General features: G+C 70.6%; 45 protein-coding genes and 1 pseudogene (2 of these 46 only partly in view). 15 read left to right on the top strand and 31 right to left on the bottom strand.

What is annotated here, in order from left to right:
- The 3 genes from C6376_RS29180 to C6376_RS29170 all read right to left on the bottom strand — a co-directional run.
- Nucleotides 1-945: the 5' portion of a carboxylesterase/lipase family protein gene (locus C6376_RS29180; protein ID WP_240553805.1), read on the bottom strand. Its footprint begins 627 nt before the window's first position; only the first 945 of its 1,572 coding nucleotides appear in the window; its start codon is at nt 943-945; the stop codon falls past the left edge of the window.
- Between the two features lie 3 nt (nt 946-948).
- A complete protein-coding gene (locus C6376_RS29175; protein WP_107446139.1) occupies nt 949-1,926 on the bottom strand; it encodes an alpha/beta hydrolase in 978 nt (325 codons plus the stop codon).
- An 82-nt stretch (nt 1,927-2,008) separates the two neighbouring features.
- A complete protein-coding gene (locus C6376_RS29170; protein ID WP_107446138.1) occupies nt 2,009-4,840 on the bottom strand; it encodes an alpha-L-rhamnosidase in 2,832 nt (943 codons plus the stop codon).
- A gap of 341 nt (nt 4,841-5,181) precedes the next feature.
- Here C6376_RS29170 and C6376_RS29165 point away from each other — a divergent pair, with 341 nt between their 5' ends.
- Nucleotides 5,182-6,636, top strand: coding sequence for an MFS transporter (locus C6376_RS29165; protein WP_107446137.1), 1,455 nt, complete (start codon nt 5,182-5,184; stop codon nt 6,634-6,636).
- 34 nt (nt 6,637-6,670) lie between these two features.
- On the opposite strand, the gene C6376_RS29160 is transcribed toward C6376_RS29165, so the two are convergent.
- From C6376_RS29160 to C6376_RS29145, 3 genes and pseudogenes are all read right to left on the bottom strand, one after another.
- A complete protein-coding gene (locus tag C6376_RS29160) occupies nt 6,671-7,264 on the bottom strand; it encodes a TetR/AcrR family transcriptional regulator (RefSeq protein ID WP_107446136.1) in 594 nt (197 codons plus the stop codon).
- A 581-nt stretch (nt 7,265-7,845) separates the two neighbouring features.
- Nucleotides 7,846-10,359: pseudogene (locus C6376_RS29150) on the bottom strand (ABC transporter permease).
- A gap of 114 nt (nt 10,360-10,473) precedes the next feature.
- Nucleotides 10,474-11,244: an ABC transporter ATP-binding protein gene (locus C6376_RS29145; protein WP_107446135.1), complete on the bottom strand. Its 771-nt coding sequence runs from the start codon at nt 11,242-11,244 to the stop codon at nt 10,474-10,476.
- Between the two features lie 562 nt (nt 11,245-11,806).
- Between C6376_RS29145 and C6376_RS29140 the strand changes: the two genes are divergently transcribed.
- Nucleotides 11,807-13,330 (top strand): alpha/beta hydrolase, encoded by a 1,524-nt coding sequence (locus C6376_RS29140; RefSeq protein ID WP_107449262.1) that lies wholly within the window; start codon nt 11,807-11,809, stop codon nt 13,328-13,330.
- Between the two features lie 333 nt (nt 13,331-13,663).
- On the opposite strand, the gene C6376_RS29135 is transcribed toward C6376_RS29140, so the two are convergent.
- From C6376_RS29135 to C6376_RS29105, 7 genes are all read right to left on the bottom strand, one after another.
- Nucleotides 13,664-14,968, bottom strand: a complete 1,305-nt coding sequence (locus tag C6376_RS29135) for an alpha/beta hydrolase (RefSeq protein WP_107446134.1) — start codon at nt 14,966-14,968, stop codon at nt 13,664-13,666.
- 147 nt (nt 14,969-15,115) lie between these two features.
- Entirely contained in the window at nt 15,116-15,997 is an 882-nt protein-coding gene (locus C6376_RS29130; RefSeq protein ID WP_107446133.1) for a LuxR C-terminal-related transcriptional regulator, read from the bottom strand.
- Nucleotides 15,998-16,250: 253 nt separating this feature from the next.
- On the bottom strand, nt 16,251-17,975 hold the full coding sequence (locus C6376_RS29125) for a CocE/NonD family hydrolase (RefSeq protein ID WP_107446132.1): 1,725 nt from the start codon (nt 17,973-17,975) through the stop codon (nt 16,251-16,253).
- Nucleotides 17,976-18,032: 57 nt separating this feature from the next.
- Nucleotides 18,033-19,178, bottom strand: coding sequence for a serine hydrolase (locus C6376_RS29120; RefSeq protein ID WP_107446131.1), 1,146 nt, complete (start codon nt 19,176-19,178; stop codon nt 18,033-18,035).
- 120 nt (nt 19,179-19,298) lie between these two features.
- Nucleotides 19,299-20,372 (bottom strand): alpha/beta hydrolase family protein, encoded by a 1,074-nt coding sequence (locus C6376_RS29115; protein ID WP_254076111.1) that lies wholly within the window; start codon nt 20,370-20,372, stop codon nt 19,299-19,301.
- A gap of 1 nt (nt 20,373) precedes the next feature.
- Nucleotides 20,374-21,228, bottom strand: a complete 855-nt coding sequence (locus tag C6376_RS29110; protein WP_107446130.1) for an alpha/beta fold hydrolase — start codon at nt 21,226-21,228, stop codon at nt 20,374-20,376.
- Nucleotides 21,229-21,243: 15 nt separating this feature from the next.
- Nucleotides 21,244-22,530: an MFS transporter gene (locus tag C6376_RS29105; protein WP_107446129.1), complete on the bottom strand. Its 1,287-nt coding sequence runs from the start codon at nt 22,528-22,530 to the stop codon at nt 21,244-21,246.
- A 215-nt stretch (nt 22,531-22,745) separates the two neighbouring features.
- Here C6376_RS29105 and C6376_RS29100 point away from each other — a divergent pair, with 215 nt between their 5' ends.
- Together C6376_RS29100 and C6376_RS29095 are read left to right on the top strand one after the other, a co-directional pair.
- Complete coding sequence (locus tag C6376_RS29100; RefSeq protein ID WP_107446128.1) at nt 22,746-23,741, top strand: LacI family DNA-binding transcriptional regulator; 996 nt, start codon at nt 22,746-22,748, stop codon at nt 23,739-23,741.
- Between the two features lie 789 nt (nt 23,742-24,530).
- The gene (locus C6376_RS29095) at nt 24,531-24,824 is read left to right on the top strand and encodes a CPCC family cysteine-rich protein (protein ID WP_107446127.1); all 294 of its coding nucleotides are present in this window, start codon (nt 24,531-24,533) and stop codon (nt 24,822-24,824) included.
- 118 nt (nt 24,825-24,942) lie between these two features.
- Here the strand turns inward: C6376_RS29095 and C6376_RS29090 are convergent, their stop codons facing one another.
- From C6376_RS29090 to C6376_RS29080, 3 genes are all read right to left on the bottom strand, one after another.
- Nucleotides 24,943-25,473, bottom strand: a complete 531-nt coding sequence (locus tag C6376_RS29090; protein ID WP_107446126.1) for a cupin domain-containing protein — start codon at nt 25,471-25,473, stop codon at nt 24,943-24,945.
- A 146-nt stretch (nt 25,474-25,619) separates the two neighbouring features.
- Nucleotides 25,620-26,645 carry a phosphotransferase family protein gene (locus tag C6376_RS29085; protein WP_107446125.1) on the bottom strand — a complete coding sequence of 342 codons (1,026 nt, stop codon included), beginning with the start codon at nt 26,643-26,645 and terminating at the stop codon, nt 25,620-25,622.
- On the bottom strand, nt 26,642-27,646 hold the full coding sequence (locus C6376_RS29080) for a C-terminal binding protein (protein WP_107446124.1): 1,005 nt from the start codon (nt 27,644-27,646) through the stop codon (nt 26,642-26,644). Before C6376_RS29080 ends, C6376_RS29085 begins: the two co-directional genes overlap by 4 nt.
- 858 nt (nt 27,647-28,504) lie before the next feature.
- On the opposite strand from C6376_RS29080, the gene C6376_RS29075 reads away from it, so the two are divergent.
- Nucleotides 28,505-29,773 carry an MFS transporter gene (locus C6376_RS29075; protein WP_107446123.1) on the top strand — a complete coding sequence of 423 codons (1,269 nt, stop codon included), beginning with the start codon at nt 28,505-28,507 and terminating at the stop codon, nt 29,771-29,773.
- 94 nt (nt 29,774-29,867) lie between these two features.
- Here the strand turns inward: C6376_RS29075 and C6376_RS29070 are convergent, their stop codons facing one another.
- On the bottom strand, nt 29,868-30,647 hold the full coding sequence (locus tag C6376_RS29070) for a fumarylacetoacetate hydrolase family protein (RefSeq protein WP_107449260.1): 780 nt from the start codon (nt 30,645-30,647) through the stop codon (nt 29,868-29,870).
- A gap of 186 nt (nt 30,648-30,833) precedes the next feature.
- On the opposite strand from C6376_RS29070, the gene C6376_RS29065 reads away from it, so the two are divergent.
- Nucleotides 30,834-31,883, top strand: a complete 1,050-nt coding sequence (locus tag C6376_RS29065; RefSeq protein WP_107446122.1) for a LacI family DNA-binding transcriptional regulator — start codon at nt 30,834-30,836, stop codon at nt 31,881-31,883.
- 161 nt (nt 31,884-32,044) lie between these two features.
- Here C6376_RS29065 and C6376_RS29060 read toward each other — a convergent pair whose 3' ends face one another.
- A complete protein-coding gene (locus tag C6376_RS29060) occupies nt 32,045-32,638 on the bottom strand; it encodes an NADPH-dependent FMN reductase (RefSeq protein WP_107446121.1) in 594 nt (197 codons plus the stop codon).
- Between the two features lie 409 nt (nt 32,639-33,047).
- On the opposite strand from C6376_RS29060, the gene eno reads away from it, so the two are divergent.
- The 6 genes from eno (at nt 33,048) to C6376_RS29030 (ending at nt 39,393) form a co-directional block, all read left to right on the top strand.
- On the top strand, nt 33,048-34,358 hold the full coding sequence (gene eno / locus C6376_RS29055) for a phosphopyruvate hydratase (RefSeq protein ID WP_107446120.1): 1,311 nt from the start codon (nt 33,048-33,050) through the stop codon (nt 34,356-34,358).
- Nucleotides 34,359-34,424: 66 nt separating this feature from the next.
- Nucleotides 34,425-35,429: a VOC family protein gene (locus tag C6376_RS29050; protein WP_107446119.1), complete on the top strand. Its 1,005-nt coding sequence runs from the start codon at nt 34,425-34,427 to the stop codon at nt 35,427-35,429.
- Nucleotides 35,430-35,463: 34 nt separating this feature from the next.
- Nucleotides 35,464-36,015, top strand: a complete 552-nt coding sequence (locus C6376_RS29045; protein ID WP_107446118.1) for a carboxymuconolactone decarboxylase family protein — start codon at nt 35,464-35,466, stop codon at nt 36,013-36,015.
- Nucleotides 36,016-36,144: 129 nt separating this feature from the next.
- Nucleotides 36,145-37,254, top strand: coding sequence for an alcohol dehydrogenase catalytic domain-containing protein (locus C6376_RS29040; RefSeq protein ID WP_173985754.1), 1,110 nt, complete (start codon nt 36,145-36,147; stop codon nt 37,252-37,254).
- A 95-nt stretch (nt 37,255-37,349) separates the two neighbouring features.
- On the top strand, nt 37,350-38,270 hold the full coding sequence (locus tag C6376_RS29035; protein WP_107446117.1) for a LysR substrate-binding domain-containing protein: 921 nt from the start codon (nt 37,350-37,352) through the stop codon (nt 38,268-38,270).
- Nucleotides 38,271-38,526: 256 nt separating this feature from the next.
- A complete protein-coding gene (locus C6376_RS29030) occupies nt 38,527-39,393 on the top strand; it encodes a 3-hydroxybutyryl-CoA dehydrogenase (protein ID WP_107446116.1) in 867 nt (288 codons plus the stop codon).
- 393 nt (nt 39,394-39,786) lie between these two features.
- Here C6376_RS29030 and lspA read toward each other — a convergent pair whose 3' ends face one another.
- The 11 genes from lspA to C6376_RS28970 form a co-directional block, all read right to left on the bottom strand.
- Nucleotides 39,787-40,458, bottom strand: a complete 672-nt coding sequence (gene lspA / locus C6376_RS29025; RefSeq protein ID WP_254076110.1) for a signal peptidase II — start codon at nt 40,456-40,458, stop codon at nt 39,787-39,789.
- Nucleotides 40,459-40,559: 101 nt separating this feature from the next.
- Nucleotides 40,560-41,180 (bottom strand): hypothetical protein, encoded by a 621-nt coding sequence (locus tag C6376_RS29020; RefSeq protein ID WP_107446115.1) that lies wholly within the window; start codon nt 41,178-41,180, stop codon nt 40,560-40,562.
- 461 nt (nt 41,181-41,641) lie between these two features.
- Nucleotides 41,642-42,607: an electron transfer flavoprotein subunit alpha/FixB family protein gene (locus C6376_RS29015; RefSeq protein ID WP_107446114.1), complete on the bottom strand. Its 966-nt coding sequence runs from the start codon at nt 42,605-42,607 to the stop codon at nt 41,642-41,644.
- Nucleotides 42,608-42,634: 27 nt separating this feature from the next.
- Entirely contained in the window at nt 42,635-43,417 is a 783-nt protein-coding gene (locus tag C6376_RS29010; RefSeq protein ID WP_107446113.1) for an electron transfer flavoprotein subunit beta/FixA family protein, read from the bottom strand.
- A gap of 26 nt (nt 43,418-43,443) precedes the next feature.
- Nucleotides 43,444-44,619, bottom strand: coding sequence for an acyl-CoA dehydrogenase family protein (locus C6376_RS29005; RefSeq protein WP_107446112.1), 1,176 nt, complete (start codon nt 44,617-44,619; stop codon nt 43,444-43,446).
- Between the two features lie 87 nt (nt 44,620-44,706).
- Nucleotides 44,707-45,876, bottom strand: coding sequence for a CaiB/BaiF CoA-transferase family protein (locus C6376_RS29000; protein WP_254076414.1), 1,170 nt, complete (start codon nt 45,874-45,876; stop codon nt 44,707-44,709).
- Between the two features lie 148 nt (nt 45,877-46,024).
- Nucleotides 46,025-46,489, bottom strand: coding sequence for a Zn-ribbon domain-containing OB-fold protein (locus C6376_RS28995; protein WP_107446111.1), 465 nt, complete (start codon nt 46,487-46,489; stop codon nt 46,025-46,027).
- Between the two features lie 641 nt (nt 46,490-47,130).
- On the bottom strand, nt 47,131-47,556 hold the full coding sequence (locus C6376_RS28990; RefSeq protein ID WP_107446110.1) for a DUF6299 family protein: 426 nt from the start codon (nt 47,554-47,556) through the stop codon (nt 47,131-47,133).
- 283 nt (nt 47,557-47,839) lie between these two features.
- Complete coding sequence (locus tag C6376_RS28980; RefSeq protein WP_216825616.1) at nt 47,840-48,655, bottom strand: nucleotidyltransferase domain-containing protein; 816 nt, start codon at nt 48,653-48,655, stop codon at nt 47,840-47,842.
- 76 nt (nt 48,656-48,731) lie between these two features.
- Nucleotides 48,732-49,133: a RidA family protein gene (locus C6376_RS28975; protein ID WP_107446108.1), complete on the bottom strand. Its 402-nt coding sequence runs from the start codon at nt 49,131-49,133 to the stop codon at nt 48,732-48,734.
- Nucleotides 49,130-50,509 (bottom strand): acyl-CoA dehydrogenase family protein, encoded by a 1,380-nt coding sequence (locus tag C6376_RS28970; protein ID WP_367881089.1) that lies wholly within the window; start codon nt 50,507-50,509, stop codon nt 49,130-49,132. The genes C6376_RS28975 and C6376_RS28970 overlap by 4 nt, the downstream gene beginning before the upstream one ends.
- 426 nt (nt 50,510-50,935) lie before the next feature.
- Between C6376_RS28970 and C6376_RS28965 the strand changes: the two genes are divergently transcribed.
- Nucleotides 50,936-52,540, top strand: a complete 1,605-nt coding sequence (locus C6376_RS28965; RefSeq protein WP_107446107.1) for an AMP-binding protein — start codon at nt 50,936-50,938, stop codon at nt 52,538-52,540.
- A 15-nt stretch (nt 52,541-52,555) separates the two neighbouring features.
- Nucleotides 52,556-53,368, top strand: a complete 813-nt coding sequence (locus C6376_RS28960) for a PaaX family transcriptional regulator C-terminal domain-containing protein (protein WP_107446106.1) — start codon at nt 52,556-52,558, stop codon at nt 53,366-53,368.
- Between the two features lie 118 nt (nt 53,369-53,486).
- Here C6376_RS28960 and C6376_RS28955 read toward each other — a convergent pair whose 3' ends face one another.
- Both C6376_RS28955 and C6376_RS28950 read right to left on the bottom strand, forming a co-directional pair.
- Nucleotides 53,487-55,799: a bifunctional salicylyl-CoA 5-hydroxylase/oxidoreductase gene (locus C6376_RS28955; RefSeq protein WP_254076109.1), complete on the bottom strand. Its 2,313-nt coding sequence runs from the start codon at nt 55,797-55,799 to the stop codon at nt 53,487-53,489.
- Between the two features lie 404 nt (nt 55,800-56,203).
- Complete coding sequence (locus tag C6376_RS28950; RefSeq protein WP_107446105.1) at nt 56,204-57,031, bottom strand: enoyl-CoA hydratase family protein; 828 nt, start codon at nt 57,029-57,031, stop codon at nt 56,204-56,206.
- Between the two features lie 302 nt (nt 57,032-57,333).
- Between C6376_RS28950 and C6376_RS28945 the strand changes: the two genes are divergently transcribed.
- Nucleotides 57,334-57,671, top strand: partial view of an ATP-binding protein gene (locus C6376_RS28945; RefSeq protein ID WP_254076108.1) — the 5' portion only. 148 nt of this gene lie beyond the right edge of the window; only the first 338 of its 486 coding nucleotides appear in the window; it begins with the start codon at nt 57,334-57,336; its stop codon lies beyond the right edge, outside the window.

Genomic DNA, 57,671 nt, shown 5'->3' with positions numbered 1-57,671 from the left:
GTGGTGGGGAAGTACCTGGCCGTCGTGGACGATGCCCCAGCCGTGTCCGTCGGGGAGGTGGCGCAGGCCGATGTCCGAGGGGATGACAGCGCTCTGCGCGTCGAGGATCCGATGGAGTGGGACGTCGGTCAGACTTTCGAAGTTCCTGACGCCGACGGCGGAAAGTAGATCCTGGGTCACCGCGGATGCGGCCTCGCGGCGGTAGACGCGACCGGTGCTGCCACTGTGCAGGATCGCCTTGTGGAAGGTGCCTGCGGCGGCGGGAAGGCTGAGCAGGGCGCCGATGCTGAAGGCCCCGGCCGAGTTCCCGGCGACCGTGACGTTGTCGGGATCACCGCCGAAGGCGGCGACATTGTCCCGGACCCAGCGGAGTCCGGCCGCCTGGTCCTGGAGTCCGAGGTTGGCGCTGTCGGCGAACCGCTCGCTGCCCGGCCCTGTGGGAAGCAGCCATCCCAGCGCCCCTACGCGGTAGTTGACGGCTACGACCACGGCGCCGGTCAGCCGGGACAGGGCAGCGCCGTCGAAGGCCGGGGGTGACGCGGAGCCGGTCTCGAAGCCGCCGCCGTAGATCCAGACGAGTACGGGGCGTCGGCTGGTCAGCTCGGGGGTCCACAGGTTCAGGTAGAGGCAGTCCTCGGCTGATGGGCCGGTTTGCGCACCGAGCGCCGTAGCGATGGCTCGTGCACGCGGATCGAGCGCGGCGAGGCTTCCTTGAGTGGAGGGGTCCATCAGGGGATATCGCTGTGCCGGGGCTGCGGGGAAGGCGACACTGTCGCGGACACCGGTCCAGGCGGCGACGGGCGCGGGCGGACGCAGTCGCAGGGGGCCGATGGGCGGAGCGGCGAAGGGGATGCCGGCGAAGATTCCGCCTGTATCGCCCCAGCGGGTTCCTCGCACTGACCCGTGGCTCGTGCGGACCATCGGGAACTGAGCGGATTCACTCATGTGTCACACCTCCGCCTGTTCCTGGGAGGTCTCCATCAGGGCGAGGATCGCCGGGTCGTCCGTCAGGGCTGAACCGTCCACGCAGCGGCCCGCGTCCACGCGGCGGATGAACTCAGCGGTGCGGTCGAGGGCTTCGAGCGCTTCGGGCAGCAGGGAGCCGAAGACGGGCCAGGCGTGGTGCATGTGCGGCCAGAGTTCCAGCACTGTCTCCACGCCGCAGCCGGCGGCACGTGTGGCCAAGGCGACCGAGTCGTCACGCAGCAACTCGGACCCTGAGGCCAGGATCATCAGCGGGGGCAGACCGGTGAGGTCCGCGAGTGCCGGGCAGGCTTGCGGATCCTCGGGGCTGTGTCCGGCGAGGTAGTCGGCGGCCATCTGCGGGCCGAGCCAGGGGGTGATCATGGCGTCGGTGGCGGCGTTCGCGGCCCAACTCCCTGATGTCAGGTTTTCCGCGCGCAGGTCGAACACGCCGGACCAGAGCACTCCGGCCACGGGTGCACCGTCGCCTGCGTCGCGGCGGCGCAGCAGGAGCGAGGCGGCAAGACCAGCTCCCGCCGACTCGCCGACCACGACGATCCGGGCCGCCGGATAGGTGGCCCGGACGGCTTCGTAGGCGTGTTCGCAGTCGTCGAGCCCGGCTGGGAACGGGTGTTCAGGTGCGAGCCGGTACTCGGGCGCCACGGTTCGGGTGTTCAGACGCAACGCCAGGAGGCCGGCCGCGGCCCGCGCCCCCGCAGCGGTGCCCGTGCGGAAGCCGCCGCCGTGGAGGTGGAGGATGACCAGGTCCTCGCGCGGCTCCGGCGGGCTGAAAAGCAGCGCGCCCGTCAGGCTGGGGAACGCGTCCTCGACCACGCCGTCCGGTACCGGGATCGTCGCCGCACAGCGGACGGCGTTCTTGCGCTCCTGGGCGAGCGTGGGTTGTGTGGCGGCCCGACCGGCTGTGACCAGTCCGGAAAGCCACTCGTGGGTCATGCTGGGCATGGGTCCCCCAAGTCAGCGGAGAGAGGGGAGTGCAGGGGGCGGAAAACGATCCCTGCCTGCAAGCGATCTGCCTGCTGGTACGTCAGTTTTTGCTCGGGCCAGCGGCGTTGAAGGCGGCGTACTGCTCCTCAAGATCGAGGAGGAACTCGGGGCCGCCGGGCACCATGGCGGCCGCGTCGCGGATCGTCGTCTCGCCGGACTCGGTGTCGGACTGGTCGATGTATGCCGCGGCCTCGGGGAAGTAGCGGATCAGAGTGTCCGTGAAGATTTCCATGGCCCCCGGACGGTCCATCAGCTCGCCCAGCGTGGTGTCCAGAGTGATGGGACCGCTGGGCTGCGCCGGCGTCGGCAGGTGAACGGTCCAGGTGTGATGACCTGCGGTGACGTCGAACGGCGAGCCTGCCGGGCCCGGCAGGTCCACCACGGCGGTGGCGTTGGGCGGGACGAGCGCGGTGATGTGGAGCTCCTCGCCGTCCAGACGCCAGGCGATCTCCGCGCGGCCGTAGGGGGTGAGCAGCGCCGCCTGCGCTCGGGTCAGCCCGCCGCCGGGGCGCGGTGCCAGGCGCAGTTTCCGGTAGCCGGGCTCGGCGGGGGCCAGGCCGGCGACGGTGCGGTGCAGCCAGTCGGCGACGGCGCCGAGCGCGTAGTGGTTGAACGAGGTCATGCCGCTGGGGTTGACCTTGCCGTCGGGCAGCAGGCTGTCCCACCGCTCCCAGATGGTGGTCGCGCCCTGGGTGACGGGGTGGAGCCAGGACGGCTGCTCGGTCTGCAGCAGCAGTCGGTAGGCCGCGTCCAGGTGACCGGTCTCGGCGAGGGCGTCGCAGATCAGGGGCGTGCCGACGAAGCCGGTGCTGATCTTGTAGCCGCCGGCGCGGACCAGGCCGGCCAGCCGCTTGCCGGCGTGCGCGCGCTGCGTCTGGTCGGGCAGCAGCGCGAACTGGAGCGCCAGCGCGTAGGCGGTCGGGGCGTCCGCCATCATCCGGCCCGCGCCGGTGACGTACTCGGAGGCGAACGCCTGGCGGACCTCGGCGGCGAGCGCGCCGTAGCGGACGGCGTCCGCCTCGCGGCCGAGCAACCGCGCCGACTGGGAAACAATCTCGGCGGAGCGGGCGAAGTAGGCGGTGGCGACGATCTCGCCGGGTGTACGCGCCTGATCCGGGCGTCCTGGCGGGGCGTTCGGGTCCAGCCAGTCGCCGAACTGGAAGCCGCTGTCCCACAGGCGTGACTCCCCGGCCAGCGAGGCGACGTGGTCGACCCAGCCGCGCATGCTCTCGAACTGGGCCGCGATTACGCCGAGGTCGCCGTAGGCGCGGTGGAGCACCCAGGGCACGACCGTGGCGGCGTCGCCCCACGCGGCGGTCGGGGTGTCGGCGCCGTCGACGCACTTGGGCACCACGAACGGGACCCCGCCGGTCTCACCCTGGTCGGCGGCGAGGTCGGCGAGCCACGAGGTGAGGAAGCCGGCACTGTCGTACAGGTAGGCGGCGGTGGGGGCGAAGACCTGGATGTCGCCGGTCCAGCCCAGGCGCTCGTCGCGTTGCGGGCAGTCGGTCGGGACGTCGAGGAAGTTGCCGCGCATGCCCCAGACGACGTTCTGGTGCAGGCGGTCGAGCAGCTCGTCGGAGCTTTCGAAGGTGCCGGTGCGCTCCAGATCGGAGTGGATCACCACGGCACGCAGGTCGTCGGGGTTCAGTTCGCCCGGCCAGCCGGTGATCTCGGCGTAGCGGAAGCCGTGGAAGGTGAACCGCGGCTCGAAGGTCTCCGCAGCGCCGCCGCGCAGGATGTAGCGGTCGGTGGCCTGCGCGCTGCGCAGCGGTGCGCAGGCCAGCTCGCCGTCCTCCAGCACCTCGGCATGGCGCAGCACGACCTCCTGCCCGGCCTCACCGGTCACCGTCAGACGCAGACGGCCGACCAGGTTCTGGCCGAAGTCGACGATCGTCCTGCCCGAGGGCGAGGTGGTGACGGCCATCGGTGCCAGCTCCTCGATCCGGCGGACGGGCGGGCCGACGGGGGCGACGAGCGTTGCCGGGTCACGCTCCTCGACGCGCACGCCCCGCCAGTCGGTGGGCTCGACGCGGGCGTCGTGGGTCTCGCCGTCGTAGAGGCTGCTGCGGCGGATCGGGCCCTGGGCGGCCTGCCAGCGGCCGTCCGCGTCGGTGGTCACGGTGTCGGTGGTGCCGTCGGTGTAGCGGATCTCCAGCTGGGCCAGCCAGGCCAGCCGGTCGCCGTAGACGGCGCGCTTGTCGCCGGTGAAGCCGAGGCGGCCGCGGTACCAGCCGTCCGCGAGAAGAGCGGTCAGATTGTTCCCGCCGACCCGCAGGAGATCGGTCACGTCGTAGGTCTGGTAGCGCAGGCGCTTGCCGTACGTGGTCCAGCCGGGGGCGAGGACGTGGTCGCCGACCGGGGAGCCGTTGAGCTCCGCCTCGTAGACGCCGTGCGCGGTCGCATAGAGACGGGCGGCTGCGACGCCGGGGCGGATCGTGAAGCGGCGGCGCAGGTGGGTGGCCGGCTGGTCCTGCTGCGCGTCCTCGTCCCAGTCGGCACTCACGAAGCGGGCCTGCCAGTCGTCGGGGTGCAGCAGCCCGGTCTCGGCGAAGGCCGGTTCGCTCCAGCGCGACCAGGTTCCGTCCGTGCCCCGGACACGCACCCGCACGCCTACGCGCTCTCGCGATCCGAGGGCGTCGAAAGGCCAGGCGACCAGGACCGACTCGTCGCTTTCGGCCTCGGCCGTGGCGACCACGTCGCCCTGTGCGGCCAGTCGCTGGATCTCATAGGCCGCCTGCCGCCATCCGGGCAGCTCGGTCCGGGTGGTCCACGACAGGCGGGGGCGGGATTCGCCGATGCCGAGCGGCTCGCGGTGGTGCTCGAACCGCAGGCGCGCGACCGCAGGGGCGGGGAGAGGGGCTTCAGGCACGGCGTCTGTTCCTTGCTGTCGGGGCTGTGCGCGGGCGTCGTACGCCTGTTGCGGGCGATCACGATGGCGACTGATGGCGACTAATGACGACCGAGGAATGGAACGATTCAATTCCCGGTGGTGGCTCTCGGCACACCGGTGAGATTCCTTGGCGGCAACCCTAGCGCCGAATCCCAAACAGAGCTAGGTTTCTGCTCCGTTAACCCAGTGCAACGCGCCATGACCGCCCCCGATCCCGCCCCCTCCGGGATTCCGGGGTGGGGCGTCGGCCGACTGAATGGGTTCAACGCCCTACTGTTGCTCCGTCGACCGGAGCCCATCCATCGAGAGGGCACACCGCCGTGACATCCTCACTCGCCCCCGCCGCGCCTGCGGCCGAAGCCACCGACCCGGTCCGCGGCGCGCGCTTCGCGCTCATCGCGCTCGCACTGCTGTGGCCCACCCAGCTGCTCTCCCTCGTCGGCATGCTGACGGGCAACGCGCAGGCGTCCGTGGCCATCCACTTCCAGACCACCCACATCGCCTGGTTCATCCTGTCCACGGCGCTGGTCTCCACCCTGCTGACGCCGTTCGTGATCAAGGCCGCCGACCTGTACGGCAAGCGCCAGGTGATGATCGCCATCACCCTGCTCGGCCTGGTCGGCGACATCATCGCCGCCTCCGCGGGCAACTACGCCATGATGCTGATCGGCCGCAGCATCGCCGGCTTCTACGGGCCGATCGGCGCCCTCACCTACGCCACCATCCGCGAGGTCCTCCCTCCGAAGCAGGCCGGCACGGCCAGCAGCATTGTCGGCAGCGGCGTCGCCTTCGTCGCGATCGGCGGCCCGTTCCTGACCGGCTGGGTCCTGGACGACTACGGTTTCCGCGGGGTGCTGTGGTCCATCGTCGCGGCCACCGCCATCGGCCTGCTGCTGATCCTGTTCGCCGTGCCGAAGACCCACTACCGCGACCCCTCCGCCCGGATGGACTGGATCGGCGGCCTGCTGCTCGGCGGTGGACTGACCGCGCTCACCTACGGCATCGGCCAGGGGACGGAGTGGGGCTGGACCTCCGCCGGCACGCTCGGCTGCGTCATCGGCGGCCTCGCCGCCATCGCCCTGTTCGTGGTCTCCCAGAAGCGCATCGCCCAGCCACTCGTCCACCTGGACATGCTGGGCCGTCGCAAGGTGTGGACTGTCATACTGGCCACCGCTCTCATCGGCGGCGCACTGTTCGGCACCGGCATCATCGCCTCGCTGCTGGTGCTCTACCCAGCGATCCCGACCATCTCGGACGGCCTGGGCATGACCGCCACTCACGCGGCGGTGATCGGCCTGCCGGCGAGCGTCCTGATCCTCGCGGTCGGCTTCGGCACAGGGGTGCTGCTGCGGAAGGTCGACGCGCGCCTCCCGCTGATCCTCGGCGGCCTGATCTCCACCGTCGGCTACCTGGCGCAGGCGGCCTACCACTACACCAACGCCGAGCTCATCTGGTGGGGCAACCTCTTCGCGATCGGCTTCGGCATGATCGTCGCGGTGATCCCGATCCTGATCATGCGGGCGGTCTCAGCGGAGGAGCAGGCCATCGCCAGCGGCATTCAGTGGATGTCGATCGGAGTCGTCACCACGCTGGTCACCACGCTCACGTACGTGATCCTGGCCCAGGATGGCAAGGTGCTCGAGGGCACCCAGTTCTACCTGGACCAGGGCTACAAGAACGCCTTCTACTTCGCCGCGGGCACGGTGTTCCTCGGCACGCTTGCGGGCCTGCTGATCCCGCGCCTCAAGCCCGACGCGGACGTGGAGGCTGCCTGAGCGCGAACGGGTGCGTGATGTCCGGCGCCGGACATCACGCACCCGGCGGCCGGCACAGGCGGTTGAAGGCGTCGATCGCGGCCACCATGTCGACGCCCTGTTCCAGCAGCCACTGCTGCTGCAGGCCGTCGGAGACGGAGATAAGAAGCTGCGCCAGCTGCTCTGCCGGGATGTCGGTGCGTACGCTCCCGTCGGCCTGGCCCTGGCGCAGCCCGTCCTCGACGGTCTCGCGCAGGCGGGCGTAACGCTCGGCGAAGAAGCCGTGCGCAGGATGCTCCGGATCGGTCGCATCGGCCGACAGGTTCACGAACAGGCTGACCAGGCCCGGCGAACGGGTGTTGTGCTCCGCAGTTCGGGCCATCGCTTCACCCGGGCTGATCTCCGGGCTCGCGTGCTCCGCCGCGTCCGCGGTGTCGCGCTCGGCGAGGACCGCTGTCAGCAACTCCTCGCGGGAGTCGAAGTAGTGCAGCACCCCGGCCTGCGACATGCCGACCCGGTCGGCGATCTCCCGCAGCGACGACCCCCGGTCCCCATGCTCGGCGAACACCTCCAGTGCGGCGCGCATGATCTGCGCCCGGCGCTCAAGTCCCTTGCGGTACGGCCCTCTCGGCCTGCGTGCGGTGGTCACGGTCGGACCGTACCGCGTCTGGGGCTCTCCGTGAAAACCGAATGACGTTAGCCGTTTACTGTCCGCCCTCGCCTCCGAGAGCTCGCACCTGTCACGTTCCCCGTCGCCACCGGTGGAAGTGTTCTCACAGTCGGCAAGCGTCGTCGCCGACGGCGAGGAATCTGGTGCGGGGGGTTCTGGCCCAGACGGACCGGACGGCCGTAGTGGCGCCCCCGGTCTTCAGGTACAGGTCCGTCCTCGTCTTCTCGCCGTCGAGCGTGGCGTAGGTGACCGTCTTGTCGGGGCCCCGTGAGCTCGGCGGTGACAGTGGTCGGCGCGAGGGGGAACCACGTGCCGGTGGCTCCGTGCGCAGAAAGGACCTGGACCGTGGTGGTAAGCAGGGCCAGCACCAAGTCCACGCCGCCCAGGAACCACAGTTCCCTTTCACCTGGATCTTTCGGACTCGCTCCGGTGCGGTTCGTGCAGTCCAGGCCGGGCTGGACTCGACCGCCATGTGTGCCGGCCGCTGAGTGCCTGTTCGCTCCACGGCCGTGGGGCCGCAGGCACGGTGTGCCTGATCGCCTCACAGCACCCTGCTCCGGCTACTCGGTCTTGATGGCGGTGAGCGGGTTCAGCCGGGCCGCGCTGCGGGCGGGCCACAGGGCGGCCAGTAGACCGACCAGCGCCGCCAGCAGCAGGAACAGGGCGAACCGGCCCCATGGCAGCACCAGCGCGTAGCCGGGGATGTCCGCCTTCGTGATCTCGCAGACGGCCCAGCCCAGGAAGGAACCGAGGCCGACCCCGATCACGGCGCCGAAGAGGGAGATGACCACGGCCTCCAGCTGGATCATCCGGGTCACGCCCTGCCGGTCGAGCCCGACGGCTCGCAGCATGCCAACCTCCCGCTGCCGTTCGAAGACCGACATCGCGAGGGTGTTCACCACTCCCAGGATCGCGATGACCAGGGAGATAGCGAGCAGTGCGTACAGGACGTTCAGCACGGTGGCGAAGGCTCCGCCGAGCTCGGTGCGGATGGCCTGCCGGTCGTCGATCTTGGTCCCCGGGCGCCCGGGGAGGGCGTCGGCGAGTGCCTTCTCGTTCGTGGTGCCGTCCGTGGTGACGTAGATCTTCGAGAAGGACGCCGCGGTGGCGTTCGCTTCGATCACGTCTGCGGAGACGACGACCGGCATGACGACCTCGTTGTACGCGAAGACGGCCCCGACGGTCAGCCTGCGGCTCTTGCCGGAGTCCCCGTGCTCCGCCGGCAGGCTGTCCCCGACCTTCCAGCCGTGCGACCGCGCGAGGTTCTCCTCGACGGCGACCTGCCCCTTCGCGAGCGTGTCCTGCGAGCCGGAGACCACCGGGAGGTGAAGGGCCTTGTCGAAGTCCGCCGGGATGACGGCGGTGACGTCCTGCTGGCTGCCGTCGAGTCGCATCCACCCTTGCTGCTCCTGTGACACCGCCCTCACACCGGGGACCTTGCGCAGGGCGGCGACCGCCGAGGCGTCCAGGCGCACGCCGCCTGCCGTGACCAGGTAGTCGGCCTTGACGATGTCCGTGGTCATCTTGTCCATGGACTCACCGAGGGTGACGCCGAGCACGGTCAGGGCGCTGACCAGGGTGAGTCCGATGGCCAGCGCGGAGGCGGTGGCGCCGGTACGGCGCGGGCTGCGTACCGCGTTCCGGCCCGCGAGCGTGCCGGAGACGCCGAAGCCGCGCCGCAGCAGCGGCTGTACGACCGCGATCACCGGCCGGGACAGCAGGGGGATCAGCACGAGCAGACCCGTCACCGCGAGGAAGGCCCCGAACCCGACGATCCCCCCACCACTGGAGCTGCCGGCCCCTGTACCCGCGACGACGGCCGCCGCGCCGAGCAGCGTGAGGATGCCGCCGAGCACGTTCCGCAGGACCAGGGATTTCGTGGTGGCGGGCAGGTGTGCGCTGCCGATGGCCGCGACGGGCGGGATCTTCGCGGCACGCCTGGCGGGCAGCCAGGCGGCCACCATGGTGACCAGGACCCCGACGACGGCCGCGACCAGGACGGTCGTCGACGTGACGATCAACGGGCCGTCCGGGGTACCGCCGTCGAACTCGACCGTGGCACTCGCTACGGCGGCCAGAACGGCGCCCAGACCGAGCCCGGCGGCCGCGCCGACGGTGCCGACCGTCATCGCCTCGATCAGCACGGACCGGGTGACCTGCCCGCGGGAGGCGCCGACCGCGCGTAGCAGAGCGAGTTCCCTGGTGCGCTGGGCGGCCAGCATGGTGAAGGTGTTGCCGATCAGGAAGACACTGACGAAGAGCGCGACGCCGACGAAGGGGAACAGGATCCCGTTGAGAGTCATCGCGTCTCCCGCCACCAACTGGGCATCTGTTGCGGCGAGTTGCCGACCGGTCTTGGCCTTCGCGGAGTGAGGGAGCACCTTGCTGACGGCGGCGACGAGTTCGGTGTTCGAGACGCCGGGGGCAGCGGTGACGGTGACCTTCTCGAAGAAGCCCGGCTGGAGGAGGAGCCGCTGCGCGGACGGCGTGTCGAACAGCACCAGGCTGCCGCCTGCGGCCACGTCCTCGTTCTCGGTCGTGAAGATGCCGGACAGTTGGTACGCCTTCGCCGGACCCGTGAGAGCGACGGGCACGGTGTCGCCGACGTGGTAGCCCCCCTTGTCGGCGGTGTCCTTGTCGAGCGCGATCCGCCCGGGCCCGGTGGGCCCGCTGCCGTCGGTGAACACGTAGAGCGGGTCCTTGCCGTCCTTGCCCGGCGCGAAGTTGGCGGACGAGTTGAACAGGCCGTTGGCGATGAGCCCGCCGTCCCTGTCGGCGACGTAGGCGCTCCCGTCGACGCGTCCGGCGGCGTCGGCGACGCTGTCGAGTCGGGCGACCGCGTCGAGCGTCTTCCGGCTGATGCCGGGAGAATCGCCGGAGTATTCGGTGTTCTCGTCGACCTAGGCGTCCACGTGGGCGTAGCTCTTGGCCGTCTGGCTGTCGGAGGCGTTCTTGTAGGTGTCCGTGAAGATCAGGGTGCCGGAGACGAACGCGACGCCGAGCATGACGGCGAGCACGGTCATCAGCAGTCTGGCCTTGTGCGCGAGGACGTTGCGCAGGGCTGTGCGGAACATGACGGTGTGGTCCTGGTGGGTGAGGGCGGCAGCAGGGTGGGCCGGCCGGCGTCGGTCCGCGACAGCGACGGTCGCGGGGCGGTGGCGACTTGGGGGTGTGTCGGCTGGTTTCGCTCAGCTCGTACGGAACCTGGTGTCGAAGGTCTTCATGAGGTCGAGGACCCCGTCCGCGGTGGGGTCGTACATCTCGTCGACGATCTGTCCGTCGGCGAGGAAGACGACCCGGTCCGCGTAGGAGGCGGCGACCGGATCATGGGTGACCATGACGACGGTCTGGCCCAACTCCCGTACTGAGTCACGCAGGAACGCGAGAACCTCGGCACCCGCACGCGAGTCCAGGTTCCCGGTCGGCTCGTCGCCGAAGACGATCTCGGGCTTGGAGGCGAGGGCCCGGGCGACGGCGACCCGCTGCTGCTGACCGCCGGAGAGCTGGGCGGGGCGGTGGCTGAGCCTGCCTGACAGACCGACCAACTGGATGACGGTGTCCAGCCACTCCTGGTCCGGCGTCCGGCCCGCGATGTCGATGGGCAGCGTGATGTTCTCCAGCGCGGTGAGGGTCGGCAGCAGGTTGAACGCCTGGAAGATGAAGCCGATCCTGTCCCTGCGGAGCTTGGTGAGCTGCCTGTCCGTCAGGGACCCCAACTCGATGTCACCGACGCGGACCGAGCCGGAGGAGAAGGAGTCCAGCCCGGCCACGCAGTGCATCAGCGTGGACTTGCCCGAGCCGGAGGGCCCCATGATCGCGGTGAACTGGGACTGTCCGAAGCCGACACTGACCTGGTCGAGCGCCACCACCTTGGTGTCACCCTCTCCGTAGACCTTGGAGAGCTTGGTGGCGCGGGCGGCCACGGCGGGAGTGCGGGAGACGGACGGCAGGATGGTCACGAGGTCTTGCTCCGATCGAAGGCACGGACAGCGCCGGGCGCAGGTCCAGATCCGTGCCCGGCCGGCAACTCCTTCATCGTCGGATTCGCAGCGGCCCCTGCGGATCAGCCGAATGACCGACTCCCTGGGGCTGATGCCCGAGCCCGGCCTTGTCAGCCTGAGGTATGGCGTCGCGTCCACTTTGAGGCTGACGGCCTGGAGAAAGCGCCTGGGAGACGAGGCTGCCGTGGACTCTGCCCCCTCATGACAGCGCACCGCATCTCATACCGACAAGGCCCGCTCCATCGCCGTCTCGGCAGGTGCACGACCCAGACAGGACGAGGTCCAGTCCCGCATGATCAGCACCATCACCGCACACAGGTGAGACGTGCTGTGGTCGCGGGAGCGGCCGACTCGTCGTGGACCCGAGCGGTCGAGGACAAGACCCCATGGCCGACAACCGGCGATGACGGCCCGTATGTGCTCCAGCTGTCATTCGGCCGAGGGCCCGCCGGCGATCGCCTTCGTCTTCTGGCCGTTCGGCCGAGGCGGGCCGGTCGGCTGGGCCAGCAGAGTCCTTGTCATGCCTACCGCACGCATGGCCGCCCTCGTCGCGGCCGGACTGACCGTCAGCCTGTGCATTCCCACCGCCCGGGCGACAGCCGCCGGAGCCGACCGCTCCCCCGCCCCCGCCCTCGACCGTTACTACGACCAGCGCCCCGCCTGGCACCGCTGCGGCACCAAGGGCGAGTACCCCGCCGACCTACGGTGCGCAACCCTCAAAGTACCTCTCGACTACACACGGCCCGCCGGACCCACACTGCGCATGGAGATCTCCCGGCTCCGCACGAGCGTGCCCGGCAAGCGGCGCGGTGTGCTGCTGTCCAACCCGGGAGGGCCGGGGGCCGGAGGGCTGGGGAATCCCTCGGCGTACAAGGAGGTCATGCCCAAGAGCGTCCTGGACCGGTACGACCTCATCGGCTTCGATCCGCGAGGTACGGGTGCCAGCAGCCCCCTGAACTGCGGCCTCACCACGAACGAGATGGACTGGCCGCGCGTGTACCGGCCGGCGTCCTTCCGCCAAACCACCGATTTCGCCCGCGGCTTCGCCGCGAAGTGCGTCGCCCGGGACCGCACCCGGCTGCCGCATCTCACCACCCGTAACACCGCACGGGACATGGACGTCATCCGCGCCGTCCTGGGCGAGAAGCGGATCTCGTACATGGGCGTGTCCTACGGCACCTACCTCGGCGCCGTCTTCACCCAGATGTTCCCGGCCCGCAGCGACCGCGTCGTCCTCGACAGTTCGGTGGACCCGAACCGCTTCGGCCGGGGCGTGTACCAGGCCATGGCCGAGGGCGTCGAGCCCGCGTTCCGGGACTGGACCCGTCTGGTCGCCCGCCGGGACAGCACCTACCACCTCGGTGGCACTCCCGCGAAGGTTCGCGCCGCGTTCTTCCGGCTGCTCGCCCGCGCCGACCGCACGCCACTCAAGTACAACGGCAGCGACCCCGACTTCGAGGACCGCGCCGTCACCGGTGCCGACATCCGCGAGTCGCTGCGGCCGATGTTCTTCTACGACCCCTACCAGGCCGCGCGCGATGTCGTCGGCCTCCGCAAGGCGCCGGCCACCCGCCCGGATCCGCGGCCCTCCGACGAACCCGCGGACCCCTTCGACGCCAACTTCCAGGCACTCCACTGGGCGGTCGTCTGCGCCGACAACTCCGCCTCATGGCCGAGCGACCCGTCGCGCTACCGGCACGACGCCCTCCGCGACGGCGCTCGCCTCCCCCTCTACGGGGACTTCACCTCCAACATCACACCCTGCGCCTTCTGGCCGCGCGGCGCCGAACCGGCCACCCGGGTCAACAACACGGTGGGCTCGCTCATCCTGCAGAACCAGTGGGACTCCCAGACACCCGCGGCGAGCGGGCGGGCCATGCACCGCGCCCTGCGCGGCTCGCGCCTCGTCCAGGTCCAGGGCGGACGGGATCACGGCGTGTACGGCATCCCCAGCACTCCCGCCTGCGCCACCAACACGGTCAACACCTACCTGGTCACAGGCCGCCTGCCCAGCGGCGACATCACCTGCCATGCCCAGCCGTGAAGAACATGCACGGGGCCCACGCCAGTTGGAGGCAGGGGCCGGCACACTGCGCATCGCCCCGAACGACGCTCTGAGCCCGGCCGTACGCGCGACCGGCCACCAGCACCAGGCCGTGGACGGGCACCGATCGCCGGGGGACACCGGGGCCTGTCCCCGGGTAGCGGTCCACGACAAGGTGCACCTTGCGGTCGAAGTGGTGACGAGTCGGTCCAGGAAGCGGCCCATCACGTCGACGAGGGGCACTCCCCTCGACTGCTCGACGACTTGACGTACGGCGCCGGCTGCGGACCAGGTGGGGTGTCGGGCCGTCGGCCATCCCACCTCCCGCCGCAGTCAGCCGCGGAGGTGGTCCCGCAGCCAGGGCAGAGCCAGGGCACGGGTGGTCTGCATGCCTATGGTGGCGACGGAGCCGCCGTAGCCGTGTTCCATGAAGGGCAACTGGACGTACCGGTGGGTGATGCCCGCAGCGGTGAGCTTGTCCGCGAACGCTTTCGAGTGCCCTGCGAAGACGAGGTGGTCGGCGCCACCGTGGAGGATCAGCGTGGGCGGGGCGCTCCCGGTGATGTGGGTCGCGGAGTCAGTGGCGCGGTAGCGGTCTGGATGCTGGGCGGGGGTACCGCCTATGTGCCACTGGCCGACCTGGTGCCCCAGCGCACTGTCGGACTCACCGGCCGTGACGTCGACAGCGGGAAACGAGGCGATGACGGCTTTCACGCGGGGCAGTTCGGCGGCGGTGCCGCACGAGGGCTTCATGGTGCCCGCATCGATCTTGTAGGCGACGTTGATGGCCAGGTTGCCGCCGGCCGAGCCGCCGAAGGTGGCGACCCGGTCCAGGTCCCAGTGGTATTCGTCGGCGTGAGCGGTGGCCCAGGTCATGGCGCAGGCGACGTCGGCGTCCTGGGTGTTCCAGCGGTGTTCGGTCGCGGTGGACAGGCGGTAGTCGACGTCCAGTACCACGTACCCGCGGTCGGCCAGCCAGCTCGTGTAGGGGGTGCGGCCTCGGCTGCCCTGTACGAAGCCGCCGCCGTGGATGCTGACGACCAGAGGGGCGGCCGAAGCGGCGGAAGCGTGGTCGGGCAGGTACAGGTCCGCCTTCATCTTCTCGCCGTCGAGCGTGGCGTAGGTGACGGTCTTGTCGGGGCCCCGCCCGAGCTCAGCGGTGAGAGTGGTCGGCGCGAAGGGGAACCACCTGCCGGTGGCTCCGTGTACGGCAAGGATCTGGACCGTGGTGGTGAGGAGGGCCAGCGCCAAGCCCACGCCGCCCACAACCACGAAGGTGCGGGCCGTACGCCTGCGTGCGCCACTTCTGCGCAGGGCGTACACGGCTGTGGTCAGGGCGAGGGCCGCGAGGACGATGTTCCAGACGCCGACCGTGTCGCGCACGCCGCCTATGACAAGCACAACCGCCTGCAGCCACGTGACATGCAGCACCGGGGAGACCCAACCAACGGGCATCACAGCCAGCAGCTGGTTCACAAGGACCAACAGGCCGAGGAGAACGGTCACCGCCAGCAGGACGATGCGCACGAGGCGTGGGCCAGTGCCCGCGCCACCGTCCGACGGGTCGGGCGCCGGGGCGGATACGTCGGGGGACGCGGCGGGCATGTCGGGGCCTGGTTCTTCGAGGTCGTTGCGCATGGCCGGCGGGTCCCGTCAGACGTGGGGAAAGGGGGAAATGGCGCGCACCATCGGATTGTCAGTATGGATGGGTCGTGACGAGACCTCGTCTCGGCGAGGCGTAAGCCCCCCGTTCGGGGGGTGCGGACGCCCTGTGCTGCCATGTCCTCAACGCAGACAACCCTGCGCACGTGCCGCGGCCACGAGAGCGACACGGTTGCGCGCGCCGAGCTTGCGCATACTGGAAGTGAGACTCGACTTCACGGTCTCGGCGCTGATACCCAACGCGGCAGCGACCTCCCGGTTCGTCGCACCCGTGGCGACCTTGGCCAGGATCTCCCGTTCGCGCTCCGTGAGGGCTCCTCGGGTCACCTCTGCCGCCCCGGGGAGTTCTGCCGTCCGACCGGCCAGACGGCGCACGAGAGCCTCGATCTGCCGGCGCTGAGAGCCGTCGGCCATCTCTGCCGCAATGTGCACGAGTTCGGAGCAGACGTCGACGAGCATCCGGCGCTCGGCCGCGCTCATCCCCGTGCTCGCGACAGAGGTGCTGCCCCCGGCCGCCACCCGCAGGTGTTCCCATCGGCGATCCAATTCCAGATCCTCGGCGAGCTCCCGTTCCAGGGCGCGCACCAGGACCGTGACGTCGCCGAAGACACGGTCGCCGAAGACGTACTCGTGGCGCCTTGCTCCGTAGACCACGCCACGGAGACCGCCGGGGACCGGAACCCGGATCGGGACGGCGAACGCGGCACGGATCTGCTCTCGGCGCACGACCGGGTCGTACTCGTGGCTGATGCCGCCCGCCCGGCAGTAGTCCGGCACCTGCATCGGCCTCTTCAGGGCCATCGCCTTGCCGCCCAGTCCCGTACCGATGGCGACGCGGAGGTTGCGCAAATCCTCTGTGGTGACGCCGACCAGCTGATCTATGACGAAGTGGTCTGAATCGGCCACGGTCAGAGACCCCATGACCGCGTCCACGCCTGTGATGCGCCGCATGTCGTGCAGGAGGGTGGTGAACCGTGCTGATCGAGCCGCTGTCAGGACAGTCATGTGATGCGCCCAGTATCGAGGAGTGAGGAGGCAATCAATGGATCTTGACTGCGAGTTGGGGTCCGTTCGGTCTGTCGAGTGCGAAGCCGGTGTTGGCGAAGAGTCCGCTGAGAATGCTGTCCCGGTACTACAGCGCCATGTGCGGCCTGCGGAGCAGGCGCTCCAAGTCGCCGAGTGCACGGGCTGCCAGGCTGGCCGGGTTTAGCTTGATGTGCATGACTCGGCATGCGGTTGATGGTGTGCTGGGTGGCGTCTACGAAACCGTCGAATCGGTAAGGCCGTGCCGGACGGGTCTGTTGGGGGCGGGCGTGGGAAGGAGCACGCGGGAGACCGCGCCGGTGTCGTGGTGGATGGTGTGTGTACACGGCCGCAATTCGTGCCCGGTGCCGGGCGCTGCACCAGTGCCCTCGTTGCGTGCGTAACGCGGGTGGGAACCGCCGGCTGTCAGCAGACGTATCCGGTGTCCGGGCCTGACCTCGTGTGCGCAGGCGTCGAGCCGCACACGCACGTACTGCACCTGGTCGATGGGCGAGGTGGAATCGAGGCGCAGGAGTCCTTCGGCGAAGTTGCGGGCGATGCCTTTCGGGTCGACGTCGCAGAGCCGCACGAAGACGTCGGCGTGCGGGTTGCTCCTGGTATGCGCCAGTTCGACGACGGGTGTTCCGATGATCTCCAGCGGTGCGGTCAGCGGGGGCGTGGTGAAGGTGAGCACATCGGGGCGGTCCTGCAGGTCGGCGTTGTCCTTGACGCCGCTGTCGAGGGTGAGCAGAGGGCCACCGAGGGTCGGTGTAGGGTTCGCCGGGTCGTAGACGAACGTGGACGGCGCGCCGCCACTCGGCTCATCGGCCAGGAGCTTCCCGTCCGGCTGCAGGTAGCGCACGGTTTCGGCGGCCGCAGGCGGCCATTCCTCAAGCCGTCGCCATGCGCCCTGGCCCGTGACGTACACCTCGACGCGGATGCCGGGCGGTCGGGATGCCGGTGTCTCGTCGTCGGCGAGGTGTGTCCGGAGCCATTCGAGATTACTGCGGAGCAGGCGTCCCATACCCTTCTGGCTCAGTTCCTGGTGGGTCCAGGGTCCGACGGTGAGCGAGACGTCGACTCCACGGGTACGCAGCGTCCGGTACTGGTGGAGGGTCTGGTCGAGGAAGAGGTCCTGCCAGCCGGCGGTGAGCCGCACCGGTACGTTCGCCCGCTGAAGGGCGTCGTCAAGTTTGAGGCCGTCCCACAGGGGATCGTCGGGGTCGGGTGTCGTCAGCCACTCGCGGAACCACGGGGTGCGGTGCTCTGTCGCCGCGTCGGCGGCATCGGCCAACGGAAGAGAGCCGAAGACCGGGGCCAGGCGCCGGTTCATCGTCAGCACACGGGCCACACCGCGTAGCCCGGTGAATCGTTCCTGGCCGGCCATCATCGCCGCCCAGGACAGGAAGTCGCCGAGCTGGAACGCTCCGGCGCCGTACACCGTCTCGTGCATGTTGTGGGGGGCGACGGCGATCAGGCAGGTGCGCAGCTCGGGGGGCGGGTCCATCAGCAGCGCCCACTGGGTCCACCCCACATACGACCCCCCGGCGGTGGCGAGCCGCCCGTCGAACCACGGCCGGGTCCGCAGCCAGGCCACCGCGTCCTGGGCGTCGTCGGCCTCGTTCGCCATCGGGTAGAAGTCTCCCGTGGAGCCGAACGTGCCGCGGCAGCTTTGCAGTACGACGTGAAATCCGTGGCCCGCGTAGACCCTGGCCTCCAGGTCGTGCGGCAAGCCGCGCCCGTACGGTGTGCGCAGCAGGACGGTGCCCTTCGGCCGGTCGGTGACGGGGGCGTAGTGGTCCGTGACCAGAACGGCGCCGTCGCGCGCGGGTGTTGGCAGGTTCCGCTCGACCCGGTAGCCGTATCGCGGGCCCGGCAGCCGCATCAGGCGGGTCAGGATCCGGTCCGTCGTGCGAGCGGTCAGGCTCGGGGGCGCCGGCGGGGGGAGCGTGGTGGGCATGGCCTGCTTTCCGGTTCTTTCATGGGCGGGGTCGGGACCTGAGGTGCCGGGGTCGGTTCACAGGCAGGCGCGCAGCGCGCGGCAGAGGGCGTCGGATCGGTCGTCGGGAAGGCCCCCGGGCTGTGCGGTCTGGTAGGCGAAGGCGATCTCCGATTCCAGGTGTGCGAAAGCGAGGCCGCCGCCGAAGCCGTCGTGGCCGAAGCTGCCCGGGCCGGCCATCGGCCGGTGCGCTGAGCTGATCATGAAGCCGGTGCCCCAGCGGTTGCCCTCGTCGGGCCCCACGAACGGCCGGCCCTCGCAGCGCGGCACGCGGGCATCACGGACGGTGTCCGGGCCCAGCAGCCTGACTCCGTCGACCTCTCCCACTGTGGCCGCGTACAGCCGTGCCAGGCTGCGGGCACTGGTCACGAGATTGCCCGCAGCGATCTCGACCGACAGCCACACCTCCCCATTGGCGGTCTGGATGAGGTCGGCGGTGTCGAAGACGCCCCCCAGACTCATCGAGCGTTCGATCAACGGTGAGGCGAGAGCGTTGGCCATCAACGCGGCGGCTTCGGGGTCGGTGTGGGGCAGCGGGTCTGCCAGGGGGTGGAAATCGGCGGCCGTGGGGTCGGCGCCGTACGTCATCGTCAGGTTCAGGGGAGCCTCCACGTGCTCGCGCAGCCACTGGCCGGGGCGCAGCCCCGTGGTCCGGCGCAGCACCTCGCCGACCAGCCAGCCGAACGTGAGCGTGTGGTAGGCGTAGGCGGTTCCCGGAGGCCAGGTCGGTGCCTGCCGGGCCAGCGCGTCCGCCACAGACTTCCAGGCGCGCAGGTTCTCCACCGTCACATCCGCCTCGGGCGCCACCAGGCCGGTCTGGTGCGAGAGGAGTTGCCGTACCGTCGTCGTCTCCTTGCCTTTCTCGGCGAACTCCGGCCAGTACTTCGCCACCGGGGCGTCGAGTTCGATCAGTCCGCGCTCGGCGGCCATCAGCAGGCAGAGGGTGGTGACACCCTTGCTCACCGAGAACACGACGGTGCGAGTGTCGGGTGTCCAGGTGCCCCGGGCGGTCCGTCCGGCCCAGATGTCGACGACCGGGGCTCCCTGGGCGTACACCACGCAGGAGGCGGCTGTGTCGCCGCGCCGACGGAAGTTGTCGGCGAAGGCGTCCGCGATCGGTTCGAAACCTCTGTCCACGCGGCCTTGCACCTGTACTGCTGTCATGTCACGCACTTCCTCGTGTGGTGTTGTCGGCGTCGCATCCGGGATCAGGTCGTGCACGGGCCTGGGCTCACCGGTCAGTCAGCGGTACTGCTCTGCGTGCGCCTCGCCTTCTCACATCGGCTACCTGCGGTTGAGTGCGCTCATCGCCTGGGGCAGGAAGCGGCGCAGATCGTCGTAGATGTAGAACCGCGTGCCATGAGCACCGTTGCCGTAGAACCAGGTGGTGACGGGCACCTGGTTCCGGTCGAGTGCGGCGACGAGGTTCTCGGCGCTCTGGCGCACCAGGATCTCCATGGGTGCTCCTGCGATGGCGCTCACGGGGTCGTCGTAGCGGCCGGGCAGCCCGTTGCCGCTGGCGACGAACAGGGACACTCCGCGCAGCTCGGCAGCCAGGTCGACCGGATTGTGCGCCTTCCAGTTGTCGGCCTGCAGCGTTCGGTCGCCGAAGATGCACGGGTCCCAGGCCAGGGTGATCAGCGCAGGACCGATCGGGTACAGCGTGTCGAGGTCCACGGCGCCCGAGAAGGAGCCGGCGGCGGCGAAGACTCCCGGGTTGCGGGCGGGGTACGCCATCGCGCCGAAGCCGCCCATCGAGGTACCGGTGATCGCGCGTCGGCCTGTGGTGCGGAAGGTCTTGTCCAGCCACGGGAGCAGCTCGCGGATGTGGAAGGTCTCCCACGCCGGGGGCGGGAACGGCACCGGTCCGTTGAAGAGATCGCGGCCGGTGACGGGAGTGCCGTACCAGTCGGCGTAGAAGCCGGCAGGGCCTCCGTCGGGCTCGACGAAGATCACATCGTTGTCGCCCAGCACCTGCTCCACCTCGCCGGCGGGGAAGGTGGTGGGCGAGTCGTTGGTGCCGTGCAGGTGCATCATGACCGGGTAGCGCTTGCCGGCCGAGCGGTCGTAGTCGGCGGGCAGGATGACGCGCACCCGGACAAGCCCGTCGGACATGGCGTCGCCGACCGCCTTCGAACGGAACGCGTACATCCGTGTGCGGGCGTCGATGCGCTCGACCGAGACCAGAGTCAGTCCGCCCTCGGGCTCGGCGGTCCGGACTACGCAAAACGGGCTGTCAGCCGCCGAGGCCGGGCTCGGGGCTGCTACGCCGACGAACAGGACCAGTGCCGAAGCGAGCATCAGCACCATCCGCCGGGTCGTGGGCCGGGCCCGGCCCACATGTGCTCCCTCGGCCATGTCACGCGCTCCCTCGTGCGGTGTTGTCCCGGATCTGGGTGCGTGCGGTGTTGTCCCGGATCTGGGTGACGATCTGCGGCCAGAGCGCTCGGGGAAGCTCGTGGCCCATCCCGTGATGGATGGTCAGCGTCGAATCCGGGATCAGCTCGTGCATGGCCCGGGACGCGCCGGGATCGATCAGGCGGTCGCCGTCGCCGTGCATGATCGTGGTGGGTGCCGTGATGCGGTGCAGGTGGGGCGTGCGGTCGGGGGAGTTGTCGAGTGCCTCCACCTGGCGGACCACGCCGTCGGGGTCGTAGTTCCGCTGATACATCCGACCGCCGAGCTCGCGGAGCCAGGCCGTGTCCTGGGGGAATCCGGGTGAGGCGCAGGCCGCTTCGTTGTCGAGGTAGAGCGCGATCGCCTCGTCCTCGTCGCGGGCCCGGGGGCGCTGGGTGCGCTCGTCGACCAGGTCGCGGCCGACGATGAAGTCGGTGCTGGGCGCTGTGTAGATCAGGGCGAGGCTCAGCACCCGGGTGGGGTGGTCGAGGGCGAGCTGCTGGGCGACCATGCCGCCCATCGACTGGCCCACGATGTGCGCCGCGGGGATGTCGAGAGCGGTGAGGAGGCCCGCCGCATCGTTCGCCAAGTCGGCCACGGTGTAGCCGCCCTGCGGGAACTTCTGCGAGAGGCCGACGTCCCGGTTGTCGAAGCGGACGACATGGAAGCCCGCGTCGGCGAGTTGGCGGCACAGAGCGGCGTGCCAGCCGAGCATGTGGGCCCCGAGGCCCTGGATCAGCAGCAGCGGGGGGTGGCCGGGATCGCCGAAGGTGTCGTAGCAGAGCGCCACCCGTGCGGGCGTGGTGATCATGATCATGGAAGCCTCCGTCGGCTAGCGGATCGAGCGGATGCACATGGCCAGCGCACCGGCGACCAGGGCGCACGCGCTGCCGACGATGAACAGTGAGCCGTAGCCGCCGAGGCTGATGAGCGCGCCGGCGATGGCCGGGGCGGCGAGTTGGGGCAGACCGGTGGCGACGTTGAGGATGGCGAAGTCGCGCCCTTCGCTCTCCTTGTCCGGCAGGACCAGCGACATGACGGCGAGGTCGACCGCGAAGTACGTGCCCAGGGCGGCACCAGAAACCGCGGAGTAGGCGAGCATCGCGCCCCAGCTGTGGCTGACGATCGGTATGAGCTGGGACAGTCCCAGCCCGACGGCGCTGATCGCGATGAACAGTTTGCGCCGGTCGAACTTGTCGGCGAGCCAGCCGCAGAGCGTGGCGACGCCGATCCAGGTGCCGAACGACACCGTCGAGAGGGTGCTCACCGCGACGGCGACATTGCCGCCGGGGACGTTCTCGGCGCCGACGTAGTCCTGGACGGCGAAGAACAGGTAACCGGAGACCGTGAAGTACGACAGGAACAGGCCGAACCGGCTGGCGAAGGCCAGCGCGAAGTCGCGGTGGCCGAACGCGCGGAAGAACACCCGGACAGCCGCGGCCGCGTTGCCCCGGTCCTTCGGTCTTTCCGTGACCAGGTCGAGCGAAGACGGTTCGCGCGCACCGGCGACGAGGGCGAGCGTGGTGACGAGCAGCACAAACCCGAGAGCCGTGTACGCCCAGACCTGACTGACCCGGCTGGCCAGGTTGACGCCGAGGAGGATGCCCACGGGCGTGCCCAGGCCGATGACCGCGGAGGCGATGCCACGGCGGGCCACGGGCACGCGGTCGGGCAGGATCGCCGCGAGCGCCCCTCCGTAGAAGTTCATGGTGAACCACAGGACCGTGAGCAGGGTCGCGAGGACGACCAGCGATTCGCTCAGGCCCATGGCGATCGTCAGAGGCGCGGAGGCGCAGGCCATCACCATCAGCCAGGGGGCGCGTCGTCCGAACCGGGACCGCGTGCGGTCCGACAGCGCTCCTCCGGTGGGGAGGGCGATCATCGAGGCCACCGCGGCCAGCGTGGTCAGCAGCGCCAGGACACCGACCTTGGAGTCAGGCGCGATTCGCGCCACCTGGGCGGGGAGGAGGATCACCCCGATGGCGTTGAACAGGGCGTACGTCGCGGTGGTCGCCGGGAATACGCAGGCGAGCAGACGGTTAAGGCGGACCGGGTCGGCGGAGGAGGCGACCCGGCGGCCGGGCGTCGTGTCGGTGCTGACGGGGATCGTGTCGTCCATGACAGATCTCTCTTCGTGTGATTCCGCCCGGTCGGCGCGCGTGGGGACGGTGTTCGACGGGGATGGGCGGCTCGGGCAGAGCGGGTGCGGGGCGTCCCCCTACAGGCCATTGCGGCTACCGAAACGGCGTCCCCATACGCTCTAATACGTATTAGGTCGCTGATCGCCGTACCGTAGCCTGTGCCGGAGGGTGTGGCAAGAGGTCGGGAGGGGCGTTGCCGAGGGTCACCAGCAAGGACGTGGCGCGAGAGGCCGGGGTCTCACAGACCACCGTGAGCTTCGTGCTCAACGGGAGGGACGAGCACGGTCTCTCTGCGGAGACCCGTCGCCGCGTGCTGGAGACGGCGGAGCGTCTCGGTTACGTACCGTCGGGAGCCGGCCGTGCACTGCGCAAGGGCCGCAGCAACGTCGTGCTCTGCGTGGTGCCGGATCTCCCCGTCGCCGAGGCTATGGAGCAGTTCAAGCTGGCCCTCGGCCGATCGCTGGGCGAGGCGGGCTACACCTGTGTGTACCTGCACCACGACGGGACGACCACGCCCCTGGCCGAGCTCTGGCAACACGTCCAGCCGGCGGTGGTCGTCGCGTTCGGTGGTCTGCCGGCCACCGATGCGCAGTCACTGCTTCGGGCTGAAATCCCTTTGCTGGAGGATGTATTCACGCCGGGCCGTGCCGGCCTGACCGGGCTGAGCCAGGAAAAGGTCGGACGCATGCAGATCGAGCACCTCGCGTCACGCGGGCACCGGCACATCGGTTACGCCGCGCTGGACGATCCCCGGGAGCGCCCCTTCTGCCCGCCCCGCCTGGAAGGGGCTACCCGGGCCTGCGTCGACCTGGGTCTGCCGTTGCCGCAGGTCATCAGCATGCGCTATTCGCGGGCCAGTGCCCGGGAGGCCGTCACGCAGTGGACCCAGGGCGCCAACCCGGTCACAGCGGTCGCCGCCTTCAACGACCTGATCGCCCTCGCCGTCCTGGCGAGCTGCCGCACGCAGCACATCGACGTCCCGGACGACCTGGCCCTCATCGGCGTCGACGACCTCCCGGTCAGCTCACTTGCCGTCCCGGCCCTGACCACCATCCGGATGGACCTCACCGTGGCGGCCGGCAACCTCACCACAAGCATCCTCTCACTGGCCGGCGCTCCGGCCCCGGCAGCGCCGAGTGCGCCCGGCGCGGACGACATCCTCGCCGTCGTCCAGCGCGAAACGACGTAGTCGGCTGATGGCCTGGTGGGTTCGTTCGGGGCAGACCGTCGATGCAGGTCACCAGCCAGCCCTACTCGCACGCCATGGATAGAGCCGAAGAAGCGACTCCTGCCAGTGGGAGTCCTCTGGGACTTTCCTGGGACTTCCGGCTCCATCACCGGGTACGACCGCGAAACAGCCGAAAGGTCATTTACACAGGTCAGCGACCCACAAGCACACAGCACCCCAGGTCAGCGAACCCAGTGGTCTCTTCCGGGACATCTGAGTTGCGGACGCGGCGCGCCCCTTCTGGCCCGCATGGATGTGCGTCAGGAGGGGGGTGCGGCGGCCTCCGTGGGGCTTCTCGGGGACTTTGGGCCAGGACCGCGCTTCCGCCGGTCGTCCGGCCCGCGCGAAGGCCGCGTCGACGGCGGCGCTGCCGCGTGAAGCCGCGCGGTGAGGAAGGTACGCGCCTCCCCCTGCTCGGCGGCGCAGGAGTGGCGCAGGGCGTGATATCCGTGGTCGCGGGAGGGCTCCCTGGCCGGAAGCCGTCCGGGACGCTCTCCTCCAGCGGGGCGATCACGCCGGACCCGGCCTGACGGGCTTTCACACGGAGGTGTTGACGTGGTTCCGGCTGAGCGCACGGAACTGCTGCGGCGCTACTGCGGATCGACCCGGCGAAAGTGCCGGCCCGGTGGCGCCTGACCTGGCTCGCCGAGAGGCGCCCCGGAAGGACGTTGCCGCGCGCAATCCGTTTTCGCAGCTGTTCAGCGCCTGGGGAACTCGCTCGCGGTCGGCCGCGAGGCAGGGCAGGATGCCATGGTGACCACACGGTTCGTCAACGACCACGGGAAGGCCGAGGACGGCCCGTACCCGTGCCCCTGCTGCGGCTTCCTGACGCTCGAGGAGCGCGACTGCTTCGAGATCTGCCCCGTGTGCTTCTGGGAGGACGACGGCCAGGACGACGACGATGCCGACCGCGTGCGAGGCGGCCCCAACGGCCGGATCAGCCTCACGGAAGCCCGAAAAAATTTCCTTGCTCTGGGAGCGAGCAACGAGCGACGCACCGCGTCGGTACGCGCTCCGCTGCCGAACGAATACCCCACGGCATGACATTGCCAGGTGAATCACGTCGCCGGACAGCGACCGATCCCGGCGACAGCAACGTCCGACAGTTGTTTCTTCGCCTACATCCCGGTGCACACCACGGCACGAGAGCCGGCCTGCTCGGTCAGTCGTCGCGGTGCGCGCCGACGAGGACGAAGGCCATGGTGACCGGTTCGCCGCTGCGGTTGCGCCACGCGTGCCTGGTGCCGTTCTGGATCACGACGTCACCGGCCGACAGCCGGGTGCACCGGCCGTCGTCCAGTTCCAGGACGATCTCGCCCTGCAGCACGAGGCCGTAGTCGACGGTCGGCGTCGTGTGCATGCCGTCGGGCTCCATGAGGTCCGCGATGCCCGGCGAGTCGGCGCGCTGCTCCTGATCGAAGGCGACGGGATCGAACGACGGATCGGCCATGGCGCTGTCCGGCGGGAAGGTCAGCACGATGAACCGGGTGCCGCCGGGCGCCGGGAGCAGGCTGGTGATCCTCGGCGTGGGGTCCTCGCCCCCGCGGCTGACCGGTTCGCCGGGTTCGGTGGCCCAGGGCAGGCGGGACACCCAGCCCGGAAGGCTGGTGAACTCGCGGCTGCGCGGGATCGGTCCGTCGCTGATGACGACCGACCTGCCGTTCGCGTCGTGGCCGGTGACGACTCTGCGCATGTCTCTCTCCTTGGTCGGACCCGTGGCACGTCGAATCCGGCGGGCCGGTCCGGCCGACTGCCGAGGGGTCAGTCGGGTCGGGTGCTGAGCGGTCGGACGGACCGGCTGCCCAGGGGGTGGGCGGACCGGTTGCCGGGCAGTGCGGGCTAGGTCTGCAGTGCCGTGGCCCAGGCGTCCAGGATCTCGGCCACCGTGTGCGCGGGCGCCCGCAGCAGCACCGAGGCCACGGTGCGGACGAAGTCCCGGTGCCGGTCGTCGGTGAGGTACTCCACCGGGGACTTGCCGTCCACGCGCGCGAGCAGCAGGGCCGGCAGCAGCGAGGCTGCTCGGGACGCGAGGCCGGCCGGGTCCTCCCAGTCGACGCACCGTGCGTACGCCTCGGCCAGCACGCGGGCGGACCGCAGCAGTTCGGCGCGCCGCCCTTGTACGACCAGGCTCTTGAGCAGCAGGTGGTTGACGCAGAAGGCGAGGTCGAAGGCAGGGTCTCCGTACCAGGCGCACTCGGCGTCCAGCAGCACGGGTCCCGACGGGCCGACGAGGATGTTCTTGGGGCTGACGTCGCCGTGGACCAGGGCCAGATGGGTGGTGGCCGTGCGGTCGGCGAGCCGCTCGAGGACATCGCTCAGATCGGGGTGCTCGGCGGCGGTCGCCAGCAGGTACGGCTCGATCCGCAGCGCGTGGAAGTTGTCGTCGGTGGCGAATTCCGCGGCAAGGCCGGCGTCGCCCGCGCTCCTCGCGTGCAGGGTGCCGAGCAGTTCCCCGACGGCCGCCGCGGTCTGCGGCCGCACCTCTCCGGCCAGGAGTCGCGCCTTCCACACCGGGTAGTGCTCGGGCGGCAGGTACGCCATCGCGAAGAGGCCGGCTTCGGCATCGTGGGCCAGCAGTCCGGGCACGCTGTCGGGCCGGTGCCGGGAGGCGAACCGCATCCACGCCCATTCGTAGGCGTTGCGCGAGATGGGCGCCTGCCAGTCGGCCGCGACCTTGAGCCTGGCCAGCGCGCGTTTGACGCAGAGGGAGCGTCCCGGGAGGTCCACCATCCACAGGTCGGAGGAGACGCCCCCGGCCAGCGGTGTCCAGCGGGCGGTCTCACCGGGGCGGGCGAGCCGGTGCGCGATCAGGAAGTCGGTCAGCGCGGAGTCCGGAGCCGGATACGCGGAGCCGGTGGCGCTCATCGCCGTCCCGCCGGCTCGGTCGTCAGGCCGCGGGGACTGTTGCAGGCGTGGGCGGGTGCCTCGCCCGCCAGAACGCGTACGACGTCCTCCGCGGCGCGGCGGCGCAGTTCCGCGACCGAGGCGTCCGAGGAGAACGCGACGTGCGGGGTGATCAGTGCTCCGGGCTGGCGGAGCAGTCCGGCCGGGACGTGGGGTTCGCTCTCCAACACGTCGAGGGCGGCCCCGTCCAGCTGTCCGGCGTCCAGTGCCCTGACGACCGCGTCGGTGTCGACGAGACCTCCCCGGCTGACGTTGACCAGCAGGCCGCCCGGCTTCATCAGGGCCAGCTGTTCGGTGCCGATGATGTGGCGGGTGCCGGGGGTGAGCGGTACGTGGAGGATCACCGCGTCACTGCGGCGCAGCAGCTCGTCCAGGCCCACCAGTTCCACTCCGGGTGCGTCTTTCGGCGGGTACGGGTCGTGCGCGAGGATACGGCAGCCGAACGCGCCGAGTTTGCGGGCGGTGGCGCGCCCAATGCGCCCGTATCCGACGACGCCGCAGGTCAGCGTGGACAGTCGGCGCAGCTTGGCGCTCGCGGGGTTCCAGTGGCCGGCCCGGACGTCGCGGTCGAACACGGCCAGGCCGCGGGTCCAGGCCAGCACCATGCCCACCGCGTGGTCGGAGACCTCCTCGACGCAGTAGTCAGGCACATTGGTGACCCACACGCCGCGTTCGGTGGCTCTGTCCACGGCGATGTTGTCGAGACCGACGCCGAGTCTGGCGACGATCCTCAGGTCCGGCGACGTCTGGACGGCGGTGGCGGAGACGGGCGCCCAGCAGGTGAGGATGCCGGCGGGCCGGTGTTCGGCGACCAGGTCGTCGATCACTTCGGCGGAGGCGGGTTCGGCGGGTCCGGTCACGAGGGTGTGGCCGGCCTTTTCGAGAACCGATCGCTCGACGGCGTCGTCGGGCCAGGCGTAGTCGGTGAGCAGCACGGTGCCGGGGCGGCTCGGTGGTTTCATGGCAGGTCGTCCTCGCGGAATCGTGCGGCCGATGCGGATGGCCGGGCGTGGCGCCCGGTCGCTTTCGGTCAGCGGGTTGATCGTCGCCCGGAGGGCGAACGCCGGCATCGTCCGATGACGCCGACGGTCGCCGCGGGCGAGGTGGAGAGGGTCGCTGGGCTCGGGTCGAACGCCGGCTCCCGCCGGCTTGTGGTCGGCGAAGGCCTCGCGGTACGCCCCCGGAACGGGTCACACGTCTGAAGGGGCATGTCGGATCACTCTGTCACAGCCACGCGATGCTAACGATAGCACTGACGGCCTTCGAGGCGTCAAGAGTGCGGGTGCGGACCGACCGCCTGCCGCGGCAGCTCGTCCGGAGCCGCCACGGAACTCCTTCCGCCCGCTGCGGACGCTGCCGAAACCCCTTCCGCCCCCTGCGGACGGACGCTGCCCGAACTCCTTCCGGCCCCCTGCGAACCCCCGTCCGAACTCCTTCCGACCCCCCGGCGAACCCCGTCGTCACCGGAAATACGAGCGCAATCAGAGAAAAGCGGCGTTCACGTCTTGACGCACCACGGACTTGCCCGCATGGTTTCTGCCATCGCCGCCCTGTTTCCGGCACATGTCCGAACAGGGCCGAGCCGTCGAAGACTCCATAGCCACGGACGTCCCCCGACAGGCGATCAACGGCTGAATTCCACATGCGGCGTCCGACCGCGCGTCAGCCCTGTCGCCGCTTTCCGCCGCCTGCGGCGCGTCGACGCCTCCGGCCGAACGTATCGGTGTTCGGCTCACCGTCTCTCGTCGTCGCCGTACGGGACCGTACCCGCGATGAATCGGCCGCGGCCTGCCGCGACCCATCCCTCCTCTGGAGCCGCAATGACTCACGCAGCCCAAGTCGACACCCCTGCCGTGTCCGCCGACGGCGCCCGGGAAGACAACCGCGCGCCCATTTCCCGGGCCATGATCGCAGTGGGCTTCCTGCTGGTCGTCCTCTCCTACATGATCAACGCCATGGACCGCCAGGTCTTCCCGCCGCTGCTGCCCGACATTCGTCAGGAGTACGGCTTCTCGCTGGAACAGGGCGGGCTGCTGGCGACGAACTTCACGCTCGGCATGGCCCTGGCCGGCCTGCCCGCGGGCTACCTCCTGGACCGCTTCCGGCGCAAGACGGTGCTCCTGGTCAGCATCGTGATCTACTCCCTGGGCACGATGGCCACTCCGCTGGCGACCGGCCTCGCCGACATGACGGTGTACCGCGTCGTCTCGGGCTTCGGCGAGGGCATGCAGTCCGCGGCGATCTTCGCCGCGATCGGCGCCTTCTTCACCCACCGGCGGGGCCTGGCCTTCGGGATCATCGGGGTGGGTTACTCCGTCGGCGTGTTCATCGCCCCGCTCATCGGGGTGCGGCTCATGAGCACGCACGGCACCTGGCATGCGCCGTTCTACCTGTTCGGCGCGGCCGGTCTGCTGATCGCCGCCGCCTCCCTCTTCCTCGTCAGGGCCGGCCTGACCGAACACCGCGTCGAGAAAGCCGCCTCGAGCAGGACCTACGAGTACATGCCGGCCTCCGCCTACAACCGGAACACCGTCGCGCTGGCGATCCACTCGGTGGTCAGCGGCGTGGCCATCTACGGCTTCCTCGGCCTCTACCCGACGTACCTCATCACCTCGCTGCACTACACCTCCGAGCAGGCGGCGCTGGCGATGAGCCTGCTCGGATTCGGCGGGATGACGGCTGTTCTCGGCGGCTGGCTCGGCGACCGGATCAACCAGCGGAACCTGCTGATCGCAAGCCTGCTCGCCGTCTCGGCCATCGCCGCGTGCATCTACGAGACGCATGCCGGGGTCGGGCTGCAGTGCCTGTTCGCCTTCCTCATGGGCGCCTTCGGTCTGGGTTTCATCTATCCCAACAGCAACAGCGCGATGCAGCGGGCCGTCCGTCCTGAGCAGATCGGCCGCGCCTCCGGTCTCTTCGTCACCAGCTACTACGGGACGGCGGCCTTCTCGGGCCTGCTCTTCGCCGCCCTGGTGGACTCCTTCGGCTGGAGCGGAGCGGGGTTGCTGCAGGTGACACTGCTGCCCCTGGTGGGTGTCGCCGCCCTGGCCTTCGTCCGCCCCGCGCAGTTCAACAACGCGGTCCGCTAGGCACCGCGCACCGCCCGCACGCGCCGGGGGCCGGCACCGTCTGACGGTGCCGGCCCCCGGCGCGTGCGGGCGGGCTCCCCGCGAACGACCGGGGTCAGCGGGTCCCGGCCACGACCGGGTTGCGCAGGACCCCGATTCCCTCGATCTCGACCTCGACCTCGTCCCCGGGGCGGATCGGCCCCACACCGGACGGCGTGCCGGTCATGATCGCGTCCCCGGGGAGCAACGTCAGATGGCGGCTGAGATAGCCGACGAGGTCGGGGACGGTGAGCAGCAGGTCGGCCGTGCTCGCCGACTGCACGACGGCGCCGTTCACCCGGGTCGTCAGGGAGAGCCTCGCGGGGTCGAGCCCGGTGGCGATGACGGGCCCCAGGGGTGCGAACGTGTCCTGGCCCTTCCCGATGAGAAGCGTCCCGTACGCGCTTTCCCTGCGCTGGACGATGCGATCGCTGACGTCATTTCCGCACGTGTAACCGAGGATGTATTCATGAGCCTCGGAAGGCTTCACATGCCGGGCTTCCTTTCCGATGACGACAACCAACTCGCCCTCGAAATGAATCAGTTCGCCATCCGCCGGATAGACGATGGCATCTCCCGGACCGACGACCGCGGTGCTCGGCTTCATGAAACACACGGGAACGTCCGGGATCTCGTGGTCGGTCTCGTCGACGTGCGCGGCGTAGTTGTAGGCGAATCCGAAGATACGGGGCCGGTCGAGCGGCGAAAGAACCGTGACATCACCGACGTTGTCGACGTGCCCCGTGGGCGCCAGCCCGGTATAGGGATCACCTTCGCATCGCGCGATCCCCATGTCGCCCGCTTCGAGTTCCCCGTAGTGACGCACGCCGTCGACGGCGTATCTGACGATCCGCACGGACACCTCCGCAACTGGGCAGCCACAGGCGGCTGCACGATCCGACCAACAATGCTAACGTTAGCACGATCGGAATGATCAACAAGGAGACGTCACCCCGTCCGACCACGGAGCGCGACGACGAGCGCTATCGTTGGCACACGGAAAGTGACAGCACGGGTCAGCGAGTCGAGGGGGATCCTTTACGTGGTCACGACCAAGGACATCGCCGAGCGTCTCGGGGTCTCCGTCTCGACCGTCGGCCGGGCGCTCGCCGACGACGCGCGGATCAGCGAGGAGACCAAGTTCCGGGTACGGCAGGTCGCTTCGGAGATGGGGTACGTCGGCAACCGCGCGGCGCGGATGATGCGGGGCGCGTCCAGCAACGTGGTCGCGCTGGTGATCCCGGACATCCGCAACAGCTTCTACTCGACCATCGCCCACGAACTGTCCAAGAACATGGAGGCCGAGGGCTACCAGCTGATGCTCTCGGAGACCGACGACGACCGGATGGTGGAGCTGCGCCATCTGCGGGAGCTGTCCGCGACCCGCGTGGCCGGCGTCATCATCGTGCCCACCGCCCGCCCGCACAACGAGTCCGTCAAGCTGCTGCGCACCCTGCCGCACCTGCAACTGTTGCGCCGCCACCCCTCGCTCGGCTCCCAGTGGTTCGGCGTGGACGACCACGAGGCGCTGCGCCGGGCCACGGCCCACCTGGTGGCGTTGGGCCACACCGACATCGCCTACCTGGGCGGACCCGAGGAGCTGCCGACAGGCGCGGACCGTCTGCGCGGCTTCCGCACCGCCCTGCGGGACGGGGGGCTGCCGGACGACGCCCGGCGCACGGAGCTGGGGCCGCCGTCCTCCGTGGACCACGGGCGCCGGGCGGTGCGCCGGCTGCTGAGCGGACCCGACGCGCCCACCGCGCTCGTCCTCGGATCGATCCAGCTCACCCTGGGGGTCCTGGAGGAGTTGTCCGAGCGGGGACCGAAGGTGCCCGGCGAACTGTCCGTGGTCGGGTTCGGGGACGAGCCCGGCTTCTCCTGGTGGGGCCCCGGACTCACCACCATCGGCATGCCGATCCAGGAGATGGCCACCGGCTGCGCGCTGTGGCTGATGCGCCGGCTCAAGACGGGGGCGGGCAACGACGGCCCGTACACCTCGGTCTCGCCCGGATCCCTGATCCTGCGCGGCAGCACGGCGCCCCCCGGCGGCAGCGGCCCGTCCGGGGTCGCCCGAGCGGCGGCGGGCGACTGACCCGACCCGGCGAAGGCCCGCAACGCGGCACGGCGAAGGCGCCCGGAGCGATGCACTCCGGGCGCCTTCGCCTGCCGGGCGTCATGCGCTGCCTCGTTCCGGACCTCGTGCGGAACCTCGTTCGGGACCTTCTTCGGCGAGTCATGCCGGTCGGGTCCGGCTCAGTACGTCCCGTTGCGCAGGCGCCGCATGACACGTGACGTACGCGCCAGTTCGTCGAGCACCTGCTCGGCCGCCGCCTCGTGGATCTTGCCGGGCCGGAAAGCACCGTCCTCGACGCGTTCGCCGATGAAGGGAATGCTCACCGTCGGACCGATCGGCAGCATTCTGAGATTCGCCACGACCTGCTTGCCCATCTGCACCGCCCGGGTGCCCGCCGACACTCCTCCGTAGCCGACGAACGCGGCCGGCTTGTGCTGCCACTCCACGACCAGGTAGTCCCAGGCGTTCTTCAGCGGGGCCGGGAAGCTCCCGTTGTACTCCGGGGTGACGAAGACGAACGCGTCCGACGCCTCGACGATCCGGCTCCAGGCGAGGGTGTGGCTCCTGGTGTACCGCCGCAGCGCGGGCGGATGCGGCTCGTCGAAGAAGGGCAGGGCGAGTTCCCGGAGGTCGACGGTGTGCGACTCGAAGTGCTCGCACTCCGCGGCTCGGGCGGTGAACCAGTCCGCGACGGACCTGCCCACGCGTCCGGGACGCGTGCTGGCCACCACGGTGGTGAGGGTCATGGGTGTCGCGGGGGGTTCGGACGCCATGTCGGGCTCGCTTTCCTGAGTGCCGTGATCCGGTCCGGCGGACCCGCGCGCCTGTGCTGTCCGTCCGTCCAGGAACAGCGGGTCCGCCGGGATTTCGGCCGGGACACCCCGGCTATGCGAACGATAGCACTGCGGTTGCCGAAGGTGCGATCGCCGAGATCCGCCGGGAGTGCACGCACCCCTCGACATCCTCTTGCTGCCGGACTCTTGACACAATCGACAACGCCTCGCACGATTGCGCTATCGTTAGCACAGTGAGCGCGGCGGGCTGCCGCCCTGAGCGTCCTTCGCCCGGTCCGGCACCGCCGGCCACGGTCCTGCGCCACGACGGACACGGCTCTCGTCCGACGACAGCCCCCGCGGACCGCTCACCACCCTCACCACCCCGACTCCGAAAGGTCGCACCGCCATGACAGACGCGCGGATCGCCAAGCTCCACGGCCGCAGGGTGTGGGACTCACGCGGTCGGCCGACCGTGGAGGTCGAGGCACACCTCGCGAACGGCGCGACCGGACGGGCCATCGCACCTGCCGGGGCCTCGACCGGCCGGGGCGAAGCGCTCGACCTGCGCGACGGCGGGAACCGCTTCGGCGGTCTGGACGTCCGTCGCGCGGTCGGCTCGGTGAACGGCGAGATCGCGCCTGCCCTCCTGGGCCTGGACAGCAGCGACCAGGAGACCGTCGACCGGCTCCTGATCGACCTCGACGGGACCCCCGACCGCAGCCGTCTCGGCGGCAACGCGATCGTGGCCACCTCCATGGCCGTTCTGCACGCCGCCGCCGCGTCGCAGGGCGTACCGCTGTGGCAGCACCTGGCCGGCGGGCGGCCGGTGCGCATCCCGCTGCCCGAGATCCAGATCTTCGGCGGCGGCGCCCACGCGGACCGTCGGGTGGACGTGCAGGACTTCATGGTCGTCTGTCCCGCGGCAGGCAGCTTCTCCGACGCACTGGACTGGACGGCGGAGATCTACCGGGCCGCCGGGAGCCTGATGCGGAAGGCGGGGAAGGCCCAGGGGGTGGCCGACGAGGGCGGCTTCTGGCCGGCGTTCGACTCCAACGAGGAGGCCCTGGAGACGCTGACCCGGGCGATCGAGAGCGCCGGCTTCACCCCCTCGACCGAGGTCGGCATCTCGCTCGACGTCGCCGCCTCGCAGTTCGGCGGCGCCGGCCGGTACACGCTGGCGCTCGACGAGCGCACGCTGGACACGGCGGCACTGATCGACATGCTGGGCGGCTGGATCGAGCAGTACCCCGTCCTGTCCGTCGAGGACCCGGTGGGCGAGGACGACCACGAGGGCATGAGGGAGTTCACCCGCCGCTACGGGAGCCGCTGCCAGGTCATCGGCGACGACTACCTGGTCACGAACGCCGAACGCGTCGAGGCGGCGGCCATCGACGGCGCGGCGAATGCCGTCCTCGTCAAACCCAACCAGGCGGGCACGGTCACCGAGGCGTACCGAGCCCTGCGCGCCGGGAAGGCTGCCGGCTTCGGCACCATCGTGTCGGCCCGCTCCGGCGAGAGCGAGGACGTGACCATCGCGCATCTGAGCGTCGGCTGGGACGCCGGCCAGCTGAAGGTCGGCTCGTTCACGCGCTCCGAACGCATGGCCAAGTGGAACGAGGTCCTGCGCATCGAGGAGTCCCTCGGCGACTCCGCGGAATTCAGCGGCTGGTCCGCATTCACTTTCGCCCGGACCGGGGCTCTCACGGCCAAGCCGTGAAAACGCTTCGAAGAATTACAGTCATCGAAATCGAGAGCAAGAGCCGATCGGAGCACGGAGACCAGCATGCTGCCACCCGTCAACCTGCGCCCGCGTTTCAACATCACCCGCTCCAGCCACGTCCGGCTCACCGTGGCCGACCTGGCCGCGAGCCGGGACTTCTACACGAAAGCGCTGGGGCTCGTCGTCAGCGACGAGGACGACCGCACCTGCTACCTGCGCGGGCTGGCGGAAGCCTGCCACCACAGCCTCGTCCTGGAGCTCGACGAGGAAGGCGCGGGCAGTTGCAGGAGGATCGGCTTCCGGGTGTTCTTCGACGAGGACCTCGACCTGGCGTACGCCTGGTTCCGTGAGCGTGGGCTGCCCGCCGAGTGGGTCGACGTCCCCCATCAGGGGCGTACCCTGCACGTCGCCGACCCCATCGGCACGCCCCTCGAACTGTGCGCGCACATGGAGACCCGGCCCCGGCTGCACATCGACTTCGAGCAGTACAGGGGTGCTCACGCGCAGCGGCTGGACCACTACCAGATCTTCGCGCCCGACACCTACGAGCTGTGCGCCTTCTACAGCGAACTCGGCTTCCGCAACTCGGAGTACCTGGAGCACGGCGACAAGCTGCTGGGTGCGTTCATGTACCGCAAGGGCACCTGTCTCGACCTCGCGATCGTCGAGAACACCGGGCCCGCGCTGCACCACTTCGCCTACACCGTCTCCGAGAGCCACGACATCTTCAGCGCCTGCGACTGGGCGGGCATCCTCGGCTACGGCGACGGTGTGGAGCGCGGCCCCGGACGACACGGTCCGGGCGGGATGCTCTTCGCCTACCTCCGCGACCCCGACGGTCACCGGGTGGAGGTCTTCAACAGCCACTACCAGACCATCGACACCGAGATCGAACCCGTGCGCTGGGACGCGGCCTCCCTGAGCACCAACGCCCGCTGGGGTCTGCCGGCCCTGGAGAAGTGGTACTTCGAGGCGTCGCCGTTCGTCGGCGCACCCCGGACCGAGCCGGCCGAACCGCCGAATCCGATGTCGCTGGAGCGGTTCCTGCTCGAACAGCCCCTCCCCTGATCCTTTTTCCACGACCGTCCCTCAAGGAGACGCCATGGCACGAGTTCCCTATGTTCGCCGCGAGGACGCGGACGCCTCGCTGAAGCCGCTGTACGACCGGCTGGAGGCCGAACGCAAGGTACCGACGGCGAACATCTTCCTCGCCCTCACCCACGCGCCGGCACAGCTGGACGCCTTCCTGACCTACGCCAACTCGCTGCGGGCCGCCGACCTCAGCCCGAAACTGCGTGAGCTGGCCATCCTGACCGTCGGCCATGCGACCCGGTCCTCCTACGAGGTCGCACACCACCAGTCGCACGGACTCGCGGCGGGCCTCACCGGCGAACAGCTCGCGGCCGTCGCCGACTTCGAGTCGTCCGCCCTGTTCGACGAGACGGAGAAGGCGGTGATGCGGCTCGCCAGGGAGTCCACGCTCCACGTCGACGTCTCCGAGGAGACATGGCGCGCCGCCGCAGAACACCTGTCGGTCCGGCAGATGGTCGAACTGTCCCTGTCCATCGCCTGGTACAACTCCGGCGTCCGCATCATGGGTCTGCTGGACATCGATCTCGAGGACGGCTACGCGAATCCGTTCGGGAATTCGTAGCACCCGGCGCCGAACGGCCCAGCACCACATCGCATGTGAATTCCGCGCCGCAGTTCCACCGCCTCGGTCGCGAAGAGAAGACCTCCGGCCCTCGACCGTCGGGACGGAACAGTTCCAAGGAGTATGTCAATGGCGAAGATGCTCGCGGCACGACTGCACGCACTCGGTGAGCCGATGTCCGTGGACACGGTCGACGTGCCCACCCCGCGGCCGACCGACGTGCTGGTGCGCGTCAAGGCGTGCGGAATCGTGCCGAACATGGCCAACGTGATCAACAACTGGCCCACCTGGTATCCGCACCAGCCCCTGCCCGAACTGCCCGCGATCTTCGGCCTGGACCCCGCCGGCGTGGTCGAGGCGGTCGGCGAGGCGGTGCTGAACACCAGGCCCGGTGACCGGGTCTACGTCAGCCCGCTGCGGTCCTGCGGCAGCTGCCAGGTGTGCCGCGGAGGTGAACTCAGCCGCTGCCGCTACTTCACGCTGAACGGCTACTTCAGCACCTCCCGCGACGGCCAGCGGATCTTCGACCTCTATCCCTACGGCGGCTTCTGCGAGTACATGACGGCGCCACAGCACGCGATCGTCAACATTCCGGACTCGATGACGTTCGAGCAGGCCGGCAAGCTGGGCTACATCGGCACCTCCTACGGCGCCCTGAGACACGCCGCGGCCGGTCCCGGCCAGGTCGCGCTGATCGACGGCATCACCGGCACCCTCGGCGTCGCCTCCACTCTCCTGGCGCTGGCCTCGGGTGTCTCCAGGGTCCTCGGGACCGGCCGCAACGAGGAGCTCCTCGAGCGGGTCAAGGGGCTGGCCCCGGACCGGATCGAGGTCATGCGGCTGGGCGAGGGCTCCACCGGCGCGTGGGCGAAGTCCCGGACCGGCGGCGAGGGCGCGGACTTCGTCATCAGCGCACTCGGCGCGAAGGCCCCGGTGGAGACGATGCTCGACTCCATGCAGGGCGTCCGCCGCGGCGGCAGGGTCGTCAATGTCGGCGGCGTGGCGGACCGGCTGCCCGTGGACGTGAAGTGGCTGATGGACGAGCAGGTCCAGCTGATCGGCTCCAACTGGTTCACCACCGCGCAGGGCCAGGAGGTCGCCGACATGGTGGCCACCGGTGCCCTGGACCTGTCCTACCTGATCAGCAAGCCCTTCCCGCTGTCGGAGGTCAACGAGGCGATCTCCGGACGTGCCGCGGATCTCGACGGCGGATTCAGCAACTACGTCGTGATCCCCTGAACCCGAGCCGCAATCCACCGAACTCACCCCGCGGCGGTCCTGTCCTGCCCTGACGCCGCCGCGGGGTGTGCATTCCCGGCGGGATGGAGGAACCGATGGAACTACGCTGGCTGGAATCGTTCGTCGTCGTCGCGGACGAGTTGCACTTCGCTCGGGCGGCCGATCGCCTGCACCTGGCTCCGTCGGCACTCAGCGCACAGGTCAGAGCGCTCGAGTCGCACCTGGGCGTACGGCTGATCGACCGTGGACGGCGCACCCGCCCGGCCCTGACCAGCGCCGGGCGGCTGTTCCTCGACGAGGCGCGGCTGACGCTCGACCAGGTGGCACGTGCCGAGGCGGTGGGCCGTCGCGCCGGCCGCGGGGAGCTGGGACACGCCCAGTTCGCGTACGTCGCCTCCGCCGCGTTCTCCGGGGTGCTGACCGACGTCCTCACCCGCTGCACGGCCCCCGGCACCGAACTCACCGTGCAAGTACGCGAGTTGGAAACCCCTGCCCAGCTGGAGGCGCTGGCGTGCGGGGACGTCGACGTCGGCTTCCTGCGCTGGCGGCCGGAATACCCGCCGGAGGTCACGGCCACCTGCCTGCTCACCGAGCGGGTCGTCCTGGCGCTGCCGGCCGCCGCGCCGCTCGCGGCGTACGAGGCGATACCGGCGGCGAAGCTGTGTGACGAGAACTTCGTGGCCCCGCACTTCGACGAGGAGTACGGCTGCCGTGACCAGATCCTCGAAGTGGCGCAGCGCGGGGGGTTCAGTCCGCGGTGGTCTCCCCCGGTGCGGGACTTCATCGCGGCCCTGACACTGGTCGGCGGTGGTCTCGCGGTGGCCCTGGTGCCGGATTCACTGCGTCGCGTGCAGATCCCGGGGGTGGCGTACCGTCCGCTGGCGGACGTGGCGCTCACCACCCGGCTGGTCGGCGCCTACCGCAGGGGGGAGACCTCGCCCGCGGTCCGCGGGGTGATCCGCCGGCTGCGGGAGGCCGCCGCCGCCACGACCTCCGTCACCGCCGCCACCGCCTGAAACGGGGGTCCACAGCAGGCGTCGGGCACCCGCCCGACGCCTCATGGGCATGCGGTCCGACCGTCCGTCGCGGCGTGCGGTCGAACCGTCCGTCGCAGCCTTCGGACATCGTCGAAGCGGCGCACGTTTGTACGCGGATGACGCACCGTCCGAGCAGGTCAGAGGGGGTGTTACCGACCTACGCTCAACACGGCAGCACACACCGTGGCGGGGTCCGTCGACCGCCGCCCGGCCCGGAACAGGCGGAGGAACACACATGACAACGATCAGGCACGTGGGCGTCGTAGGCGCCGGCCAGATGGGCCGGGGCATCACCGAGGTCTGTGCCCGGGCGGGCCTGCACGTCACCTTGTGCGACGTGAGCGAGGACAGGGCCCGGGCGGGCCTCGCCGGTGTGGCGGACTCCCTGCTGAAGGCGGAGAAGCGCGGTGCCCTCAGGTCCGAGGACCGCGCGCACGCCCTGGCCGGTGTCTCCGTCACGGGCGACGTCTCCCGCCTCGCCGGGGCCGATCTGATCATCGAGGCCGCCGTCGAGGACGAGCGGGCCAAGACGGCGCTGTTCCGGCAGCTGGGCGAGGTGGTCACGGACCCGGCCACGGTGCTGGCGACCAACACCTCCTCGATCCCGATTGCCCGGCTCGCCGCCGCGGCCGGACGTCCGGACACCGTCGTCGGCCTGCACTTCTTCAACCCCGTTCCCGTCATGCCCCTGGTCGAGGTCATCCCCTCGCTGCACACCTCGAAGGCCACGGAACGGCGGGTGCGGGCCTTCGCCGGCGAGATTCTGGGCAAGAAGACGATCGTCGCGCAGGACCGCGCGGGCTTCGTGGTCAACTCCCTGCTGATTCCCTTTCTGCTGGCGGCGGTGCGGATGGTCGGCTCCGGCACGGCGACGGCGCAGGACATCGACACCGGCATGACGGCCGGCTGCGCCCACCCCATGGGGCCACTCCACCTGGCTGACCTCATAGGGCTGGACACCGTGGCGGCGATAGGCGAGGCGCTCTACGAGGAGTACCGGGAACCGCTGTACGCCCCGCCCCCGCTGCTGCGCCGCATGGTCGAAGCAGGCCTGCTGGGCCGTAAGTCGGGGCAGGGATTCTTCGACTACCCGGCGGCCTGAGTTCGCGCCGGAAGCCCTCGCACGCGGGTACGCCGCCGCGTCCGGCCGCCGTCGTCGCCACCCCGCGTGCGCGCCTCCCTGGGGCCCTCGCCGTGGGCCGCGGTCCATGTCAGGGGACTCCTGCCAGGGGCCGCGGTCCATGTCGACATGGACCGCGAGCAGCGCTGCCGGGCAGGTCGAAGACGCTGTCGGCGCGCGCGGGGGTGCAGCAGACCTCCAGGTGCTCCGTCTCCCGCCGATCGGCGCAGGAGGGGCGGGACCGCTGACCGGGGCCGTCGCGTCACGGCACCGGCGCATCCGTCCGTCGCACGCGCCAGGTCGCGCCGACGACATCAGGAGACGCAGGCGATACCGAGCCCTGCGCGGCGGTCGAGCTCTCGGTTCTGGAGCATCTCAACGCGGGGAGAGAATCCTCCGACCCTGCCGATCTTGCGGGACTGAGCCGTCCAGGGAAGTGCCCCGGATCGACATGAGGACCATCAAGGCACCGCCGCAGACAATGGCTGAGTCGGCGAGGTTGAACACCGCGAAGTGCTCGACGGAGATGAAATCGACGACGTGCCCGCGAAAGACCGCGGGCGCCCGGAAGATCCGGTCGGTCAGATTGCCGAGCGCGCCCCCAAGCAGCAGACCCAGGGCGACAGCCCAGGGAAGGCTCTGAAGCCTACGCACGGCACGCGTGATGACCACGACAACCGCGATCGCAATCGCCGTGAACACAGCAGTGAAGGCCTGGCCCCTACTGAAAGCCGCACCCGAGTTACGGAACACTTGCAGCGTAAGCACGTGGCCCGCTATGTCAACGGGCTCCTGGCCTTCCAACCGCGAGACAGCCACAAGCTTGCTGGCGAGATCCAAGGCATAGGTGAGAACGGCCGCCGTCAGCAGAGCGGTCAGAGCCAGTGTGCGCTTGCCAGCAGCACGCGTCGCGGTCTCGGGCTGGGATTGCGAGGCATTGTCGGTAGTAATGATCCGCTCCATGGATGCCGAGCCGCCCTGGACGACACCACAGTACAAGAGCCTGCGAGGCGACACGTCGGGCAGGCGGTTGGCTCCAGCTTTCACACCACCGTGGTCAGATCCTGTTGGCTCCGACCGCAGACCCTACGAACAGCGTGGATTCGTCGCGGCCGCCTGATGACAGCACGGCCGCATCGAAGTCCAGGCTAGAAGAGGATACTTGCGGTCAAGTCGGGCGGGAGCGGAGGGTTCGTGGCCGGCCGGGTCGACGGCAGGGGTGGAGTGGTGGGGTGGGGCGGGGCGGCCGGGGGTGCGGACGGGCGCAGGCCGAACAGCGAACCGGTGGCTTCCGCAAGACCCGCGGCGCAACGCGTCGACGCCTCGGCCGGCACCCCCATCCGCCGCAGGGTCACGACGAGCGCGCCCTCCACCCGGGCCAGCTGTCCCGACAACTCACCGGACCGGCCCGGGCCGCTGTCGGCAGCCAGGCCGGTGAGCAGTTCCTGTGCCGTGTGCTGCACGACGGCCAGAGCCTCCCACCCTCGTGGTCGGCGCCGCGGCGGGAGTCCCTCGGCCCCGGCGACGGGCAGGCCCAGGGCTTCCCGGATCCGGTCGCCGGCCTGGGCGTCCCACAGCGGAGGCCCATCCGGCCGGTCGGCCTGGAGGCCGGCGAGGACGACGAGCAGGGCCGATGCGCCGAGCGGCCAGTCGCCGACGCCGCCCCTCCCTCCTCCGTGCGGATGACCGGATTGCAGGAAGGGGCGCAGCGAGTCGAGGTGCTCTGCGGCGATTTCAGCCGCGGACTGGCACGCGTGTTCGGTGGGCACGGGTGGATCACCGCTTCGTCGAGGTGTTGTCGGCTGGTCCGGAACGGGGCGGGGCTCCGGGGTCGTGGGACTCGGGGGCGGCGCCTCAACGGGCTCCCCCGGCAGGCGTCTTGATGCCGGGCAGGGCCGGCTTCGACAGCCGCGTGGAGTGGGCAGGGCCGGCTTCGCCGGCCGCGCGGAGTGGGAGTCCGGCGACCGGGAGTCCGGCGAGGCGGAATGCCGCGCTCACCTCCCCCCGTTCCTGAGTACGGTCGGTCGCGCGCCCGCCCGGATCTGCGGGCGGACGGGCGGGCGGACCGGTGTCCGTCACCGGACGCCAGGCGGGCGAAGGCTCCGCTCCCGAAGCAACGTCACAGCCTGCCTCCGGTGGCTCATAGGCAGACCGGACGGGGTCTCGCCCCCAGGCCCGGCCCGGCCCGGACGACCCGGGCCTCGCGAGCGGCGACTCCCGGGCGTCCGCGTCAGCCGCCGGTACGGCGGGCGACCACTTCCCGCGTCAGGGAGGGAGCCACCTCGAACAGGTCTCCCTCGACCGCGTAGTCGGCGATACCGAGGATCGGCGCCTCGGGATCCTTGTTGACCGCGACGATCGTCTTGGAGGTCTGCATCCCGGCGAGGTGCTGGATGGCCCCGGAGATTCCCAGGGCGATGTACAGCTGGGGTGAGACGGACTTTCCGGTCTGTCCGACCTGGTACTGGTGCGGGTAGTAGCCGGCGTCGACCGCGGCGCGCGAGGCGCCCACCGCGCCTCCCAGGGCGTCGGCCAGTTCCTCGACCACCCTGAAGCCGTCCGCTCCTGCGACACCGCGTCCGCCGGACACGACGACGCTCGCCTCGGTGAGTTCGGGACGGTCACCCGCGAGCGCTGCACGACGGGCGGTGACGCGGGCCGACGCCGTGGGGTCGATCGGCGGCGGGACGAGTCTGCGCTCCTCCGCCTCCTCGGGGTGCTCCTGCGGCTCGAAGGACCCGGGCCGGACGGCGATGACCGGTATGCCGTGGGTGACTTGGGAGCGTACGGTGTACGACCCGCCGAAGACGATCTGGGTGGCCACGCCGGAGGAGTCCAGGTCGACCGCGTCGATCAGCAGCCCGGCGTCCAGCCGTGCGGCCAGCCGCCCTGCCACCTCCTTGCCGTCCGCCGTGGCGGAGACCAGAACTGCCGCAGGGGCGGATTCCCGGACCGCGAGCTCCAGCGCGTCCACGGCCGGCGTGGCGAGGAACTCGTCCGCTTCGGTGGATTCGGCCGCGTGGACGCGGACGGCGCCGTGGCGGGCGAGGGTCTCCTCGAGGCGTGCCGCGGTGCCGGGGGTCCCCACGACGACCGCGGCAGGGGTGCCCAACCGCCTTGCGGCGGAAAGGAGTTCGTTCGTGGTCTTGTGGACGTGCTCCCCGTCGTGGTCGACGAGGACGAGGACATCGGGCATGGGTTCCTGCTTCGTGTTCGGAGCGGTTCAGACGAGCTTCTGGGCGATCAGGTGGTCGACCAGCCGCCGGCCGGCCGATCCGTCGTCGGTGACGCGGATTCCGGCGGTCCATGCCGGGCGCGGGACGGCCTTCACCACGCGGGTGCGGGTCACGAGGAACCCGGTGTCGTCCGCGTCGGGGAACAGGTCGTCGAGGTCGACCGTCGCCACCGGCTTCTTCTTGGCGGCCATGATCCCCTTGAAGGAGGGGTAGCGGGGTTCGTTGATCTTCTCGGTGACGCTGACCAGCGCGGGCAGCGGCGCGCCGAGCGTCGCCTCGCCGTGCTCCGTCGCCCGCTCCGCGCGGACCCCTCCCGCTTCCACGGTCACCTCCCGCGCATGGGTCAGCGAGGGCAGGCCGAGCAGGTCCGCGACGACGGCGGGGACCACGCTCGCCTGTCCGTCGGTCGTCGCGTCGCCCGCGAGGACCAGGTCGACGTCCGCCACGGTCCGCACGGCGGCTGCCAGCACCTGTGCGGTGGTCACGACATCGGCGCCCCGGAGTCTGTCGTCGCAGACGTGGATGCCGCGGTCGGCGCCCATCGCCAGGACCTTGCGGATGGCGTCGAGCGCGGAGTCAGGTCCCATGGACACGACGGTGACCTCGGCGCCCACCGCCTCCTTCAGGGTCAGCGCCTCCTCCGCGGCGCGCTCGTTGATCTCGTCCAGGACGAGATCGGCGCTCTCGCGGTCGAGGGAGTGATCGGCCTCGGACAGGGTGCGTTCGGCAGCGGTGTCCGGGACCTGCTTGACGAGTACGACGATGTTCACGGTCGTCTTCCTTCAGGCGCGGGTGGTCAGCGGAAGGCCGGGTAGCCGGTGATCGCCTGGCCGACGACCAGCGTGTGCATCTCGTTGGTGCCCTCGTACGTGAGGACGGACTCCAGGTTGTTGGCGTGGCGCAGCGGCGAATACTCCAGGGAGATGCCGTTGGCGCCCAGGACGGTGCGGCACTCCCGCGCGATCGCGATGGCCTCCCGCACGTTGTTGAGCTTGCCCACGCTGATCTGCTCGGGCCGGATGCGGTGCTGGTCCTTCAGCCGGCCCAGGTGCAGGGCGAGCAGGGCCGCGCCGCCCAGGGACACGGTCATGTCGGCGAGCTTCTTCTGGGTGAGCTGGAAGGCGCTGATCGGCTTGCCGAACTGCACGCGTGAGTCGGCGTAGTCGATGACCGCCTGCAGGCTGTCGCGGGCCGCGCCGACGACGCCGAACAGGATGCCGAAGCGGGCCTCGTTCAGGCAGGACAGGGGACCGCGCAGCCCCTGCGCCAGGGGCAGCCGCGCCGAGTCGGGCAGCCGCACGTCGTCGAAGTACAGCTCCGAGGTGACGGACGCGCGCAGCGACATCTTCTGCTTGATGTCCTGCGTGGTGAAGCCCGGTGTGCCGCGCGGCACGAGGAATCCGCGGATGCCGTCCTCGGTCTGCGCCCACACGGTGGCCACGTCGGCGATGCCCCCGTTGGTGATCCACATCTTGGAGCCGTTCAGGATCCAGTCACCGCCGTCGCGCACGGCCCGGGTGCGCATCCCGGCGGGGTCGCTGCCGAAGTCGGGCTCGGTCAGACCGAAGCAGCCGATCGCCTCTCCCGCGGCGAGCCGGGGCAGCCACTCCTGCTTCTGCTCCTCCGAGCCCCACTTCCAGATGGAGAACATCGACAGCGAGCCCTGTACGGAGACGAAGCTGCGGAAGCCGGAGTCCGCCGCCTCCAGCTCCAGGCAGGCCAGGCCGTAGGACACGGCGTTGGTGCCGGCGCAGCCGTAGCCTTCGAGGTGCATGCCCAGCACCCCCAACTTGCCCAGTTCAGGGGCGAGTTCGCGGGCGAAATGGGCGTTCTCGAACCATTCCCCGACGTGCGGTCGCACACGGTCGGCGAGGAACTTGGCCACGGTGGCCTGGATCTCGCGCTCCTCGTCGGTGAGGGTGGCGGCGATGTCGAGCAGGTCGAGAGGGTCCGTCAGCGGCTTGCCGCTCATGAGGGGCTCCTTGTCACGTGGGTGGAATAGGGGTGGTCGGTTCGACCGGGGCGCCGATGCCGCCGGCGGTCGGTCGAGTGCTCCGGGTCACCCGGAGGCACGGTCGGGCCCGTCCGCCCGGCCGTGGAGGATCTGCGTGGTGTGCCGGCCCAGACGGGGTGGGGGCAGGCGGTACTGCGCGGGTGTCCCGCTCAGTGCGATGGGGTGTGCGACCTGGCGGGACGGCCTGCACTCCTCCCCGTCGGCAGGATCGGCGGGGATGTCGACGATGCCGGGAAGGCCGAGCCGGCCGGCGAAGGCGAAGGCGTCGTCGAGGGTGTTGACGGGTCCGGCGGGCACCCCGGCGGCCAGCAGGACGGTCGACCAGTCGTCGGCGCCTGCGGTGCTGAGCCGCTCGGTCAGGATGTCCCGCAGTTCGGAGCGGTGGGCGACCCGGTCGGCGTTGGTGCGGAAGCGGTCGTCGAGAGCGAGACCGGCATCCCCGGTGGCCTCGGCGAGCGCCGCGAACTGCCGGTCGTTGCCCACGGCGAGCGCGATGGGACGATCCGCGGTCGGGAAGGTCTCGTACGGGGCGATGCTCGGATGCGCGTTGCCCATACGGCCCGGCACCACGCCCGCGACGGCGAACGCCGACGCCTGGTTGACCATCGCGGACAGCAGCGAGCCGAGCAGGTTCACCTCCACCCGCTGGCCCTGCCCGGTGGCGTCGCGGTGCCGGAGGGCTGCGAGCACACCGAGACACGCGTGCAGGCCGGTGATGACGTCGACCAGGGCGACGCCCGCCTTCACCGGCTCACCGTCCGCGGCGCCGGTCACGCTCATCAGACCGCCGGCGGCCTGCACCAACAGGTCGTACCCGGGGATCGCGGCACCCGCGCCGCTACCGAAACCGCTGATCGAGCAGTAGACCAACTCCGGCTTCCGGGAACGAAGTTCCTCGTACCCGAGGCCCAGTCGCTCCATCGTGCCGGGACGGAAGTTCTCCACCACCACGTCACACTCGGCGACAAGGGCGCGGGCCTGTTCACGGCCGGACTCCGTGGCCAGGTCAAGAACGACCGACCGCTTGTTCCGGTTGACGCTCAGGAAATAGGTGGACGTACCGTCGCTGTCCGCCGGAGGGTGCCAGGCCCGGGTCTCGTCCCCGATGCCCGGCCGCTCCACCTTGACCACGTCGGCGCCCAGGTCGCCGAGGAGCATGGTGGCGTAGGGGCCCGCGAGGACCCGGGAGAAGTCCGCGATGCGCAGACCGTCCAGCGCGCCCCGCCCTGCTCCTCGGCGGCCGTCGGTTCGGCTGTCCGGGCCATCCCGACCGTCCCGACCGTCCGGCACGTCATGCTGGGTGCTCACGCACCCTCCTCTCCGTTCATGTATCCCGACCTGCCGTCACCGGCGCTGCATGCCCTCACCACCAGACGTCCGACGGCTGGACCGGGACCGGGTGCGTGAGTTCGACGGTGGGAAGGCCCCGGCCGACGGGCGCGACGGCCCGTACGGCGGTCACCCGTGCCCCCACCGCCACGACGAACGGCGCCGTGCCGACGATCCGGCACAGCAGGTTGAAGCCTTCGTCCATGGCGACGCACCAGGTGTTGTGCTGGGCGTGGCCGTTTCGGCGGACGACGACTCCGACGCCCGCGCTGCGCTCCAGGGCGAAGGCCACCGATCCGCAGGCGCGGCAGAAGGCGCGCCGGTACCCCGGGGTGCCACACCACCTGCAGCGCTGGAAGAAGAGTTCGCGGCCGGTGGCCGGTGCGGCGGGCATGTCCGCCGGCGTGTCCGCAGGCATGTCCGCCGGTGTCGCCTCGACGGCGACCGTTTCGGGGTCGTCCACGAGTTCGTCGTGTTCACGGGTTTGCGTCTGGAGCACCGCGGCCTCCTGGACTCGGTTCGGTGACCGGAAACAGGCGATCGGAATGTCCTGCCCGTCCCCCTCACCCTGACCCTCCGCGGATCGCCGGTCAACGACGAGCTGACGCAGGTTTGTGCGCGGAAAACGCGCCGTCGACCGAGGTCGGAAAGGGTTTCCCGGCACTACCCTCGGCTTCGGGTCCCAGGGGTCACGGCCGCAGGTCAGGGCCAGGGAGCCGACGAGCACGTCACCCGGTGAGACCCCTCTCGAGCCTCGACCGCGTCGACCGGGCGCGCGGGTCGAGCGGGCGCGCAGGTCGAGCGGGACGCGGGGGTCACGGAGGTCACGGAGGTCACGGGGATACCGACGGCGGCGGACACCGGCGGATCTCGCGGAACTCGACGACACGGCAGTTCGCGCTGGGGCGGGAGTCGCAGAGGGGCCTGGGGTCATCTCCGTCGGCACACCGGGGCGTCGGCCGCGCCGCCGAGGGGCCGGGCGACAGCGGACACCCATGCACCAGGCCGGCCCGCGGGCGTCCGCCGTCGCCTTCGTCTTCTCGCCGCGGCCGTCGTCGTCACCACCCGCTTTCGGCAGTCCCGGTCGGTCGCCGGCACCGTGGACCTGCACGGTGGACCGCCGCGCGGGGCCTGCGGGGATCAGCTCTCGGTCAGGGCGATGACCCGCTTCTGTGTCGCGTGGAAGCGGGCCAGGAGCAGGCCGCTGGCGGGACGGAGTTCCATCAGCGTGGCCTCGACCCGGGCCGCACCGGGGGCGAGGTCGTTCGGGGTCGCCCTGCCGGTGTTGTTCCAGGTGTGCTCGGCGCCGTCGCAGACGGCACGGGTGCCGCCGATACCGCGCGTGACGTTGAAGTCCTGGCCGACCGAGGAGCTGACGAAGACCGGGCCCGGGTCGGCGACACAGCGATAGGTGCCGGAGAGCGTGACGGTGCCGTCGGCGGCGATACGGCCGACCGGGTCGATCGTGACGGACTCCGTCGGGCCCACGGCGGCAACGACCGCGGGGGCGGCCGGCAGAAGCAGGGCGATACCGGCGACCGCGGACAGCGCGGAGCGCAAGAACATGGCAGAACCTCCTGTTGTGGGGGCTCCACTGGTACCGGGCGCGCGCGTCCCGGTCGGTGATCGTCACTCCTTCGGCGGCGAGTCCGTCCCGCCGTCGACGTACGGTACGAGTCGCAGTCGTCCTGGTGCCGCCACGTTTCCCGGCGGGCCCTGATTCCGCCACGCTTCCCGGCGGGCCCCGGCGATGATTCCGGGCACGCGGTCGGCCCGAGCGGGCCGACCGGACGGCACCGGGCCGTTCTCGGCGGTGGCCAGGTGATCGACCACGTCACCCTGGCTTCCCTCAGGACGTGAGCTGCCCGCACACCTCGGCAGTCAGCCGGTCAGCGGAGTCGAGCGCCGCGGACAGCGCCTGCGGGTCCGTGCCCGGCACGGCAAACAACTCGTGAGCCCGCACGGAGAAATCCGCGGGAGCAGCGGGCAGCGCTTGCGCCGCCCGAACGGCTCCCTTTTCGTTCAGCACCCAGCAACCCGCGTGGGCATGCAGGCCCTGCACGAGAAGCCCTACCGCGCGAAAGACGCAGCCGGCGACATAGAAAGCGTCTCCGCCGGCCGCTCCTTTGCGGGCGTTGGCCAGGGTGAAGGGAGCTTCCCACCGGGTGTTGGCGATCAGCGCCTCGCGCAACGGCTCCGGATAGCGGCGAGTCTCCTGCCGCAGGGCCCGCAGTTCGCCACCGGGATCGGCGAGAACGCGCCCCACGGCCACCTCGCCTGCATAGGAATGGGAGTACACACCCAACGGGTGACCGGCCTGCACACCTACTTCGAAGCGCCCTGCCTGGCACTCTTCCCAGATCCGGTGCACGCGGTCCAGATCGCGGTAGATCCAGTCGACACGCCAGCCGTCAACGGTCAGCCACGCCCCACCGTCCACCCACGGCCCCCAGTCGCCCGGTTCCGTCACGTCGACCGACTCGCCCGTCAGCTCGGACGCGAGAAGACGCAAGGCAGCCGTGTCCAGCGGCGGCCGGTAGTACAGGCCGAGATCGACATCAGAATCAGGGCGATGCGTTCCCCTCGCTCTGCTGCCTCCCAGACACACGCCGACCACTCCGTCGACATCGGTCAGCCGATCCGCGATACCCACCAGTCGATCCACGAGCCAGATTCTGGAGAATCAGATCACGCACTGCGACCGCTTTTCTCAGCGCTCCGGGTGCCGGTCGTGTGCGCGGTCAGTGGTCCAGCACCGCGAACCCGTCCAGTTCGACGAGTGCCTGCTCGTCCCAGAGCCGGACGATTTCGACGACCGCCATCGCCGGGTAGTCGCGGCCGGCCGACCGCCGCCAGATCGCGCCCAGTTCGGCGGCGTGCTCACGATAGGCGGCGACGTCCGTGACGTAGACGGTGACGCGCGCCAGGTCGGACGCCGTTGCGCCGGCCGCGGTCAGCGCGGCCAGCAGGTTCGTGAGCGCCCTCGCGAACTGCTCCGGCAACGACTCCCCCACGATGTTCCCGTCGGCGTCCAGCGCGGTCTGGCCGGCCAGGAAGACGATGCGATCGCCGGTGGCGACGACGGCGTGTGAGAAGCCGGTGGGCGGCGAGAGCCCTGGCGGGTTGATGCGCTCGACGGTCACTCGGCCTCCCGGTCGGCTCGTTCGGCCTGCCGCTCGACTCGTCCGGCCTCTCGGTCGACTCGCCCGCCCTGTGCGACGTGTGGTGACCGTTCGGTCCGCACGGTCGCCCCTTCATCTCGCACGGTCTGTCCGGCCTGCACGGTCTGTTGCGCCTGCCCGATCCGGTCGGCCTGCCCGATCCGGTCCGGCGGATCGGCGGGGACGTCCCCTCTCGTCGGCTCGGCGTGCCCGGCCCCTTCCACGTGGTCCGCCCGCCTCGCGTGCTCGGCGTACAACTCCCGCGCGATGATGCCGCGTTGCACCTCGCTGGCTCCCTCGTAGATCCGTGGTGCGCGCACCTCCCGGTAGAGGTGCTCGAGGAGGTGGCCGCGGCGCAGGGCACACGCGCCATGGAGTTGGACGGCCGCGTCGACGACGTACTGGGCCGTCTCGGTGGCGAGCAGCTTGGCCATCGCGGCGCGCCGGGGGACGTCCGGGGCGGCGGCGTCGTACGACGTCGCCGCCGCGTGGACCATCAGCCGGGCCGCCTCCGTGCGCAGCGCCATCTCGGCTACCTGATGGGAAACCGCTTGCAGATCCCGCAGCTTGCCGCCGAACGCGTCTCGGCGGGCGGTGTGGGCGAGGGTGGCGTCGAGCGCGGCCTGCGCCATGCCGACGGCGAACGCGCCGACGCTCGGGCGGAACAGGTCGAGGGTGCCCATGGCGACGCGGAAGCCTCTGTCGGGCTCGCCGAGCACGTCGTCCGCGGTGACCGGGACGGCGTCGAGGCGGAGGGCGCCGATGGGGTGCGGGGAGAGCATGTCGAGGGCGGATCCGGTGAGGCCGGGACGGTCGGCGGGGAGCAGGAAGGCGGTGACGCCCCGCGCGCCCGCCCCCGGGGTGGTGCGCGCGAAAACCGTATAGAAATCGGCTTCGGGCGCGTTGGAGATCCAGCACTTCTCGCCGGTGAGCCGCCAGCCGTTCGCTCCGTCGCGCTCGGCGGCCAGGGACAGCGCGGCCGCGTCCGAACCGGCGCCGGCCTCGCTCAACGCGAACGCGGCCAGCGCGGTGCCCTCGGCGACGTCGGGCAGCCAGCGGCGGCGCTGGGCGGGGGTGCCGTGGGCGTGGACCGGGTGGGCGCCCAGCCCTTGCAGCGCGAGAGCCGTCTCGGCCTCGGTGCAGGCGTACGCGAGGGATTCCCGCATCAGGCAGAGGTCGACCGCGCCGGAGGTGAACAGCCGGGACAGCAGCCCCAGGCGGCCGAGTTCGGCGACGAGCGGGCGGTTGACCCGGCCGGGTTCGCCCTTCTCCGCGAGTGGGCGCAGCCGGTCGGCGGCCAGTGCGCGCAGTTCGGCGCACCAAGCCGTCCGCGCCGGATCGATCGAGAACGCGGGCATCGCTGCGGGCATCGCCTAATCCCCTCTGCCGTGAATGATCCGCCCGGTCGCGGCACGGCCGTCGCGGCCGTCAGCTGCCGGCCCGTGCAGCCGGTTCGTGCAGCCGGTTCGTGCAGCCTGTCCTCCCGCGTGTCGGTCATGTTCCGGCGGCTTGCTCGCGCGGCCCGGCCCCGCGTCCGGGAGGCGCCGGTGCGGTCTGTCGCTCGTCCGCGCGGTGCTCGGGGTTGGTCCGCACGGCCGCGCCCCTCGCGCCCTCCTCCCGGTTCGTCCGCACGGTCACGCCGGCCGTACCCTCCCTCGACGATATCGCGTACCGTTGACTGTCGTCACCAACGCGATACGCTCCTTGCGCGATCCCACGACGATGACGACGCCCTCCCGGGCAGCCCAGCCGGACAGTCCATCCAGGCAAGGGGGCGAACACCCATGAACGTCTCGGCCCACGTCGACACCTTCGCGCGCGACCACCTCCCGCCGCCCGGCCACCGGCCCGAGCTGCGCTTCGAGCTGCCCGCGCTGAACTACCCCGGGCGGGTGAACTGCGCCGCCGCGCTGCTCGACGGGGCCACACCGGAGCGGCCCGTGTTCCACACCGCGTCCGGGCCGTCGTGGACGTACGGCGAGTTGCGTGCCCGTGTCGACCGAATCGCGCATGTGCTCACCGCCGACCTGGGGGTCGTCCCCGGCAACCGGGTGCTGCTGCGCGGGCCCACCACGCCCTGGCTGGCGGCCTGCTGGCTGGCCGTGCTGAAAGCGGGTGCAATCGCGGTTACCGTCCTCGCCCAGCAGCGTCCGCACGAACTGCGCACCATGTGCGAGATCGCCCGGGTCGGGCACGCGCTGTGCGACATCCGGGCGGTCGACGACCTCGTCAAGGCGGAAACTCCCGGTCTGCGGATCACCACGTACGGCGGTGACGGCCCCGACGACCTGTTGAACCGGCCGTCGTCGACAGAACCCTTTCGGGCTGTCGAAACCGCTTCCGACGACATTGCGCTGATTGCGTTCACCTCCGGCACCACCGGTCGCCCCAAGGGCTGTCTGCATTTCCACCGGGACGTCCTGGCGATAGCCGACACGTTCTCGGAACACGTTCTGAAACCGCTTGCGGACGATGTCTTCGCGGGCAGTCCGCCGCTCGGCTTCACCTTCGGGCTCGGCGGCCTCGTCGTCTTTCCGATGCGGGCCGGGGCGAGCGCGCTGCTGCTGGAACAGGCGGGCCCCCGGCAGCTGTTGCCGGCGATCGCCGCGCACCGCGTGTCCGTGCTGTTCACCGCGCCCACCGCCTATCGGGCGATGCTCGACGATCTCGACGACCACGACGTGTCGTCCCTGCGGCGCTGCGTCTCCGCCGGCGAGAACCTGCCCGCGGCCACCTGGCACGCCTGGCACGAGCGGACCGGTCTGCGGCTGATCAACGGCATCGGGGCCACGGAGCTGCTGCACATCTTCATCTCCGCCGCGGACGAGCGGATCCGGCCCGGCACCACCGGCGTTCCGGTGCCCGGCTGGCACGCGCGTGTACAGGACGCGTCCGGTGCGCCCGTGCCTGACGGCGAGCCCGGACTGCTCGCCGTGCGCGGCCCGGTGGGCTGCCGGTACCTGGCCGACCCACGCCAGCAGCAGTACGTGCGGGACGGCTGGAACGTCACCGGTGACACCTACGTCCGCGAGCCCGACGGCTACTTCCGGTACGTCGCCCGCGCGGACGACATGATCATCTCGGCCGGGTACAACATCTCCGGGCCCGAGGTCGAGGAGGCGCTGCTGCGTCATCCCGACGTGCTCGAGGCGGCGGTCGTGGGACGACCCGACGAACGCCGTGGGCAGGCGGTGGTCGCGTTCACCGTCCTGCGGGAGGGCGCGCGGCGCGACGCCGAGACCCTGCGCGCCTTCCTCAAGGAGGAGCTCGCCCCCTACAAGTGCCCGCGCGAGGTGGTCTTCCTGGAGGCGCTGCCGCGCACGGCGACCGGCAAGCTTCAGCGGTTCAGGCTGCGCGTAAGCGGTTGCACCGAAGGTGACCAGCCGTGATGCCGAAGACCTAAGATGATCAACGTGTCCGACCAGCCCGCACCTCGGTCTCTCATCGTCACGCTCTACGGCGCGTACGGCCGCTTCGTCCCAGGGCCCGTGCCCGTCGCCGAGCTGATCCGGCTGCTCGCCGCGGTCGGCGTCGACGCGCCCTCCGTGCGCTCCTCGGTCTCCCGGCTGAAACGCCGGGGACTGCTGTTGCCGGCGCGCACCTCGCAGGGTGCGGCGGGCTACGAACTGTCCGCAGAGGCACGTCAGTTGCTCGAGGACGGCGACCGACGCGTCTACGCCACGGCGTCTCCCGAGGACGAGGGCTGGGTGCTGGCGGTGTTCTCGGTGCCCGAGTCGGAGCGGCAGAAGCGGCATGTGCTGCGGTCGCGACTGGCGGGGCTGGGGTTCGGCACGGCGACCCCGGGGGTCTGGATCGCCCCGGCACGCCTGTACGACGAGACCCGGCACACGCTCCGCCGGCTGCACCTGGACTCGTACGTCGATCTGTTCCGGGGCGAGCATCTCGGCTTCGCGCCGACCGTCGACGCCGTGGCCCGCTGGTGGGACCTGGCCGCCATCGCCAAGGAGCACGAGACCTTCCTCGACCGCCACGCGAGCGTGCTGCGGGACTGGCGGCAACGGCCGGACACTCCGCCCGAGGAGGCCTACCGCGACTACCTCCTCGCGCTGGACTCCTGGCGGCATCTGCCCTACGTCGACCCCGGCCTGCCCGCCCGCCTGCTGCCGCGGGACTGGCCGGGCACACGGTCCGCGGCCGTCTTCCAGGGGCTGCACGAGCGGCTGCGCGACGCGGGAGCGGAGTTCGTCGGAGTGTGAGGCCGGGCGCCGTTCTGCCCGGTTCGCATCGGCGGCCCGGTGCAGCCCGGCACCGGGCCCGGGTCGTGTCCGACCGGGACCCGCACCGACCAGCCCCGCCTGGGACAGGACGACGGCCTCATCCTCCGAGGGTCAGGCGGGGTTTGGGCGCGTCGGCGCGGCCGGTGCGCGGGGGTCTGCTGCCCGCGCGGTACGGTGCGGGCCATTCGGCGCCCGGGCCGGAGTAGCCCTGCTCGGCGGCCGCGTGCAGGGTCCAGTTCGGGTCGTAGAGGTGGGGCCGTGCGAGGGCGCAGAGGTCGGTACGGCCCGCCAGGATCAGTGAGTTGACGTCGTCCCAGGAGGAGATCGCGCCGACCGCGATCACCGGGACGCCCGCCTCGTGGCGGATGCGGTCGGCGAACGGCGTCTGGTACGAGCGTCCGTAGTCGGGACGTTCCTCGGCCACCACCTGTCCCGTGGAGACGTCGACGGCGTCGGCGCCGTGCTCGGCGAACGCGCGGGCGATGCGGACGGCGTCGTCGGCCGACGTGCCGCCCTCGGCCCAGTCGACGGCCGAGATACGGACCGTCATCGGTCGCTGCGCCGGCCACGCCTCGCGGACCGCGTCGAAGACCTCGAGCGGGAACCGCAGCCGTCCGGCGAGAGAGCCTCCGTAGGCGTCCGTGCGGCGGTTGGTGAGCGGGGAGAGGAAGCCGGACAGCAGGTAGCCGTGCGCACAGTGCAGTTCGAGGAGGTCGAAGCCGGCTCTCGCAGCCCGACGAGCGGCGGCCTTGAACTGGGCGCGCAGATCTGCGAGTTGGTCGTGATCGAGTTCGCGCGGTGTCTGACTGCCCGGCTTGTACGGCAGAGGGGACGCGGCCACGAGCGGCCAGTTGCCGTCCGGCAGCGGTTCGTCCATGCCCTCCCACATGAGCCTCGTCGAGCCCTTGCGTCCCGAGTGGCCGAGTTGCACGCCGATGGCGGCTCCCGGTGCGTGCTCGTGCACGAAGTCGGTGACCCGCCGCCAGCCGTCGGCCTGCCGGTCGGTGTAGAGACCGGTGCAGCCGGGTGTGATGCGGCCCTCCGGGGACACGCACACCATCTCCGTCATCACCAGTCCGGCTCCGCCGAGGGCACGGGCGCCGAGGTGGACGAGGTGGAGGTCGCCGGGGAGACCGTCCACCGCCGAGTACATGTCCATGGGCGACACGACGACCCGGTTGCGCAGGGTCAGGCCGCGCAGCCGGAACGGCGTGAACATCGGGGGCGTTCCGGGCGGGCACCCGAACTCGCGCTCCACGGCGGCGGTGAAGCGGGAGTCGCGCAGCCGCAGGTTGTCATGGGTCACTCGACGACTGCGGGTGAGCAGGTTGAAGGCGAACCTGCGGGGCGGCTGGCCGAGGTAGAGCCCGATGTTCTCGAACCATTCCAGGCTGGCGCGGGCGGCCCGCTGGGTGGAGGCGACGACGGGTCGGCGCTCCTCCTCGTAGGCGGTCGACGCCGTACCGAGGTCGGGGTGTTCCTCCAGGCAGGCGGCGAGCGCCAGCGCGTCCTCGACGGCCAGCTTGGTGCCGGAACCGATGGAGAAGTGGGCGGTGTGCGCCGCGTCGCCCAGGAGGACCACGTTGCCGTGCGACCAGCGTGCGTTGACGACCGTGCGGAAGGTGGTCCAGGCGGAGTTGTTGGACTGCAGGGCACGGCCGCCGAGCGCGTCGGCGAAGATCTTGGCGCAGTGCGCGACGGACTCCTGCTCGTCGAGTTCGTCGAAACCGCTTGCTCGCCATACCTCCTCGCGCATCTCGACGATCACGGTCGAGGCTTCGGCCGCGTAGGGGTAGCCGTGCAGTTGCATCACGCCGTGCTCGGTCTCGGCGATCTCGAAGCGGAAGGCGTCGAAGGCGAAGTCCGCGGCGAGCCAGATGTAACGGCAGCGGTGGCCGGTCACCCGGGGCCCAAAAACCTCCGCGTACGTTTCCCGGGTGGCGCTGTGCACCCCGTCCGCGGCGATGACGAGGTCGTACTCCCGCGCCAGGCGGGCGGGGGCGGGCGCCTGCGTGCAAAAGCGCAGGTCGACGCCGAGGGAGCGGCAGCGCTCGTGCAGGATCTCCAGCAGTCTGCGGCGGCCGAGGGCGGCGAAACCGTGCCCGCCGGAGGTGTGCCGGATGCCGCGGTGGACGATGTCTATGTCGTCCCACCGGACGAAGTCCTCCCGCAGGGACCGGTACACGACCGGGTCGGCGTGTTCGATGCCGCCCAGGGTCTCGTCGGAGAGGACGACGCCGAAGCCGAAGGTGTCCTCGGGGGCGTTGCGTTCCCAGAGGGTGATCTCGCGGGCGGGGTCGAGGCGTTTGAGCAGGGCTGCGGCGTAGAGGCCGCCGGGTCCGCCGCCGATGATCGCGATACGCCGGGGGCGGCCGGCCGGGGCGGGCGGCTCTGGGTGGCCGGACGGCACTGGTCGGGGACCGCGGCGGCCCCTTGCACCGATGTCGTCCCGGAACTCGGAGGCCGTCGCCGCAGAGCCAGAGGTCCCGGAAGACCGGGTCCCGGAAGGTCTGGTCTCGGAAAACCGGGTCCCGGAAAGCGGTGGCACACGGGGGGCCGTTTGGGAAACCGGCGTCCTTGACGCCGCTGTCCGGGAAAGCGGTGTCACAAGAGTTGCCGTTTCCGAAACCGGTGTCCTTGCCGTTGTCGCGTCGGCGGCCGCTGTCCTCTGAGGTTCCGTTTCGGCAACCGGTTTCTCGATATCCGCTGCTGGCGCCCCCGAAGCCCCAGCCCCAGCAATCGGTGTCACAGAGCTTGCCGTCTCGGAAACCGGTGTCCTGGAAGACGTTGTTCTCGAAGACGGTTTCATCGGCTTCATCGGCCTCGCCATTTCGGGGCACGCTTCTGCGTGAACGCCTCGTGGAACTCGGCGTAGTCCTCGCCGTTCATCAAAAGGGCCTGAGTGGCGGCGTCGAGTTCCACGGAGGCCGCGAGCGGCATGTCCAGTTCGGCGGTCAGCAGAGCCTTCGTCTGGGCGTGGGCGAGGGCCGGGCCGTCGGCCAGGCGGCGGGCCAGGGTGTGGGCGGCCGCGTCGGCCTGTCCTTCCTCGGTCAGTTCGCTGATCAGGCCGATCCGCTCGGCCTCGGGGGCGCGGACGGGTTCGCCGAGCATGAGCAGCCGGGTGGCGTGGCCGAGTCCGACGATCCGGGGCAGCAGGTAGGCGGCGCCCATGTCGCCGCCGGAGAGGCCGACGCGGGTGAAGAGGAAGGCGAAGCGGGCACCGGGGTCGGCGACCCGGAAGTCGGCGGCCAGGGCGAGGACCGCGCCGGCGCCGGCCGCCACTCCGTGCACGGCGGCGATCACCGGGAACGGGCACTCCCGCAGGGCCCGTACGACCTGGCCGGTCATCCGGTTGAAGTCCAGGAGCTGGGCGGTGTCCATGCCGAGGGTGGCGCCGATGATCTCGTCGACGTCGCCGCCGGAGCAGAAGCCCCGGCCTTCGCCGGCCAGCACCAGGGCGCGGACCGACCGCTCCCTGGACAACTCGGCGAGCAGGTCGCGCAGGTCGGCGTAGGCGCCGAAGGTGAGGGCGTTGAGCTTTTCCGGGCGGGCGAGGGTGACGGTGGCGACGCCGTCGGTGTGCTCGACGCGCAGATGGCGCCAGTCGGGGGTGCGGGCGGCGGAGCCGGTGAAGGGACTCATGAGGGCGGCCTCCTCGACAGTCGCCTTCGAAGTTATCACTCTCTCGTGACTGTCGTCATGAGTACGCGATATACGGCGAGGGCAGAATCGCCCTGTATCGCCGTGTCACCGCACGGCATGCGCCCGTCACACACGTCACCGGTCGTCGATAAGGCGGTAACAACCGGATCAGGTGCGCGAGGGCGACCGTTGACGCGGGTAAGCCGCCCGACAGCGGGGTCGGAACGTCCCGCGCGGTGCCCACCGAGCGCCTCTGCCGGAGGTCGCCGTACCATTCCTGAAAGTTGAAGGCAGGACGCCTGATGTCGATCACGGGAACCTGCGCCATGAACGGACTCGCCTTGCACGAACGCCCCTCCGACTCCGCCGCCTCCTGGCGAATCGCACTGCCGCACTCTGCCGCGGCCGTGCCGGTGGCCCGTGCGCTGGTCCGTACGGCGCTGGCCGAGCTGAAGCACGGGGCGGACAGCGACACGGCGGAGCTGCTCACGGCGGAGCTGGTGGCGAACGCCGTGGAGCACACCACCGGGGACGCGCCGATAGAGCTGGTCGTGGAACTGCATCCGGGTGGATGCCAGGTCGAGGTGCACGACGGCGACCCGGCGCCGCCCGGGGACCTCACCCGTCCGTCCGGCCGGGA

Source organism: Streptomyces sp. P3, from assembly GCF_003032475.1.
Taxonomy (GTDB): Bacteria; Actinomycetota; Actinomycetes; order Streptomycetales; family Streptomycetaceae; genus Streptomyces.
The sequence above is the reverse complement of the archived record's forward strand: the minus strand, read 5'-3'. Positions and strand labels throughout refer to the sequence as shown.

Coding starts and splice junctions, on each gene's coding strand:
- C6376_RS29090 (WP_107446126.1), bottom strand. CDS start 25,473: ATGCGCAGAGTCGTCACCGGCCACGACGCGAACGGCAGGTCGGTCGTC.
- C6376_RS29030 (WP_107446116.1), top strand. CDS start 38,527: ATGACAACGATCAGGCACGTGGGCGTCGTAGGCGCCGGCCAGATGGGC.
- eno (WP_107446120.1), top strand. CDS start 33,048: ATGACAGACGCGCGGATCGCCAAGCTCCACGGCCGCAGGGTGTGGGAC.
- C6376_RS29105 (WP_107446129.1), bottom strand. CDS start 22,530: ATGGACGACACGATCCCCGTCAGCACCGACACGACGCCCGGCCGCCGG.
- C6376_RS29130 (WP_107446133.1), bottom strand. CDS start 15,997: ATGACTGTCCTGACAGCGGCTCGATCAGCACGGTTCACCACCCTCCTG.
- C6376_RS29015 (WP_107446114.1), bottom strand. CDS start 42,607: ATGCCCGATGTCCTCGTCCTCGTCGACCACGACGGGGAGCACGTCCAC.
- C6376_RS28950 (WP_107446105.1), bottom strand. CDS start 57,031: ATGAGTCCCTTCACCGGCTCCGCCGCCCGCACCCCCGACTGGCGCCAT.
- C6376_RS29120 (WP_107446131.1), bottom strand. CDS start 19,178: ATGACAGCAGTACAGGTGCAAGGCCGCGTGGACAGAGGTTTCGAACCG.
- C6376_RS29005 (WP_107446112.1), bottom strand. CDS start 44,619: ATGAGCGGCAAGCCGCTGACGGACCCTCTCGACCTGCTCGACATCGCC.
- C6376_RS29115 (WP_254076111.1), bottom strand. CDS start 20,372: ATGGCCGAGGGAGCACATGTGGGCCGGGCCCGGCCCACGACCCGGCGG.
- C6376_RS29040 (WP_173985754.1), top strand. CDS start 36,145: ATGGCGAAGATGCTCGCGGCACGACTGCACGCACTCGGTGAGCCGATG.
- C6376_RS29175 (WP_107446139.1), bottom strand. CDS start 1,926: ATGCCCAGCATGACCCACGAGTGGCTTTCCGGACTGGTCACAGCCGGT.
- C6376_RS29075 (WP_107446123.1), top strand. CDS start 28,505: ATGACTCACGCAGCCCAAGTCGACACCCCTGCCGTGTCCGCCGACGGC.
- C6376_RS29125 (WP_107446132.1), bottom strand. CDS start 17,975: ATGCCCACCACGCTCCCCCCGCCGGCGCCCCCGAGCCTGACCGCTCGC.
- C6376_RS29135 (WP_107446134.1), bottom strand. CDS start 14,968: ATGCGCAACGACCTCGAAGAACCAGGCCCCGACATGCCCGCCGCGTCC.
- C6376_RS29095 (WP_107446127.1), top strand. CDS start 24,531: ATGGTGACCACACGGTTCGTCAACGACCACGGGAAGGCCGAGGACGGC.
- C6376_RS28965 (WP_107446107.1), top strand. CDS start 50,936: ATGAACGTCTCGGCCCACGTCGACACCTTCGCGCGCGACCACCTCCCG.
- C6376_RS29060 (WP_107446121.1), bottom strand. CDS start 32,638: ATGGCGTCCGAACCCCCCGCGACACCCATGACCCTCACCACCGTGGTG.
- C6376_RS29045 (WP_107446118.1), top strand. CDS start 35,464: ATGGCACGAGTTCCCTATGTTCGCCGCGAGGACGCGGACGCCTCGCTG.
- C6376_RS29080 (WP_107446124.1), bottom strand. CDS start 27,646: ATGAAACCACCGAGCCGCCCCGGCACCGTGCTGCTCACCGACTACGCC.
- C6376_RS29050 (WP_107446119.1), top strand. CDS start 34,425: ATGCTGCCACCCGTCAACCTGCGCCCGCGTTTCAACATCACCCGCTCC.
- C6376_RS29035 (WP_107446117.1), top strand. CDS start 37,350: ATGGAACTACGCTGGCTGGAATCGTTCGTCGTCGTCGCGGACGAGTTG.
- C6376_RS29140 (WP_107449262.1), top strand. CDS start 11,807: ATGCCTACCGCACGCATGGCCGCCCTCGTCGCGGCCGGACTGACCGTC.
- C6376_RS28960 (WP_107446106.1), top strand. CDS start 52,556: ATGATCAACGTGTCCGACCAGCCCGCACCTCGGTCTCTCATCGTCACG.
- C6376_RS28970 (WP_367881089.1), bottom strand. CDS start 50,509: ATGCCCGCGTTCTCGATCGATCCGGCGCGGACGGCTTGGTGCGCCGAA.
- C6376_RS29085 (WP_107446125.1), bottom strand. CDS start 26,645: ATGAGCGCCACCGGCTCCGCGTATCCGGCTCCGGACTCCGCGCTGACC.
- C6376_RS28990 (WP_107446110.1), bottom strand. CDS start 47,556: ATGTTCTTGCGCTCCGCGCTGTCCGCGGTCGCCGGTATCGCCCTGCTT.
- C6376_RS29110 (WP_107446130.1), bottom strand. CDS start 21,228: ATGATCATGATCACCACGCCCGCACGGGTGGCGCTCTGCTACGACACC.